General features: G+C 72.3%; 53 protein-coding genes (2 of these 53 running past the window's edge). 24 read left to right on the top strand and 29 right to left on the bottom strand.

Going from position 1 to position 55,795, the window contains the following annotated elements; all coding sequences use genetic code 11:
- The 3 genes from IPQ09_09605 to IPQ09_09595 all read left to right on the top strand — a co-directional run.
- A protein-coding gene (locus IPQ09_09605; GenBank protein ID MBL0194456.1) for a prolyl oligopeptidase family serine peptidase crosses the window boundary here: on the top strand, nucleotides 1-754 show its 3' portion. Its footprint begins 713 nt before the window's first position; only the last 754 of its 1,467 coding nucleotides appear in the window; its start codon lies beyond the left edge, outside the window; it ends in the stop codon at nucleotides 752-754.
- 74 nt (nucleotides 755-828) lie between these two features.
- On the top strand, nucleotides 829-2,298 hold the full coding sequence (locus tag IPQ09_09600) for a hypothetical protein (GenBank protein ID MBL0194455.1): 1,470 nt from the start codon (nucleotides 829-831) through the stop codon (nucleotides 2,296-2,298).
- Between the two features lie 122 nt (nucleotides 2,299-2,420).
- A complete protein-coding gene (locus IPQ09_09595) occupies nucleotides 2,421-3,158 on the top strand; it encodes an extensin family protein (GenBank protein MBL0194454.1) in 738 nt (245 codons plus the stop codon).
- Between the two features lie 92 nt (nucleotides 3,159-3,250).
- Here the strand turns inward: IPQ09_09595 and IPQ09_09590 are convergent, their stop codons facing one another.
- Nucleotides 3,251-5,194 carry a hypothetical protein gene (locus tag IPQ09_09590; protein ID MBL0194453.1) on the bottom strand — a complete coding sequence of 648 codons (1,944 nt, stop codon included), beginning with the start codon at nucleotides 5,192-5,194 and terminating at the stop codon, nucleotides 3,251-3,253.
- A gap of 229 nt (nucleotides 5,195-5,423) precedes the next feature.
- Between IPQ09_09590 and IPQ09_09585 the strand changes: the two genes are divergently transcribed.
- The 5 genes from IPQ09_09585 to IPQ09_09565 all read left to right on the top strand — a co-directional run bounded on the left by IPQ09_09585 (nucleotide 5,424) and on the right by IPQ09_09565 (nucleotide 11,558).
- On the top strand, nucleotides 5,424-6,173 hold the full coding sequence (locus IPQ09_09585) for a succinate dehydrogenase (protein ID MBL0194452.1): 750 nt from the start codon (nucleotides 5,424-5,426) through the stop codon (nucleotides 6,171-6,173).
- Nucleotides 6,174-6,292: 119 nt separating this feature from the next.
- Entirely contained in the window at nucleotides 6,293-8,335 is a 2,043-nt protein-coding gene (gene sdhA / locus IPQ09_09580; GenBank protein MBL0194451.1) for a succinate dehydrogenase flavoprotein subunit, read from the top strand.
- A 16-nt stretch (nucleotides 8,336-8,351) separates the two neighbouring features.
- Entirely contained in the window at nucleotides 8,352-9,128 is a 777-nt protein-coding gene (gene sdhB / locus IPQ09_09575) for a succinate dehydrogenase iron-sulfur subunit (protein ID MBL0194450.1), read from the top strand.
- A gap of 87 nt (nucleotides 9,129-9,215) precedes the next feature.
- Nucleotides 9,216-10,958, top strand: a complete 1,743-nt coding sequence (locus tag IPQ09_09570) for a hypothetical protein (protein ID MBL0194449.1) — start codon at nucleotides 9,216-9,218, stop codon at nucleotides 10,956-10,958.
- Nucleotides 10,959-11,141: 183 nt separating this feature from the next.
- Entirely contained in the window at nucleotides 11,142-11,558 is a 417-nt protein-coding gene (locus IPQ09_09565) for a hypothetical protein (protein ID MBL0194448.1), read from the top strand.
- 144 nt (nucleotides 11,559-11,702) lie between these two features.
- Here the strand turns inward: IPQ09_09565 and IPQ09_09560 are convergent, their stop codons facing one another.
- The 4 genes from IPQ09_09560 to IPQ09_09545 all read right to left on the bottom strand — a co-directional run bounded on the left by IPQ09_09560 (nucleotide 11,703) and on the right by IPQ09_09545 (nucleotide 14,161).
- Nucleotides 11,703-11,975, bottom strand: coding sequence for a hypothetical protein (locus IPQ09_09560; protein MBL0194447.1), 273 nt, complete (start codon nucleotides 11,973-11,975; stop codon nucleotides 11,703-11,705).
- Complete coding sequence (locus IPQ09_09555; protein MBL0194446.1) at nucleotides 11,972-12,400, bottom strand: hypothetical protein; 429 nt, start codon at nucleotides 12,398-12,400, stop codon at nucleotides 11,972-11,974. Before IPQ09_09555 ends, IPQ09_09560 begins: the two co-directional genes overlap by 4 nt.
- 132 nt (nucleotides 12,401-12,532) lie before the next feature.
- Nucleotides 12,533-13,144 carry a TlpA family protein disulfide reductase gene (locus tag IPQ09_09550; GenBank protein MBL0194445.1) on the bottom strand — a complete coding sequence of 204 codons (612 nt, stop codon included), beginning with the start codon at nucleotides 13,142-13,144 and terminating at the stop codon, nucleotides 12,533-12,535.
- Nucleotides 13,145-13,213: 69 nt separating this feature from the next.
- A complete protein-coding gene (locus IPQ09_09545; GenBank protein MBL0194444.1) occupies nucleotides 13,214-14,161 on the bottom strand; it encodes a hypothetical protein in 948 nt (315 codons plus the stop codon).
- A 111-nt stretch (nucleotides 14,162-14,272) separates the two neighbouring features.
- Between IPQ09_09545 and IPQ09_09540 the strand changes: the two genes are divergently transcribed.
- Nucleotides 14,273-15,250, top strand: coding sequence for a hypothetical protein (locus tag IPQ09_09540; GenBank protein MBL0194443.1), 978 nt, complete (start codon nucleotides 14,273-14,275; stop codon nucleotides 15,248-15,250).
- A gap of 37 nt (nucleotides 15,251-15,287) precedes the next feature.
- On the opposite strand, the gene IPQ09_09535 is transcribed toward IPQ09_09540, so the two are convergent.
- The gene (locus IPQ09_09535; protein ID MBL0194442.1) at nucleotides 15,288-16,469 is read right to left on the bottom strand and encodes a kynureninase; all 1,182 of its coding nucleotides are present in this window, start codon (nucleotides 16,467-16,469) and stop codon (nucleotides 15,288-15,290) included.
- Between the two features lie 88 nt (nucleotides 16,470-16,557).
- Here IPQ09_09535 and msrA point away from each other — a divergent pair, with 88 nt between their 5' ends.
- Nucleotides 16,558-17,253 (top strand): peptide-methionine (S)-S-oxide reductase MsrA, encoded by a 696-nt coding sequence (gene msrA / locus IPQ09_09530; GenBank protein MBL0194441.1) that lies wholly within the window; start codon nucleotides 16,558-16,560, stop codon nucleotides 17,251-17,253.
- Between the two features lie 37 nt (nucleotides 17,254-17,290).
- Here the strand turns inward: msrA and IPQ09_09525 are convergent, their stop codons facing one another.
- Complete coding sequence (locus IPQ09_09525) at nucleotides 17,291-18,790, bottom strand: serine/threonine protein kinase (GenBank protein MBL0194440.1); 1,500 nt, start codon at nucleotides 18,788-18,790, stop codon at nucleotides 17,291-17,293.
- Between the two features lie 103 nt (nucleotides 18,791-18,893).
- Nucleotides 18,894-19,106, bottom strand: a complete 213-nt coding sequence (locus IPQ09_09520) for a hypothetical protein (GenBank protein MBL0194439.1) — start codon at nucleotides 19,104-19,106, stop codon at nucleotides 18,894-18,896.
- Between the two features lie 156 nt (nucleotides 19,107-19,262).
- Between IPQ09_09520 and IPQ09_09515 the strand changes: the two genes are divergently transcribed.
- On the top strand, nucleotides 19,263-20,327 hold the full coding sequence (locus IPQ09_09515) for a PHB depolymerase family esterase (protein MBL0194438.1): 1,065 nt from the start codon (nucleotides 19,263-19,265) through the stop codon (nucleotides 20,325-20,327).
- Between the two features lie 118 nt (nucleotides 20,328-20,445).
- On the opposite strand, the gene IPQ09_09510 is transcribed toward IPQ09_09515, so the two are convergent.
- Together IPQ09_09510 and IPQ09_09505 are read right to left on the bottom strand one after the other, a co-directional pair.
- Nucleotides 20,446-21,774, bottom strand: a complete 1,329-nt coding sequence (locus IPQ09_09510; GenBank protein ID MBL0194437.1) for a beta-lactamase family protein — start codon at nucleotides 21,772-21,774, stop codon at nucleotides 20,446-20,448.
- Nucleotides 21,771-23,756, bottom strand: a complete 1,986-nt coding sequence (locus tag IPQ09_09505) for a GAF domain-containing protein (GenBank protein MBL0194436.1) — start codon at nucleotides 23,754-23,756, stop codon at nucleotides 21,771-21,773. Before IPQ09_09505 ends, IPQ09_09510 begins: the two co-directional genes overlap by 4 nt.
- 79 nt (nucleotides 23,757-23,835) lie before the next feature.
- Between IPQ09_09505 and pdxH the strand changes: the two genes are divergently transcribed.
- Nucleotides 23,836-24,546 carry a pyridoxamine 5'-phosphate oxidase gene (pdxH, locus tag IPQ09_09500; GenBank protein ID MBL0194435.1) on the top strand — a complete coding sequence of 237 codons (711 nt, stop codon included), beginning with the start codon at nucleotides 23,836-23,838 and terminating at the stop codon, nucleotides 24,544-24,546.
- 71 nt (nucleotides 24,547-24,617) lie between these two features.
- Entirely contained in the window at nucleotides 24,618-26,027 is a 1,410-nt protein-coding gene (locus tag IPQ09_09495) for a M20/M25/M40 family metallo-hydrolase (GenBank protein MBL0194434.1), read from the top strand.
- 55 nt (nucleotides 26,028-26,082) lie between these two features.
- Here IPQ09_09495 and IPQ09_09490 read toward each other — a convergent pair whose 3' ends face one another.
- Nucleotides 26,083-27,027 (bottom strand): hypothetical protein, encoded by a 945-nt coding sequence (locus IPQ09_09490; protein MBL0194433.1) that lies wholly within the window; start codon nucleotides 27,025-27,027, stop codon nucleotides 26,083-26,085.
- A 129-nt stretch (nucleotides 27,028-27,156) separates the two neighbouring features.
- Here IPQ09_09490 and IPQ09_09485 point away from each other — a divergent pair, with 129 nt between their 5' ends.
- Nucleotides 27,157-30,015: a response regulator gene (locus IPQ09_09485; protein ID MBL0194432.1), complete on the top strand. Its 2,859-nt coding sequence runs from the start codon at nucleotides 27,157-27,159 to the stop codon at nucleotides 30,013-30,015.
- A 21-nt stretch (nucleotides 30,016-30,036) separates the two neighbouring features.
- Here the strand turns inward: IPQ09_09485 and IPQ09_09480 are convergent, their stop codons facing one another.
- Complete coding sequence (locus IPQ09_09480) at nucleotides 30,037-31,404, bottom strand: amidohydrolase family protein (GenBank protein ID MBL0194431.1); 1,368 nt, start codon at nucleotides 31,402-31,404, stop codon at nucleotides 30,037-30,039.
- A 239-nt stretch (nucleotides 31,405-31,643) separates the two neighbouring features.
- On the opposite strand from IPQ09_09480, the gene IPQ09_09475 reads away from it, so the two are divergent.
- Together IPQ09_09475 and IPQ09_09470 are read left to right on the top strand one after the other, a co-directional pair.
- A complete protein-coding gene (locus IPQ09_09475) occupies nucleotides 31,644-32,096 on the top strand; it encodes a hypothetical protein (protein ID MBL0194430.1) in 453 nt (150 codons plus the stop codon).
- 149 nt (nucleotides 32,097-32,245) lie between these two features.
- Nucleotides 32,246-33,019 carry a hypothetical protein gene (locus tag IPQ09_09470; protein MBL0194429.1) on the top strand — a complete coding sequence of 258 codons (774 nt, stop codon included), beginning with the start codon at nucleotides 32,246-32,248 and terminating at the stop codon, nucleotides 33,017-33,019.
- Nucleotides 33,020-33,031: 12 nt separating this feature from the next.
- Here the strand turns inward: IPQ09_09470 and IPQ09_09465 are convergent, their stop codons facing one another.
- Entirely contained in the window at nucleotides 33,032-34,072 is a 1,041-nt protein-coding gene (locus IPQ09_09465) for a serine/threonine protein kinase (protein MBL0194428.1), read from the bottom strand.
- 56 nt (nucleotides 34,073-34,128) lie between these two features.
- Nucleotides 34,129-35,700, bottom strand: coding sequence for a serine/threonine protein kinase (locus tag IPQ09_09460; GenBank protein MBL0194427.1), 1,572 nt, complete (start codon nucleotides 35,698-35,700; stop codon nucleotides 34,129-34,131).
- 264 nt (nucleotides 35,701-35,964) lie between these two features.
- Here IPQ09_09460 and IPQ09_09455 point away from each other — a divergent pair, with 264 nt between their 5' ends.
- The 3 genes from IPQ09_09455 to IPQ09_09445 all read left to right on the top strand — a co-directional run bounded on the left by IPQ09_09455 (nucleotide 35,965) and on the right by IPQ09_09445 (nucleotide 38,873).
- Nucleotides 35,965-36,825: a hypothetical protein gene (locus tag IPQ09_09455; protein MBL0194426.1), complete on the top strand. Its 861-nt coding sequence runs from the start codon at nucleotides 35,965-35,967 to the stop codon at nucleotides 36,823-36,825.
- Nucleotides 36,826-36,905: 80 nt separating this feature from the next.
- Nucleotides 36,906-37,922 carry a hypothetical protein gene (locus IPQ09_09450; protein ID MBL0194425.1) on the top strand — a complete coding sequence of 339 codons (1,017 nt, stop codon included), beginning with the start codon at nucleotides 36,906-36,908 and terminating at the stop codon, nucleotides 37,920-37,922.
- Between the two features lie 18 nt (nucleotides 37,923-37,940).
- The gene (locus IPQ09_09445) at nucleotides 37,941-38,873 is read left to right on the top strand and encodes a DUF1565 domain-containing protein (protein MBL0194424.1); all 933 of its coding nucleotides are present in this window, start codon (nucleotides 37,941-37,943) and stop codon (nucleotides 38,871-38,873) included.
- Nucleotides 38,874-40,417: 1,544 nt separating this feature from the next.
- Here the strand turns inward: IPQ09_09445 and IPQ09_09440 are convergent.
- The 3 genes from IPQ09_09440 to IPQ09_09430 all read right to left on the bottom strand — a co-directional run bounded on the left by IPQ09_09440 (nucleotide 40,418) and on the right by IPQ09_09430 (nucleotide 41,905).
- Nucleotides 40,418-40,582, bottom strand: coding sequence for a hypothetical protein (locus IPQ09_09440; GenBank protein ID MBL0194423.1), 165 nt, complete (start codon nucleotides 40,580-40,582; stop codon nucleotides 40,418-40,420).
- Between the two features lie 446 nt (nucleotides 40,583-41,028).
- The gene (locus IPQ09_09435) at nucleotides 41,029-41,250 is read right to left on the bottom strand and encodes a hypothetical protein (protein ID MBL0194422.1); all 222 of its coding nucleotides are present in this window, start codon (nucleotides 41,248-41,250) and stop codon (nucleotides 41,029-41,031) included.
- 490 nt (nucleotides 41,251-41,740) lie between these two features.
- Entirely contained in the window at nucleotides 41,741-41,905 is a 165-nt protein-coding gene (locus IPQ09_09430; protein ID MBL0194421.1) for a hypothetical protein, read from the bottom strand.
- Nucleotides 41,906-42,199: 294 nt separating this feature from the next.
- On the opposite strand from IPQ09_09430, the gene IPQ09_09425 reads away from it, so the two are divergent.
- Nucleotides 42,200-43,213 (top strand): hypothetical protein, encoded by a 1,014-nt coding sequence (locus IPQ09_09425; protein ID MBL0194420.1) that lies wholly within the window; start codon nucleotides 42,200-42,202, stop codon nucleotides 43,211-43,213.
- Nucleotides 43,214-43,226: 13 nt separating this feature from the next.
- Here the strand turns inward: IPQ09_09425 and IPQ09_09420 are convergent, their stop codons facing one another.
- From IPQ09_09420 to IPQ09_09400, 5 genes are all read right to left on the bottom strand, one after another.
- Nucleotides 43,227-44,003, bottom strand: a complete 777-nt coding sequence (locus tag IPQ09_09420) for a hypothetical protein (GenBank protein MBL0194419.1) — start codon at nucleotides 44,001-44,003, stop codon at nucleotides 43,227-43,229.
- 70 nt (nucleotides 44,004-44,073) lie between these two features.
- Nucleotides 44,074-44,442 carry a Rieske (2Fe-2S) protein gene (locus IPQ09_09415; GenBank protein MBL0194418.1) on the bottom strand — a complete coding sequence of 123 codons (369 nt, stop codon included), beginning with the start codon at nucleotides 44,440-44,442 and terminating at the stop codon, nucleotides 44,074-44,076.
- On the bottom strand, nucleotides 44,432-45,082 hold the full coding sequence (locus IPQ09_09410) for an LON peptidase substrate-binding domain-containing protein (GenBank protein MBL0194417.1): 651 nt from the start codon (nucleotides 45,080-45,082) through the stop codon (nucleotides 44,432-44,434). Before IPQ09_09410 ends, IPQ09_09415 begins: the two co-directional genes overlap by 11 nt.
- 85 nt (nucleotides 45,083-45,167) lie before the next feature.
- Complete coding sequence (locus IPQ09_09405) at nucleotides 45,168-45,842, bottom strand: hypothetical protein (protein MBL0194416.1); 675 nt, start codon at nucleotides 45,840-45,842, stop codon at nucleotides 45,168-45,170.
- A gap of 85 nt (nucleotides 45,843-45,927) precedes the next feature.
- Nucleotides 45,928-46,923, bottom strand: coding sequence for a hypothetical protein (locus tag IPQ09_09400; GenBank protein ID MBL0194415.1), 996 nt, complete (start codon nucleotides 46,921-46,923; stop codon nucleotides 45,928-45,930).
- 343 nt (nucleotides 46,924-47,266) lie between these two features.
- Here IPQ09_09400 and IPQ09_09395 point away from each other — a divergent pair, with 343 nt between their 5' ends.
- Together IPQ09_09395 and IPQ09_09390 are read left to right on the top strand one after the other, a co-directional pair.
- Entirely contained in the window at nucleotides 47,267-47,422 is a 156-nt protein-coding gene (locus tag IPQ09_09395) for a hypothetical protein (protein MBL0194414.1), read from the top strand.
- Between the two features lie 82 nt (nucleotides 47,423-47,504).
- Nucleotides 47,505-48,200 (top strand): glycerophosphodiester phosphodiesterase, encoded by a 696-nt coding sequence (locus tag IPQ09_09390; protein ID MBL0194413.1) that lies wholly within the window; start codon nucleotides 47,505-47,507, stop codon nucleotides 48,198-48,200.
- Between the two features lie 62 nt (nucleotides 48,201-48,262).
- Here the strand turns inward: IPQ09_09390 and IPQ09_09385 are convergent, their stop codons facing one another.
- The 6 genes from IPQ09_09385 to IPQ09_09360 all read right to left on the bottom strand — a co-directional run bounded on the left by IPQ09_09385 (nucleotide 48,263) and on the right by IPQ09_09360 (nucleotide 52,740).
- On the bottom strand, nucleotides 48,263-48,961 hold the full coding sequence (locus tag IPQ09_09385; GenBank protein ID MBL0194412.1) for an SDR family NAD(P)-dependent oxidoreductase: 699 nt from the start codon (nucleotides 48,959-48,961) through the stop codon (nucleotides 48,263-48,265).
- Entirely contained in the window at nucleotides 48,958-49,539 is a 582-nt protein-coding gene (locus tag IPQ09_09380) for a GTP cyclohydrolase I (GenBank protein MBL0194411.1), read from the bottom strand. The genes IPQ09_09385 and IPQ09_09380 overlap by 4 nt, the downstream gene beginning before the upstream one ends.
- 62 nt (nucleotides 49,540-49,601) lie before the next feature.
- Nucleotides 49,602-50,771, bottom strand: a complete 1,170-nt coding sequence (locus IPQ09_09375) for an FtsX-like permease family protein (GenBank protein MBL0194410.1) — start codon at nucleotides 50,769-50,771, stop codon at nucleotides 49,602-49,604.
- A gap of 108 nt (nucleotides 50,772-50,879) precedes the next feature.
- Nucleotides 50,880-51,305: a hypothetical protein gene (locus IPQ09_09370; protein ID MBL0194409.1), complete on the bottom strand. Its 426-nt coding sequence runs from the start codon at nucleotides 51,303-51,305 to the stop codon at nucleotides 50,880-50,882.
- A gap of 5 nt (nucleotides 51,306-51,310) precedes the next feature.
- Entirely contained in the window at nucleotides 51,311-52,012 is a 702-nt protein-coding gene (locus IPQ09_09365; protein MBL0194408.1) for an ABC transporter permease, read from the bottom strand.
- A 167-nt stretch (nucleotides 52,013-52,179) separates the two neighbouring features.
- Nucleotides 52,180-52,740, bottom strand: coding sequence for a hypothetical protein (locus tag IPQ09_09360; protein MBL0194407.1), 561 nt, complete (start codon nucleotides 52,738-52,740; stop codon nucleotides 52,180-52,182).
- 77 nt (nucleotides 52,741-52,817) lie between these two features.
- Here IPQ09_09360 and IPQ09_09355 point away from each other — a divergent pair, with 77 nt between their 5' ends.
- Entirely contained in the window at nucleotides 52,818-54,338 is a 1,521-nt protein-coding gene (locus IPQ09_09355) for a cysteine--tRNA ligase (protein MBL0194406.1), read from the top strand.
- A gap of 86 nt (nucleotides 54,339-54,424) precedes the next feature.
- On the opposite strand, the gene IPQ09_09350 is transcribed toward IPQ09_09355, so the two are convergent.
- Nucleotides 54,425-54,943 (bottom strand): zf-TFIIB domain-containing protein, encoded by a 519-nt coding sequence (locus IPQ09_09350; protein MBL0194405.1) that lies wholly within the window; start codon nucleotides 54,941-54,943, stop codon nucleotides 54,425-54,427.
- A 76-nt stretch (nucleotides 54,944-55,019) separates the two neighbouring features.
- Between IPQ09_09350 and IPQ09_09345 the strand changes: the two genes are divergently transcribed.
- Nucleotides 55,020-55,795, top strand: the beginning of a protein-coding gene (locus IPQ09_09345; protein ID MBL0194404.1) for a right-handed parallel beta-helix repeat-containing protein. Its footprint extends 1,315 nt past the window's final position; 776 of the gene's 2,091 nt are visible here — the first part of the coding sequence; its start codon is at nucleotides 55,020-55,022; the stop codon falls past the right edge of the window.

Genomic DNA, 55,795 nt, shown 5'->3' with positions numbered 1-55,795 from the left:
GGTGCTGCTCCACCCCTCGGGGCTCGGCAACTCTCTCTACGTCGCGGAGGCCGAGGCCGAGGTGATGCGCGCGCTCGAGGCCCTCGGTCACGCGCTGCCGGTCGATCCGCGGCGCGTGTCGATCTGGGGCGCGTCGATGGGCGGCGCCGGGGCGACCACCATCGGCCTCCACCGCCCCGACAGGTTCGCCAGCGTCACGAGCTTCTTCGGCGACGCGCGCTACGATCTGTCCACGTACGTGCGCTCGATCCTCCACGACGAGGCCGGCGCGCACGCGGTGAACGCGCTCGACGTGATCGACAACGCGCGGCACGTGCCGATCTGGCTCGTGCACGGGGAGGCCGATCGGGTCTCGCCCATCCGCCAGAGCGAGCTGCTCGACCAAGCGCTCCGCGCGCGCGGGTTCGCCGTACGGTTCGATCGGGCTCCCGGGGTGGGCCACGAAGGGCGCCTCGTCGAGCGCTTCGCGGCGGAGGTGGTGCGCCGCGCGGCCGTCGCCGTGGCGCCCGAGCACCCCGCCCGCGTCACCTTTCGCAGCGTGCGCGCGGAGGACACCTCGACCTACGGCGTGCGCCTCGAGCGTGCCGGCGCGAGTGACGCGTTCGTCGACCTCGAGGGCAAAGACGGGCGCGTGGTCGTCCACGCGGCCTCGGGGGTGAGGGCCGTGGTGCTGAAGCCGGGCGCGCTCGGCGTCGCGTCCGGGGCGCCCGTCGAGAAGAGCGGCCCAGACACGGTGCCGGTCCGATGGGAGTGAAGGAAGAGCCGCCGGCGGCGCGCCCGCCCGGACCGCGCGCGCACCCACGCCGCCCGCCCGGGCCGAGGGCCGGCGTGCTCGGCCGCCTGCGCACCTTCGTCCTCGTCGTCACTCCGCTCCTCGCGGTGGTGGTGCTCGCGCTCGGCCTCCGCGTCGGCGCGAAGGGCGCCGTGCGCGCCGCCACAGTGTGGGGCGCCCCGCCGGGCAAGACCGCCGCCGGCACCACGCTGGCGTGGCAGATCGTCACGTTCGTCGACGATCGAGGCGTGCGCGAGGCCGTCACGGCGCGGGACCTCACACTCACTGCGACCACACGCAGCGGAAAAGTCGCTACATTTCGAGGGGATACGAACGACGACGGCGTCGCAGAGGCCGGCCTCGCGCTCGACGTGGCCCCCGGCGACGAGCTCCACGTGGTGGTGACCGCGCCGGGCGAGCGCCTCCCCCTCGCCGAGGGCGACGTGCGCGTGCCCTCGACCGGCGCGCCACCGTTCGGGCCGGGCCCCGCCTCGCGCGAGCGCGTCGCCCCCTCGCGGCCTACGAAGCGGACCGGGGGCCTCACGGTCGATCTCTTCGTGACCGACGAGCGGCTGGTGGTCGGGCAGCCCGTCCCCGTGGTGGCCAAGATCACCGACGACCGCGGGAGGCCGGTCGACGGCGCCGAGGTGAACGTGACGCCCGAGCCGGGCCTGGACGCCAAGCCGTTCTCGCGCACCTGCCGCGAGGGGTACGCCTTCGGCGAGCTCATCGCGCTCTTCCACACCGTGGGGCTCCAGGTCTCCGCCAAGGCGATGGACGGTCGAGAGGGCACGCTCTTCGCGGCTCTGCCGGTGGCGCACGGCGCGAACCTCGTCGAGGCGCCGCGCGACGTCGGCGTGACGCCGTTCCCCGTGACGGTGCGCGCGCCCGCCACGCGCGACGTGGCCTACGTGGAGATCGACAGCGCCGAGGGCCGGGTCTTCGGCACCACGCTCGTTCTCCGGCCCGATCGCTTCGGCCCGAGCGCCACGTTCCAGGCGCCTGCGCTTCCGCCGGGTCGCTACTGGCTCGTGACCTCCGGGGATCCGCGCGGCGCCGAGCGCATCGAGGACTCGACGGTAGCCCGGGCCTTCCGCGTGCGCGCCCTGTCCCCCGGCGAGCCTCCGGGGTCGGAGCGCGCGGCCAAGCTCACGTGCGAGGAGCGGGCCGATCTGTCGATGCACCCGGGCAGCGGGTTCGTGCGCACCGAGCTGCTCGATGGGCTCCCGTCGCGCCGTCGGGACGACACCTTCCGCGAGCGCGTGGGCGTGGGCATGGGCCTCGCGGGGCTGCTGGCGGCCGCGGTCATCGAGGTGATGCTCGCCCTCGCCGCCGTGCGCGAGGCGCGCGACGCGATCGAGATCGCGGTGCGCGAGGCGGACGGCGAGGCCGACGGGCAAGCCGGCGAGGGCGCTGGCACCCCGATCGTGGCCAAGCGGGGCAGCGCCGGCAGCGTGGTGGTGGGCCTCGCGGTCGTCGTGCTCGGGTTCGCGCTCCTCGCCGTGCTCCTCGTGTGGAAGGCGTGACGTGGGCTCGACAGAAGATGGCGCAATCAGCCGAGAATGCTTGACTATTTGGTATGTGCCGCGCGCTCGTCGGCCACCGAGAAAGGTGGTCACAGGTCGCGCCGCTCGCGCGAGGAATCCTCATGACCCTCCTGAACCAGTCGGTCGCGTCGGTCGCGTCGGTCGCGTCGGTCGCACGCATCGCTCCGGTCGCCGCGTCGGTCGTCCTCGGCTTCGCGCTTCACACATCGCCTGCGCGCGCCGACGACACCTACGCGCTCGACGAGGTCTCGCGGGAGATCCCCGCGCGGGGGCCGGTGCGCTGCCCCGCCATGCCGCTCACCGACTACTCGGGCAGCGCGCTGCGCTTCCACGCGCCGGCCCGCGTGCACCCGGCGTTCGTCGCGAAGCTCCGCGGGCTCGAGGACGCCGCGCGCGCCGTGGCGATCGAGGTGTACGGGCGCCCGCCGATCCGCATGCACCACCTGGGGACCTTCAACTGCCGGCGCATCCCGGCGTATCCCCACCTGGTGAGCGAGCATGGCCTCGGCAACGCCATCGACGTCGACGCCTTCAGCTTCGGCGCGCTGCCCCCTGGGGCGGCGCTGCCGGCCGGCGCGCCGCGCGCGCTCCGAGGCGCCTTCGACGTGAGCGTGGCCGCCCATTTCGGGGCGGTCGGGGCGGCCCGTGGGCGTGAGTCTCCCGTGCGCGCGCTGCACCGCCGCTTCTTGCACCGCCTCGCGCTCCGGCTCGCGCGGGACACGTCGCTGTTTCGCGTGGTGCTCGGCCCGGGTTACCCGGGCCACGCGGACCACTTTCACCTCGACATGGCGTCGTACCGGCTGGTGGTGGTCGACGCTTCGGCGGAGGCCGCGCGCTGACGCAGTCACGGCTTGGGCCCCAGGATCGCGCCTCGTCTACGTCAGCTCGTCTACGTCAGCTCGTCTACGTCAGCTCGTCTACGTCAGCTCGTCTACTTCAGCTCCACGACCCGCAGTGAGCGCGAGAGCACGCGCTGGCCCGCGAAGCCGCTGGCCTCGGTGGTCCACAAAGGCGCCTGCGCTCGGCCGAGCGCGGCGGCGACGATCGCGTGGCGCTGGGCGACCGCCTTGGGGTCTGCCGTGGTGTTCGAGGGCAGCACGCTCACGGCCTGGCGCGCGAGGATCCCCGCGTCGCGCCCGAGCGCGGCCCACCACCCAGGCACCTGACCGAATTCGTTGTAATATGCAGCGACCTCCGGATCACCAAGGGCGGCGACGCGGTCCCGCTCGAGCGGCAGGATGCCCGCGCTGACGGCGAACACCCGCGGCGCGGGGGCAGGGGAGGGCTCTGCGGGCGGCTCGGTGTCGAGCACCACGCCGACGAGCGGTCTTGGACCGGCGGCGGCGCCACGCGTCGCGAGCTTGATTTCGGCCAGCGTGTCGGTCAGGCACTCCCTCGCGCCCGCGACCACGAAGGTGCGGACGCGCTCCTTCGCCCAGGCCTCGAAGGGGAATCGCGGCATGCCCGGGCGCGGCGCCTCGGCGTCGCAGTCGACCGTCTCACGTGCCCTGCCGAGTCCGCCGAGCGCCAGGGCCGCCTCGAGCGCGTCGCGGCCCTTCCCCCGCGAGGTGGTGAGCAGCTGCACCCGCCGATCGCCGAGCGGGGCCAGCGCGCGCGCGAGCATGGCGGCCTGCGTCGCCCGCGCTTCGCCGATCACGTAGCCCGCCTGGGTGGGGACTGGCTGGCGCGCGGGGGGATGCAGGAGAACGACCGGGAGGCCGTGGTCCTCGCCCCACTTGAGCGCGTGGTCGGCCGAGCGCCCATCGAGGCCGGCGAGCACCACCCCGGCGCCCTCGCCGAAGAGCTCCTCCATCGCCAGGTCGGAGGCCAACCCCTTGCCCTCGCTCGCGTCGGTCCGCACCACGAGGCGGAGCGGGTCGGTGCGCGCCGCCGGCGCCTTCGGGAGCTCGAGGGCCCAAGAGACCCCGCGGAGCACGGCGGCGGCGGCCTCTCGGCGCTCCGCGTCGCCCGTGGAGAGCAAGAGGCCGACGGTGCGGCCCTGCACCTCGCGGAGGCCTCGTCGGCTCGCGGCGAGCTCGAGGATCGTGGGGCCCGAGTCGCCGAGCGCGTCGGATCCCCCGGGCGTCACGTCGAGGAGCCATCGCGCGAGCGTCGCGTCCTCGTTCTGGACGACGATCGCGGCGACCCTCATCGCGACCAGGCGCTGGATCTCCGCGCTGTAGCCGGTCTGCTGGGCCGTGCGCATGGCGCGGTAGGTGGCCTGGAGCACGCCGGCCGGCATGCCCTCGAGGCCGGCTGCGATCTTCGCGCGGCTCGCGACGCGCTTGTCCTCGGACACCCCGCGCAGCCAGGCGTCCATGTAGCCGATCGCCTCGTAGTCCTCGCCAGCGCCGAGCGCCGCGAGGCAGAGCTCTTCGAGGAAGATGCCGCGGAGGGTCTCGTCGACGGCCTTGCCGGCGAGCGGCTGGAGCAGCGCGAGCGCCTGCGGGTGGGCGCCGCGGTGCCGCAGCGACTTGGCCCGCGCCACGGCGAACATGTCGCGCTCCGGGCCGGCGCGCAGGGCCCTGGGGTTCGACTCGAGGAGCGCGAGCAGCGCGTCGGCCTTGTAATATTCGCCCGCCTGCATGAGCAGGAACGCGAGGTAGAGCTGCGCCGTGGTCGCCGTCCCGTCCCCCGGGAAGCGCTTGAGGTGCCGCTCGAGCGCCTCGCGCTGACGGTCGGCGCCTACGTCGCGCCGCTCCCACGCGTCGCGCAGCTCCTCGAAGGCGAGCGTCGCCTCCATCGTGCTGGCCGTCGCGTACACCGGCCGTGCGTCGCGCGCGCCTCTGCCGCACGCCGCACACGCCGCACACGCGGCGAGCGCGCCGACCACGGCGACCGCACGGGCGGCGCGTCGCGACGTCGAGGAGCCCATCGCCGGGGAGCTTAGCAGCCCGTGAACGAACGGACCGGCCGGGCTGCCGGGGCGCGCTCGCCCCGCGCGCCGCGCGGAGCACGGGGGGCGGGCGTCTTCGCCGCGGGCGGGCGAGCCGCAGCGTCGGCACAATTGTATTGTGATAATCAGTGGATACGTGAGCTCAGGGGGCCCCTCGGCGCCCTCCACGCTCCTTGACGTCGGCGCCCCCTTCTTCTAGATGCGAACCGTGTCTACAGGTTCAGCGACGGCCGCGCCGGGCGGCGAGCACGCCGCGAGCGGCTCGCTCGGGGGCCGGCGGCGTGCCTTCCTGCTCAGGCGGCTCCACTCGCTCTCCGGCGTGGCGCCCCTCGGGCTGTTCCTCGCGGTCCACCTGTGGACGAACGCGTCGCTCCTCGGGGGCCGCGCGCCCTTCGACCACGCTGTGGGCGAGATCCAGCGCACGCCCATGCTGCCCGCCGTCGAGGTGCTCGGCGTGCTGCTCCCGCTCGCATTTCACGCGATTTTCGGCGTCTACTTGGCCACGCGGGGCCGCGCCAACGTGGCCGCCTATCCCTACGCGCGGGCGTGGGCCTACGTCTTCCAGCGGCTCACGGGCGTCGTCACCTTCGCCTTCGTCCTCGCCCACCTGTGGGAGCTTCGCGTCCAGAAGTGGCTCTTCGGCATGTCGGAGCTCGCGTTCTACGACACGCTCGTCGCCCACCTGTCCGCCGTGACGGCCGGCCTGCCCGTCATCGCCATCGGCTACCTCCTCGGCATCGCGGCCAGCGTGTTTCACCTCGCCAACGGGCTCGTCACCTTCGCCCTCACCTGGGGCCTCGTGACCTCGCGCGCCGCGCAGCGCCGCCTCTCGCGCGTCGCGGCGGTGCTTGGGGCCTTGCTCTTTCTGGTTGGCGCCTCCACGGTCCTCTCGGTGGCCACGGGCGCGCGCCTCCCCGCGTCGCTCACGTCTGCCCCCGCGGGGAGCGCTTGCCCATGAACGCTGCCCGCGCGCCGTCTCGTCCGTCTCGTCCGTGTGTCGCTCGTTCGTCTCGTCCGTCTCGTCCGTCTCGTCTCGCCGTCCGCCCCCGCAACGTCAGCTAGGAGTCGCAAGTCGCCATGGCAGCCAAGGCCACCACCACCTCAGAATCCGGCAAAGTCCGCCGCGTCATCGTCGTCGGCGGCGGGCTCGCCGGCCTCACCACGGTCATCAAGCTCTGCGAGGCGGGGGTCCCGGTCGACCTGTTCTCACTCGTGCCGGTCAAGCGATCGCACTCGGTGTGCGCGCAGGGCGGCATCAACGCGAGCGTGAACACGAAGGGCGAGGGCGACTCGCCCCAGGTGCACCTCGAAGAGACCGTCTACGGCGGTGACTTCCTGGCCAACCAGCCCCCCGTGAAGGGCATGGCCGACGCGGCGCCGGGCATCGTCTACATGCTCGACCGCATGGGCGTGCCGTTCAACCGCACGCCCGAGGGGCTCCTCGACTTCCGGCGCTTCGGCGGCACGCTCTTCCACCGCACGGCGTTCGCGGGCGCGACCACCGGTCAGCAGCTGCTCTACGCGCTCGACGAGCAGGTGCGGCGCTACGAGACCGTCGACGTGGAGGACGACAAGGGCATCGTCATCCGCGGCGAGAAGATGGTCCGCAAGTTCGAGTTCTGGGACTTCCTGTCGCTCGTGCTGGACGACGAGGGGCGCGCGCGCGGGATCGTGGCGCAGGACCTGAAGTCGATGCAGATCGAGTCGTTCCCGGGCGACGCGGTGTGCCTCGCCACCGGCGGCCCCGGCATCGTCTTCGGCCGGAGCACGAACAGCGTCATCAACACGGGCACCGCCGCCGGCGCGGTGTACCGGCAGGGCGCGGTCTACGGCAACGGCGAGTGCATCCAGGTGCACCCCACCGCCATCCCGGGCGCCGACAAGCTGCGCCTCATCTCCGAGAGCGCGCGCGGCGAGGGCGGGCGCGTGTGGGTGCCCAAGGACCCGAAGGAGAAGCGCCGCGGCAAGGACGTGCCCGAGCGCGACCGCGACTACTTCCTCGAGCACAAGTACCCCGGCTACGGCAACCTCGTGCCGCGCGACATCGCGAGCCGCGAGCTGTTCCTCAAATGTTTCCACGACGGCCGGGGCGTCTTCAACCAGAAGAGCGGCAAGAACGAGAACGAGGTCTACCTCGATCTGACCCACATCCCCGAGGCCACGCTGCGTCGTAAACTCGCGGGAATTCTCGAAATTTACGAGAAGTTCGTCGGCGAGGACCCGTACCACAACCCGATGCGAGTGTTCCCCGCGGTGCACTACTCGATGGGCGGACTCTGGGTCGACTTCGAGCGCTCCGCGGACGGAGGCCTCGTCAAGGGCTCCCCCCGCAACCAGGCGACCAACATCGAGGGCCTCTACGCGGCCGGCGAGTGCGACTACCAGTACCATGGCGCAAACCGCCTCGGCGCCAACTCGCTCCTGTCGTGCATCTACGCCGGCCTCGTCACCGGCCCGGCGATGGCCACCTACCGCGCGAACCTGCAGAAGAGCTCGTGGGACCTCTCCTCTTCGGTGTTCGAGCAGGCCGAGAAGCGCGAACAGAAGAGCTACGAGGCCATCCTCAAGATGGACGGCAAGGAGAACGCGTACGTGCTCCACAAGGAGCTCGGCGACACCATGCTCCGCGACGTCACGATCGAGCGGCACAACGACGTGCTCGACAAGGTGCTGGAGAAGGTGAGCGAGCTCGAGGAGCGCTACCTCAACATCGGCGTGACCGACACGAGCCCGCGCGCCAACCAGGGCACGCAGTTCGTGCGGCACCTGAAGAACATGCTCATCATCGCGCGCGTCATCGCGACCGGCGCGAAGAACCGCGACGAGTCGCGCGGCGCGCACTTCAAGCCCGCCTTCAAGACCCGCGACGACGAGAACTGGCTCCGCACGACGATGGCCCTCTACAAGGAGGGCGACGGCGGAAAGAGCGAGGTCAACTTCGTGCGGTCGGTCGACTACAACCTGCTCGGCAAGAGCGTTCACGTCACCGACGCGGTCGACATCTCGCTCGTCACGCCCCGCGCGCGCAAGTACGAGACCGCGGGCGCCGCGAGCGCCACCGCGACCGGCGCGAAGGCCGAGCCCAAGGACGCCGCAAAGGACGCAGGCGCGAGCGCCTGAGGAGAACGACACCACCATGGCAACCAACAAGTCCGCGAAGACCCAGCGCGTGCGCGTCCACCGCCAAGACGGGCCGCACTCCCCCGAGACCAAGCGCGTCGAGGAGTTCGACGTCGAGTGGCACCCGCAGATGAACGTCATCAGCGTCCTGATGGAGATCCAGCGGAACCCGGTCACCGTCCAGGGAAAGACCGTGGCGCCCGTCGTGTGGGAGTCCGTGTGCCTCGAGGAGGTCTGCGGCGCTTGCACGATGCTCGTGAACGGCAAGGTGCGGCAGTCCTGCACCGCGCTCATCGATCAGCTCTCCCCGAACGGCGAGCCGATCGAGCTCGCGCCGATGACCAAGTTCCCGCTCGTGCGGGACCTCGTCGTCGACCGCAGCCGAATGTTCAACGATCTCAAGAAGGTGAAGGCCTGGATCAACCTGGACGGCTCGCACGAGCTCGGCCCGGCGCCGCGGCAGTCGCCCGAGAACCAGGAGGAGGCCTACCCCCTCTCGCGCTGCATGACCTGCGGCTGCTGCATGGAGGCGTGCCCGCAGGTGAACGAAGGGTCGAGCTTCATCGGCCCCTCCGCCATCAGCCAGGTGCGCCTCTTCAACCTGCACCCGAGCGGCAAGATGCACGCGGCCGAGCGCCTCGAGACCCTGATGGGCGAGGGCGGCGTGGCCGACTGCGGCAAGGCGCAGAACTGCGTCGAGGTCTGCCCGAAGGAGATCCCCCTGGTGGACAGCATCGCGCAGGTGTCCCGACAGGCCACCAAGCAGCTGCTGTTCGGCTGGCTCCTCAAGTAGGCTCTCGTCCCCGCGTGCCCGCGGGGCGGCGCGCCCACGACGACCAGTGAGGTTGCGTCGCGGCCACGCGCACGAGAACATCGAACGATGCGCGCCTTCTTCTCGCTCGGTGCCCTCGCCGCTCTCTTGCTCGCAGGGTGTGGCGGCGGCGTGTCGAGCGTGCGTTTCACGGACTTCGAGGCGGGCAAGTCGGTCGCGGGGATGCCCATCGCAGGGACCGACCTCGCGACCCTCAAGCAACAGGCCGCCGCGTTGCCCGCTGAGGTGTTCGTCGATCGAGTCGGAGAGCGCATCACCGGAGGCCCCGAGGTCTATCACGTGACGATCCTCCGGACGGACGCGCCGCTGTACGACGACGGGCGAAGGCGGGACGTCCCGGTGACGCTCGAGTGGGTCTTCGAGGGAAGCCGCCTCGTCGCCGTCGGGTGGAGAGGCGCGACCGAAGACATCAACGGAACCCGCGACAAAACCGCCCGAGCCTCCTACAAAGTCTTCGACCAGGCGGCGCACGCGCGTGTGATGGCTCGCGAGGCCGTACGCGACCGAGAAGTCGCCGCGCGTCAGAGCGCCGCGGCCAAGATCGCGAGCGACAAGGAGGCCGCCCTCGGAGACGCCCAGCTCGCCGAGCTGGACCGCACGAAGGTGAGCCCGCTGACGCTGCTCAACAAGCCCGGGTTCTCGCGGTTCCTCGCGCGCACGGCGAAGTTGGAGGCCGAAGCCCCGTTCACCGCGGCCGGCATCTACTACCACCTCAAATTCAGCATCTCCGTCGACGACGTCAACGACGCGCTGACGAGACACACGCGGGACGGCCTCCTGCGAGCGCTCCTGCCGGCGTGTGGACGCGCGATGCCGCTCGTCGATTGGGGGAGACAAGTCCCTGAGACGGCCTATTGGTTTCGAGGCGGCCTCAGCGCGAACGCCCCGCCCGGCTACCGATACTGCATGTCGGACGGCAGGCTGTACCAGCCAGACGCGCTCAAGCAACACGCGGTCGCGGCGGGCAGGACCCTCTATGCGGTGACGGTCGGCCCGCGCAGCATCTCCGACGTGAAGCGCGCGGGGAACACCCGCTCGACGAGCACCGTCTCGAAGAACTTCACGGTTCAAGAAGCGAACCCGGCGCGCGAGGCGGCGCTCGCCCCGCTCCGCGAGCTGGATCGAAGGCTCGGAGAGCTGCGGAGCGAGCTCGCCGCGGTCGAGAAGGACATCGAGACGGCGAAGGCGAACCGAGGCTGCGACAAGTTCGAGGGCGTCGACCCCGGCAAGACCGGCGCGAACAGCCGGGTCGGTGGGCCGGTCTACTCGAAGGTCCAGTGTGGCTCGGCCGTGCTCCAACAGGGGCAGGCCGAGCGCCGCGCCGCGGAGCTACGACCGCTGGTCGCAGCGCAAGAGAAGCGGATCGCCGACGAAATCCAGAAGCTCCCGCCCGCTCAACGCCCCGTGATGAAGACGTCGACCACGACCAAGACCGACCACTTCACCATCTGGACGGCGAAGGTCCGGCAGCGCATCACCCTCGCGACCTCCCCGCCCATCGTGCTCGACGAGCCGCTCTCGGTCAGGGTCGAGATCGAGAGCAACAAGGGCGAGGCCGAGGCGACGAGGCTCTTGTTGGGCGAGTTCGATAGGGAAGCTGCGTATTTCCTCGAGCGTCCGTTCGCAGCCACGATGGAAGAAGGCCTCAAGAAGGGCACGCTCCGCGCGCCGCCGATCAATCCGCGCCTCACCGGCGAGGCCGCCCAGACGGAGCGGCGCTGGGCGGAGTACTTCTTTGCGAACGGCAGCGCCGAAGGCTTGTGGCCGCCGCCGACGCCGTGGAACTGGTGAGGCGTCCGTCGCCACGCAACCACTCGGGGCTCCCCAGTAGAACTGCATGCAAGTTGCATGAACATGCAAGCGAGCCGCAGGCGAGCGGCGTGCCTAGGCCACGCGACCGAAGGGAGCACGGCAGGAACATGGTGCGACAACGGGTCGCATGGGTAGGCGCGCGTGACGTGGTTCCCTGGCGCCATGAAGTCGCCGTCGCTCGCCTCGTTCTCCCTGCGCTCCCTGCGCTCCCTGCGCTCCCTGCGCTCCCTGCGCTCCCTGCGCTCCCTGCTCTTCGCCTCCGCCCTCGCGACCATGGCCCTCGTCGTCGGGGCGGGGTGCTCGGACGATCACTCCCACGGGACGACCTCGTTCGCCACGTGCCTCGCCATCATCGACGCCTGCCACCCGGTCGATCCGGGCACCGGGCAGATCCACGAGTGCCACGAAGCGGCGGAGTCGGCGACGAGCGACGAGGCGTGCGTGGCGAAGAAGGACTCCTGCCTCGCGCTCTGCAAGGCCGCGCCGCCGGTGACCGCCGACGCGGGCTCGGGCGACGCCGCGACCGACGCGAAGCCCCAGGCGGACGCCGCCACCGACGCGGCGCACTCTCACGACTGACGCACGGCGGCCACGCCCGTTCATCGCAGCGGCGCCCTCTCTTTCGCCGCTCGCGCGCCTCAGCCACGCCGACAACACGCGCCGCGAAGGGGGGAGCGTGAGGGGGGAACGCCCTCACACCCACGCCGCACCGGCTGCCCCACCTCAGCCACGCTCCGCGAGCGCCGCCACCCCGGCGCCGGTGACGCGGTAGACGATCTCGGAGTCGCCCGCCTCGCGCTCGTCTTCCTCGCCGTCGGGCGCCTCGCCGTATTCGCCGATCGCCTCGACCAGCCCGAGCGCGCAGAGGCGGTCCATGGTGTCGTACTCGTCGCGGGAGAGCTCGCGCGAGTCGAGCCCGCCGTGGTCCTCGTCGGACAGGCGCACCTCGCGTAGCAGCGCGATCTCGGCCGCGCCGAGCGCGTCGCTCGCGGTCACGGGCTCCTTGGGAAGACGTCGAACGCGTACGAGTACTCGCCGTGGTCGTCCTGCGTCACGAAGCGCACGCGCACCCGATCGGCGAGCAGCTCGCCCGCGATGTCGCGGGGGCGCTGCACCCAGCTCGTCACGACCGAGTGGATGAAGCCGCGCACGTCGTCGTCCCAGCGCGTGTGGAGCTGCTGGAGGGTGAGCCGCCGGGTGCCGCCCTCGATGAGCTCCTTCAATTCTCCGAGATCGACCGCGGAAGCCCGGAAGCCCACGCCGGTGTCGACCGCGGTCGGCAGCCTGCCGGCGAGCCCCTCGTCGAGCTTCAGCGCGTGCGCCTGGCGCGGGTCGAGGCCGCGTCCCGGCGGCGGCGCCTTGACCGACGGAAAGGGGGGGAAGGGCCTCGGAGTTGGGCCGTGGGTCTCGTCATCCGACACGCCCGCATGATTGCGCACGCTTCGTGGCCAAGGAAGGGAAACCCGCCGGGGCGCCCCGGGCGGCCGCGCGCCCCGGCGCGTTCGGCGCCGCCGCGGACCCGAGGCCGAGCCGAGGCCGGTCAGCAGCCGACGCTACAGGGCTTCCTTCACGAGGCGATCGAGGTCCTCGTCGCTCGTGACGCCGGTGCGGATCGCGACCACCTTGCCCTCGCGCGAGATGAGCACCAGCGTGGGGATGTTCGTGACGTTGAACGCGGCCGACCCCGAGTTGTCGAAGTCGTGCAGGATGGGGAAGCTCAGCCCTTTGCGCTGAACCCAGGGCGCCACCGAGTCGAGGTCGTTCTTCGCGTTCACGTTCACGCCGAGGACCACGAGGCCGCGCTCCTTGTGGCGACGGTAGATGCGATCGACGACGGGCGCCTCGGCCTGGCAGGGGCCGCACCACGTGGCCCAATAGTCGAGCAGCACCGGCCGCCCCTTGAGCGACGCGAGCGCGATCTGCTCGGTCTTCGGGCCGAGCGCGTCCCCGTTGGAGAGGACCGGCAGGGTGAAGTCGGGCGCCACTTTCCCGATGCGCTCGGCGTGCGCCGTGCGGAACATCTTGGGGAGCCCGAAGAAGCCGAAGAGGAGCGCGAGCACGACCACGGCGAGGCTCACGACGTAGAACGCGCCATCCGACGGGTCGGCCTTCTTCGCGGGGGTCTCATCGGGCTTTGGCGCGGGGGTCTCGGCCTTCGCGGTCATGGGGACTCTCTACCACGGCGCGCGAAAACCGCCGCACGGTCGGCGCCCGCGGGCGGCGCGAGCGAGCTGCTACAGGCCCCAGTAGAGCATCTCGTGGACGACCGGCTGGGTGCCGACGGCGAGGTGCACCTCCAGCTTGTCGCCGCGGGGGCGCACCACCGGCTCGGGGAACGAGTCGGCGGGATAGTAAAGTGCCTTGTCGAAGCCGGACGCCGTCAGGAAGAAGAGGTGAAACCCGGCGCGCGCGAGGCCCGAGATGAGCAGCACTCGGTTGTCGCCGAGCGCCCGCACGTCGAGCCACTTGAAGCCGAGCTCGTCGAAGCGCTCCGGGGAGGGGAACACCACGCCGAGATCACGGACCTCGGGCACGTGCGCCTTCAGGTACTTGTGCAGCACGTCGTACCGCACCTTGGTGATGCGCGGCAGCGACCGCTCGCCCTCGAACAATCGCGGCCAGGTCTCGGGGCGCGCGCACGGGAGCTCGACCTGCGCTCGGTACCGGTCCGAGAGGTTCGCCTCGCCCGCCAGCGCCGCGTCGGAGAGCGCCTTGAGCCACCAGTGGAACACGGGCAGATCGCCCGTGCCCGCGCGCGAGGTGAGCGACACCAGGCTCTCCCAGAGCGGGTTGCGGACCGCCCAGCGGCCGCCGTGGTTCTTGACGATGCACGCCGCCACGTACGCGGCGCCATGCACCACCACGTTGAAGAGCGTGTTGTCGGCCGCCCCCGCGGCGCCGCCGTCGCTCGCCCAGGCCTCGCGGCGCTCTCTCGTGAGCGACGCGCTCAGCCGGTGCACGCTGGCGTCGGAGAAGTCGAGGACGGCGCCCTCTACCAGCCGCGGAAAGAGGGCCGCGAAGCGCAGCGCCGTGTCTTCGAGCTGGTCGACGAGCGCGGGGTTCTTGCCCGGGTTCGCGTCGGTCGCCCGGGCGAGCCCGAGGTCGGCGCGGGCCGACTCGGGGTAGAGCGGCAGGAAGTGGGAGAGGAAGAGCGACTCGGCGGTCGTGGGGGTGGCGTCCACGGCGCGAACCTAGCAGCCCACGAGGCGGCGCCGCTCGGCGAAGCGACACGCCGCGGGCTCGCGGGAAACGATTGCAGAACGGGCGCGCTTGGGGTCTTTGTTTTTCAGCCCATGTTGACCGCCGACGTTCGCTTCGAAGGGTGGACCCACGAGTCGTGGTCTCGGTTCCTCGCGCTGTGGAAGCCGCGGGCGCGCACCGAGGATCGCGAGGCCGAGCGGGCGCGCGGCGGGCTCTTCGTGCTCCACGAGGGCGGCGTCATCCGGAAGCTGGTCCACACGAAGCGCGGCCGGCTCACGCCGGGCGGTCCCTGGCCGACCCCGCTCCCGGAGCTCGCCGCGCGCCACGGCGCGAGCTTCGCGATCGCCGCCGAGCGCTACGCCCTCGAGGAGATCATGGAGCGCTTCGGCGCGCGGCTCCGGCGCAGCGACGACCTCACGGCGCAGGCGCTCACGCTCGTGGGGATCGTGCAGCAGATGACCGCCGAGGGACTGCTCGAGCGCTGGCCGCGTCGCCTGCACGGCGTGCCGCCGCCCACGCAGACCGTGGTGCGTCGCGCCCTCGACTCGGTGTGCCCGTCGGGCAAGTCGGTGATGCTCGGCCTCTTCGACCAGGGCGAGCTCTACACGATGGCCGTGCTCCGTCGGCAGGGCAGCGGCTTCGATGTCCTCGCCGGGCCCGCGGAGGTGCTCCCTCGCACGGGGCACCTCTCGGGTGACTGGCGCCGAGACGACATGTATCTCGCACGTACCGTCGAGGAGCTCTACGGCCCGCTCGCGCTGGGCGTCTTCGCCGAGGTCGACACCTTCCAGCGCCTCCAGCGCGAGGCCCGACCCGGCGAGTGGGGCCGCGCGGTGGCCATCCGCGAGGTGTCCGTGTCCCCGGTGCCGCCCGCCATCGCGCTCGCCCTCGGCATCGACGGGGCGAGGTTCGCGGCCGAGCGCATCGGGAGGCTCCCCGCCGTGCGCAGGCTCGAGCCGGTGCTCTCGCTGCTCCGCGACACGGTGGGCGCGGCGGCGGGCGACACCGACCTCGCGGGCGTGCTCGGGTTCGATCCGCTCGCGGCGCTGCGGGCGCTCCTCGCGCGCTGAGCACGCGAGGGCGCCTACGCTCGAAACGACGGCTCGCTCACGACCGCGCAGCCAGCGCGTGGCGTACGAACGCCTCCACCCCGAGGTCGAGCTCGTCGTCCGTGACGTACGGCGCGGGCCCGAGGCGCGCCAACGGGCCGCGGGCGTCGACCCACACGCCCTCGTCGCGGAGGCCCTTCACCACCGCCGATGCCGCGTCCGGGCTCGCGAGGCGCGCGGCCACGAACCCGCCGCGAGCGAGCGCGTCGGTGGGGGAGACGAGCGCGAGCCCCGCGCCCGCAAGGCCCTCAAAAATACGTGTTGTTTGGCGCATGTAGCTCTCCTCGAGGCGCCCAGGTGTGAGGCCCTGCGTGGAGAAGAACGCCGCGACGGCGCGCGCGCGGAAGTGGCTCGTGGGGTCGTAGGTCGAGCCCGCGAAGCGGTCGGCGAGGGTCGGCCCGTACCCCACCGGGCCCTGGCCTCGGGGCGCCCCGAGGCCGGCGAAGTCGGAGAACCAGCCCGTCACCACCGGGCGCAGCGCGCACGACGCGGGCACGGTCATGAAGCACACGCCCTCGCCCCACTGCGCGTACTTGTAGCCGCCGCCGAGGACGAACACGTCGCCGCCCGCGTAGTCCGAGGCCGAGAGCGGCCTCACCATGAAGTGGTGGTACGCGTCCAAGACGACCTCGGCCCCGCGAGCCCGCGCGGCGACGGCGGCGTCGGCGAGGTGCGGGACCACCGCGCCGCTCTCGAAGAGGACGGTCGAAGCGAACAGCGCGGCCGTGTCGTCGCGGACGGCCGCCGCCAAGCGCTCCGCGAGCGTCGCGACGGGCTCGGTCGGGACGAGCTCGACCTCGACGCCCTCCTCGGCGAGGCGGGTCAGCTGGCGGTACAGGGTGTGAAACTCGCCGGCGGTCGCCACGACGTGGCGTCTCCTGCCGAGCGGCAGAGCGGACAGCAGCCGCACCACCAGATCGTGCGTGCTCGCGCCCAGCGCCACCGAGCCGGGGCGCACGCCGAGGTGGGACGCGACGCTCGCCCGGACGGCCCCCGCGGCCTCGAACGCGCTCGCCCATTTGTCGTCGACGTGCGCCGCCGCGGCCTCGAACGCCTCGAGGTGGCCCGCGCGTGCCGCGTCCGGCCAGGCCTGGTGGGAGTGCCCGGTGAGGAGCACGCGGCCAGGTCGGAGAAAAGCGCCGTAGTGCGGCCGGAGCGCGCGCGGATCGACAGGTTCCATCTCGCGCTGACTCTACACGGCCCTCGGTGTCGTGGCCTCGCGGCGTCGCGCCGCGATACCGCGCCACGCGCCACGCGTAGGGGTGAGCATGCGCGCGATCATCCCTGGAATCCTCACCTCCGCGTTCACCTCTGCCGTCGCCGTCGCCGCGCTGGCGACCCTGGCGGGATGCCGCGGCGGCGCGACCACGGCACCCGCCGACGCGACCCTCGCGCTAGGCGTGGCGGCGAAGACTGTGCCCAAGATCGGCGCCGATCCGGGGCACGCGGGGCGCGGCACGCCGCTCTCTCCCGCGCCTGGCCACGAGCTCGCCGCCTTCGCCGAGGGCTGCTTCTGGGGCTCGGAGAACACTTTCCGCCGTGTCCCGGGCGTGGTCGCGACCGCGGTCGGCTACGCGGGCGGCCACACCGAGGCCCCTACCTACGAGACGGTGTGCGCGCACGGCACCGGCCACGCCGAGGTCGTCCTCGTGGAGTTCGACCCCGGCCAGGTCACCTACCTCAAGCTGCTCGAGACCTTCTGGAGCTCGCACGACCCCACGACGAAGAACCGCCAGGGGCCCGACGTGGGCGACCAATACAGGAGTGCAATCTACACGTTTTCGGCGGCGCAGGACGCGGCCGCGCGGGCGTCGATGGCGGCCGAGCAGACCCGCCGCCCCCGCCCCATCACCACCGAGCTCGCGCCGCTCAAGGTCTTCTGGAAGGCGGAGGACTACCACCAGCAGTACGACGAGAAGACCGGCCGAGAGTCGTGCCCCCTGCCGGGCGCGCGGGGCAGCTGATCCGCAGGATCGGGCGGCGAGCCCGAGTCCGCGCGCGCTACGGCGGATCGATCCTGCCGAGGGTGAGCCCCGCGTAGGCCGCGCACACGATGAGCACGAGCACCCCGAGGGCGAGGAGCGCCGAGCGCGCGCCGCTGCTCAGGCCACGCTTGGCAGCGCGCGCGGGCTGCGGTCGCGGTGGGGTCGGAGCGGGGGTGTCCACGACCGGCGCGAACGGCGCGGGCGCGACGGGCGCGACGGGCGCGACGGGCGCGGCCCCAAGAGTCGCTTGCGCCCCGGGCGGCGGCTCTTGCCCGCGCTCCGGCGCGCAGGGATTCGCGCGCCCGGCCTGAAGCTGAGGGAGCCTGGACGTCGACGGCTCGGCCCCGAAGAGCGGCTGCGAGCGGCGCAGCATGACGGCCTTGATCTGCGGATCGCTGGCGAGCGCCTGCTCGACGGCGCCCGGCAGCGCGTCCGCGTCGAGGCCGGTCAGATCGGAGCTCGCGCTCTCGACCGTGATGCGCCCGAGCGAGCGCGCCGCGCTCGGCACCTTCAGGTGGGCGATCGACTGCGCCTCGATCGCCGCGACGACCTCGGCCCGGTACCGCAGGCGGTCTCCGCCGACCTCCTCGACCCACGCGCCCACGTCGCGCGCCGGCGCCGGCGGCAGCGCGCCCTCCAGCAACACCGCGAGCTCGCGCGCGGTCGTCCACCGATCGCGCACGTCGCGCGAGAGCGCCTTCATGAGTATCATGTCGATATCGCTAGGGATTCCGTCTGCGTAGGTGCTGGGTACCTCCACCGGATCGGCCATCACCTTCACGATGAGGGCGGAGAGGTTGTCGGCCTTGAAGAGGCGTCGACCCGTGAGCGTCTCCCACAGCACCACGGCGGCGGCGTACAGGTCGGTCCGCCGATCGACCCCCTCGTGCGCGAGCTGCTCGGGCGCCATGTAGCCGACCTTGCCCTTGATCTGGTCGGGCGCCTCGTCCACGAGGTGGGTCGCCGTGGCGACGCCGAAGTCGAGCACGCGCGCGAGGCCATCGACGCCGACCATCACGTTCTGCGGCGAGACGTCGCGGTGCACGAGGCCGAGCGGCTCGCCGGTCTCGCTCTTCGCCTCGTGGGCCGCGTGCAGCCCCTCGAGCAGGCCACACGCGACGCTCACCGCGACGCGCGGTGGCACCGGGACGCCGCGCTCGCGCGACTTGCGCACCAGCCGCGACAGCGAGTCACCCGCCACGTACTCCATGACGTGGAAGAGCTGGCCGGGCGAGCCCTCCGCGCCGGCGGGCAGCGACACGACGTCGTGGGTCGCGACGACGTTCGGGTGCCGAACGCGCGACGCGAGCCGGCCCTCGGCGAGGAACATGCGGACGAAGGTGGGGTCGACCGCGAGCTCGGGCAGGAGGCACTTGATGGCGACCACGCGCGGCACGCTCTGCGCGCCGAGCACTCGCCCGAAATGGACGCGCGCCATCCCCCCGGCCGCGATCTCGCCGTAGAGCGCGTAGCGATCGAGGGTGCGTCGGTAGGCGGTGTCGGGGAGGTCTTCCACGCACCGGTGGAAATAGCAGAGTTGCGCGTCGCCGTGCCGCGCGCGTCGGCGGGGAGCAAATCAGCGGCGGGGCGTGAATCTAGAACGCGTAGCCGAGCCAGGCCTACACCACGGGTGTGAACACGTACGAGCGGTACGTGTCGTCGAGGTAGGTCTCGCCTGCCTTCGCGAAGGCCGCCGTGAGGCGCGGCGCGCGCGCGCGCGAACTCGGGAGCGATGTTCGTCGACGAGCCCAGCGTGAACCGCCGCCCACCGCGGCGCGCAGGAAGAGGTGCCTCACGAGCGTCCACTCCCAGCCGAGCTCGACGTCCAGCATGTGGAGCGACGACGAGATGGAGTACCTGCATCCCCCGGGCGGGCGCCATGTTGCGACGCAGCATCCAGATCCATCGGCTTCCAACGCCTCTCACACACGGCTTCGGCGTGGCGTGTTGCGTTGCAGCACGGTGCAAACGGTGGCAGGGTGCCGGCCATGAAGCGCGCTGCCGCCCTCGTCGCCCTCGCCGTGACCACCTCGCTCGGGCCGCTCGCGTGCAGCTCCTCGACCACCTCGGGGGACGCGGGGCCCGTGGCGCCCGCCCCGCCGGTCGACGGGGGACCCGTGACGCCCGTCGACGCGGCCGTGCCCGAGCCGCCGGCTGACGGCGGGCCCCTGCCGGGCTTCTCGCTGCGCGCGTACGCGTCGCCACCGGAGAACCCTGGCGGGCTCGTCGCCTTCGCCGAGGCGCCCGCGGGCAACCCGGCCCGCGCCCTGGTCGTGGTGCTGCACGGGTGCACGCAGCGCGCGTCCGACGCGGCGAGCAGCGGCTGGTCGGACGCGGCGCGCGCGTACGGGTTCGCGGCGCTCTACCCCGAGCAGACGGCGCCGAACGATCCGACGACCTGCTTCCGGTGGTTCGCGCCCGAGCACGCGTCGCGGGGCAGGGGCGAGGCCGCCTCGATCGCGGCGCTAGCTCTCGACGCCAAGGCGCGCCTCGGGGCGGACCACGTGTACGTCGCCGGCCTGTCCGCGGGTGGCGCGATGGCCGCCGCGCTCCTCGCGGGGTACCCGGAGCTGTTCGAGGCGGCGAGCCTCCAGGCGGCGATCCCGTTCGGCTGCGCGAAGACCGCGTTCGAGGGCGCGGGGTGCGCCAGCGCTCCAAAGAGTCTCTCCCCGGCCCAATGGGGCGATCTCGTGCGCGCGGCGGCGGCCCCGAGCGCGCGGGTCCGCGTGCAGCTCTGGCACGGCGATCAGGACCCGATCGTGAAGCCCGCCAACGCCGACGCGCTGGTCAGCCAGTGGACCCACGTCGCGGGGATCGACGCCGTGGCCGACGAGGAGACCACCCTCGGCGCTGTGACCCGACGCGCCTACAAGGACTCCGCCGGCACGGTGCGGGTCGAGCTCGGCCTCGTGCGAGGCATGGGCCACGGCGCGCCCATGGCCACGCGCGGGGCCGACGCGCCCTGCGGCGCCCCCGGCACCTACGCGCTCGACGTGGGCGTCTGCGCGGCCGCGAGCGCGGCGCGCTTCTTTGGCCTGTCGCGGCTCCCCTGAGGTCGCGGTGACATGTGTACTATGCACGTGTATGGACCACGCTCGGGCGTCGCGCCGGCGCTCTTTGGCCGGCCGTGGTCGCGCTCGCCGTAGGCCGGCCCGCCGAGCATCTCGTCGGTCAAGACGAAGGCCGTAGGGCCCACGGTGGCCGGCGACCAAGGGAATCGCCTGCACGACCCGGAGGAGGGCGAGCTATCCGAGCCGGGCGCCCTCGGCGAAGAGCCGCGCCTCGATCGCCTGGTAGGCCGAGAGCTCCTCGGGGCGGGTGGCCGAGAGCCGCAGGTGCACGTCGCCGTTCGCGAGGGTGATGACGCCGAGACCGTCGGGGCGGATGTGCATGCGCGTGGACGCGCCGTAGTAGCTGCCCCCGTGGCCGTAACACCGCTCCCCGGCCACCACGCGGTGCTCCCACAAGAGGCCTTGCCCGTCGATGTCGTTGCCCTTCTCCGCGGCCGGAACCTGCGCGCGGGTCATCTCGCGGACGGTCTCGGCGGAGAGGACGCGCGCGCCGTCGAGCTCGCCGCCGCGCGCCACCGCGAGCAGCAGCTTCGCGAGCTCCTTCGCCGGTGTCCGCAGGGCTGTGGCGGGCAGGTAGGGCACGCTCGTCTGCGGCTCGGCGACCTGGCCTTTGCCCGTCACGTAGGTGTAGGGTACAGCTATCTTCGCCGCGTCGAGATCGCGCAGCAGAAAACCCAGTGTTCACGAGCCCGAGCTTCGCGAACACCTCGTCGCGCATGTACGCCGCGAAGGGCTTCCCGCTGACGCGCTCGATCACGAGCCCCACGAGGGCGGCCCCGAAGTTCGAGTAGAGAAACCGCTGCCCCGGCGCCACCTCGGGCGAGTAGCTCTCGCCCGCGACGTACGTCGCGCCTCCCGGCACGAGGTACGGCTCGAGCAGCTCCTGGAGCGACGTCGTCGGATCGCCCGGCTTCGCGAGCGAGAGCAGGCGAACGCCGGTCTCGTGGACACCCGACGTGTGGGTCATGAGGTGGCGGGTCGTGATCTTCTGTTCGGGGAAGCGCGGGTTGCGCACCTTGAAGGGCAGGTACGTGTTCACGTCCTCGTCGAGCGCGAGCTTGCCGGCCTCCACGAGGCGCATGGCCCCGATGCCCGTGGTGGTCTTGGAGAGCGACGCGAGGAAGAACGCCGTGTCGTCCGCCGGCGCGCGGCGGGCCTCGAGATCGGCGGCGCCGTAGTGGCGCAGGAGCGCGAGCTTGCCGCCCTTCACGATGGCGGCCGAGAGGCCCGGCAGCTTGGCGAGCGCGAGCTGCTCCGTCACGAAGACGTCGAGCGGGAGCTCGCCCGCGTCGCCCGCGTCCCCTGCGTCGCTGGGCGTCGTGGAGGTGCACCCGCTGGCCCCGCTCGCCCCCAACGCCGCGCACCCCGCGAGGAACCCTCGGCGTGTGAGGTGGGTGGCCGCGCGCCTCCCGGCTCCGAGCAGGCTCACGGCCGTGTCGCCTCCCAGCAGCGCGCCTCTTTGAAGATGCGCACGAGGTCGCCGTCGACGTGGCCGTCCTTCACCGAGTACTCGAGGATGTCGATCGCGCGCTCGAGCGGAACGGCCTTCTTGTAGGGGCGATCGCTCGCCGTCAGGGCGTCGAAGATGTCGGTGACGCTCATCATCTTCGACTGCACGGGGATCTCCTCCGAGCGCAGGCGGTTCGGGTACCCCGTGCCGTTCACGCGCTCGTGGTGCGCCCCCGCGATGTGCGGCACGCGCCGCAGCGCCTTGCCCCACGGGATGCGCGAGAGGAAGCGGAACGTGTGGGTCACGTGCTGGGTGATCTCGTCGTACTCGACCGGGGTGAGCGAGCCCTTCTTCACCGACAGGGCCGTGACCTCGTCGGGCTCGAGCAAGAGGCGGGTCTCACCCCGGAGGTCGAGGTACCACTCTTTCGCGAGCGCCTCGATCTTCGCGAAGTCGCCCGCCGCGAGCACGGTGGGCTCGTTCGCGGCGAGGATGGTCTGCATCGACTCGTCGAGCGCGCGGATCCGCCGGGTGAGCTCGTCGTCGAGCGCCCGCAGCTCCGACAGCGGGGCCTGGCGCTCCACCGCCTGCAGCTTGCGCGAGAGGATGTCGGTCTCGATGGAGCGCGCCACGAAATCGAAGCGCGCGCGGATGAGCTCGAGTCGCTCGTCGAAGAGCTTCTTCGCCTTCACGAGCACGCTCTCGCGTACCCCTATCTTTCCGAAATCATGAAGTAAACTGGCGTACTCGAGCTCGCGGAGGTCTTCCCGGCCGAAGGTCGCCGCGGCGTAGGGGCCGCTCGCCGTGCGGTCGACCGCCTTGGCGAGCGCCACGGTGAGGTTCGCGACGCGACGCGAGTGACCGCTGGTGGTCGGATCGCGCGACTCGATGGCCTCGACGCTCGCGCCCACGAACCCCTCGAACAGCGCCTGGATCTCCTGGTAGAGCGTGGCCGTCTCGAGCGAGATGCCCGCCTGCGCGGCCACGAGCCCGAGCAGCTCGGCGCTGCGCTCGTCGAAGGGCACCACCTGGAGCGCCACGGCGTCGTCGCCCACGACCTTCGCCCGGGGATCGCGCTTCTTGTTGATGAGCTGGATGACCCCCAGCACCTCGCCGCGCTGCGAGATGAGCGGCACGGTCATCATGCTCTTCGTGCGGTACCCGATCTTCTCGTCGAAGCGGCGGTCGAAGGCGAACGTGGACGACGGGGGCAGCGCGTACACGTCCTCGATCATGATCGCGCGCTTCTCGACGGCCGCGGCGCCCGCGATGGAGCGGTTCGAGAGGGGCATCGTGAACTCGCGCGAGTCGAACGAGATGCTGTCGTTCTGAGAGAGCTTGAAGCGGAGGGTCTCCCCCTCGTTCTCCACGACGTAGATGCTGCCCGCGTCGGCGCCGGTGACGAAGCGGCTCTTCTGCAGGATGAGACCGAGCAGCTTGTCGACGTCGCGCTCGGTGGTCATGGCCCGCGCGATGTCGACGAGCTCGTCGGTCTCGAAGCGAAAGCGCGACAGAGAGGCGGCGCGGCTCTCGGCGTGGCCCTTCGCCTCGAGCAGTTCGAACGCGCGGTCAGTCGCGATCTCCAGCTCCTCGCGGCAGGCGTCTTCGGGGAGCACCGTGGAGATGCCGAGGCCGCTCGCCCGCGTGTAGTCGCGCAAGCGGGGCCGCCCGACGAGCACGAGGAGCGCGGTGCCCTCGGCGCACCGCTGCGCGAACGGCGCGACGAGCGAGCGCGCGTCGTCCCACACGCGGGCGGGCACGTACACGACCATCGCCCCGTCGCGGAGCAGCGACACGAGCAGCGGGTGCGGGCGCCCGGCCTTCGCGCCGTGGGGCAGCTCGAGCAGCCGCTCGGCGAGGCGGTTCATCTCGTCGTAGAGGCGCGGCGGGTCGATGGGCGCGAGGCTCGCGCCGCCCGCTTGCGGCTCGCTGCGTGGGGGGGTGTCCGCCGAGTGGGTCATGGTGCGCTCCCGCAAGGGCCCCAGCGGACCCCTCGGAATGCATCCTACCCGAAGCTCCGCCGCTGGTAACCTCGCGCGGATGCCGCCCTCGTCGCGCCCCTCGCCCTCGCCCTCGCCCTCGCCCTCGACGCCCTCGTCGACGCGCGTGGATCCCGTCGCCCTCGCGGCGCTGCGGGAAGAGTACGGCGATCACGGCATCGACCCCGCGACCCTGCCGGAGTGCCCGCTCGTCGCGTTCGACGTGTGGCTCGGCGAGGCCCTCGCGGCGGGCCTCCCCGAGCCCAACGCGATGACCCTCGCCACCCTGGGAGAGGCCGGCCCCGAGGCCCGGATCGTGCTGCTAAAAGCACGAGATGAAAGGGGATTTGTCTTCTATACCAGCTACGAGAGCGGCAAGGCGCGTGAGCTCGCGCGCGACCCGGCGTGCGCCCTCGTGTTCGACTGGCTCGGGGCGATGCGCCAGGTCCGCGTGAGGGGGCGCGCCGAGCGCGTGTCGCGGGAGGAGTCGGGGGAGTACTTCCGCACGCGCCCGCGCCAGAGCCAGCTCGGCGCCTGGGCGTCACGGCAGAGCGCCGTGCTGGCGTCGCGCGACGAGCTCGAGGCCAAGATGGCCGAGGTGACGGCGCGCTTCGAGGGCGGACCGGTGCCGCTCCCCGACGGCTGGGGCGGCTTCCGCGTCGTGCCCACGCAGGTCGAGCTGTGGCAGGGCCGCGCGAGCCGCCTCCACGACCGCGTGCGCTACACCCGCGGCCCCGACGGCGCGTGGACCCGCGTGCGCCTCTCCCCCTGAGCGGTTCGTCGCCAGACCTGAGACGCGATCGAGCGAGGCCCGGCGTCGCTCGATGTGCTACGCGGCGAACCATGAGCACGACCCCCGCCCACGAATCCCCCGCGGTCCGCGTCGCCGCGCGCGCCGAGCAGGCCGTCGAGGGCTCGCTCTCTCGGCTCGACCGCTATCTGTCGTTCGCGCCCATCTCGAGCGATCCGTCGCGTGCCCCGCACGTGCTCGAGCTGGCGCGTGTGCTCGTGGCCGACCTCGGCGCCCTCGGCATGAGCCGCGCGAGGGTGCTCGAGCTCCCCGACGCGCTCCCCTGCGTCGCCGCGGAGTGGATGGGCGCCGGACCCAGCAAGCCGACGATCCTCGTGTACGGGCACTTCGACGTGCAGCCTGTCGCGGGCGAGGCGTGGGACACGCCCCCTCACACCCTCGTGCGCAAGGGCGATCGCCTCTACGGGCGTGGCTCGGCCGACGACATGGGCGGCTGGCTAAGCCACCTGCTCGCGATGGAGGCGTGGCTCGGCGAGACCGGCGCGCTCCCCTGCAACGTCAAGCTCCTCATCGAGGGCGAGGAGGAGATCGGGAGCCCGAACCTCGCGCGCTTCATGGACGCCTACCCCGACGCCTTCGGGGCCGACGCGATGGTCCTCACCGACTGCGAGAACCCCAGCCTCGACCTCCCGGGGATCACCGTGAGCCTCCGGGGTCTGCTGGAGGTCGAGGTGGAGCTCGCCAGCGCAAAGAGCGACGTGCACTCGGGGCTCTGGGGCAACATCGTGCCCGACCCCGCGGTGACGCTCGTCGCGCTGCTCGCTCGCCTGGTCGACGAGGACGGCCGCCTGCGCTTCGGTCGGAAGGACATCGAGCCCGGCTGGCTCGCCAGCTCGTGGGACGTGCCGCTCACGCCGGAGGTCATCCGGGTCGGCGCGCGCCTCCGCGAGGGCGTCGAGCCGCTCCCGGCGAAGGGCCTCAGCCCCGCGGCGTGGGCGTGGCGCCAGCCCGCGGTGACCGTGCTCTCGACCACGTTCCCCGCGCCGGGCACCGAGAAGAACGCCATCCGCGCCCGCGCGTCGGCCAAGCTCAGCTTGCGCGTCGCGCCTGGCCAGACCGGCGACGAGCTCCTCGCGCTCGTGTCGGCGGAGCTCGGGCGCGACGTGCCGGGTGGCCTCGCCGTGGAGGTCCGCCGTCTGCCCGCGGCGTCGGCCTCGTGGGACTACGTCGCCGAGGGGCGCGCGTTCGACGCGGCCGATCGCGCGTACACGAAGGCGTGGGGGCGCGCCCCGCTCCGCATCGGCATCGGCGGCTCGATCCCGTTCGTCGCGCTCTTCGGCGAGCGCTTCTCCACCCTCCCGCTCATCCTGAACGGGGTCATCGACCCCGAGACCGGCGCGCACGGGCCGAACGAGTCGATGCACCTCGGCGTGTACCGCAAGACCGTGGCCGCGAACGTGTACCTCTACGAAGAGCTCGCCGCCCTCGGCAGACCGCTCTGACGCCCGGCGCTGCCTCGCCTTCGCGCGCGCGGCCGGAGTGACGTGGTCGCGGTCATCAGCCGACGAGGCGGGAGGCGTCGTCGGCGCCCACGCCGAGCCCCGCCAGCGCCTCACCGAGGCGCGCCTTGGGCACGGAGACGAGGGTCGGCATCCCGCCGGAAAGACCTAGTAGTTTCAGGAAGTTAACCCCGCTGTCGAACGGCGCGGCGAGCGTGAGGTTGTCGCGGTCGACGAGCAACGCGACGCTCGCGCGCTCCTGGCCGAGCAGCAAGAGCTGAGTGCGGTCGTAGCGTTCGCCGCGCGCGGTCGCGCCGGTCGCGTCGAGGTAGGCGAGCGTGGTGACGCGGGGGAAGGGGCACTTGCGCAGCTCGACGCGCGCGTAGCCCTCCGCGATTCGGCGCGTGGCCCGCTCGATGACGACGAGCTCCGCGCCCGCGCGGTCGATGGGCTCCCAGAGCGCGGCGTCGGCGAGGCGCGAGACCAACAGGCGCACGACGGCGCCGAACAGCGCCGGATCGCGCCCACGCGCGCGGAGGGCCCGGTCGACTCGCGCGGCGATGGGGCTCGGCGCGCCGATGCGCGTGTCGATGGCCCGCGCGTCGTCGTCGCAGCCGGGGTACGGCTCCTCGCCGCCGAGCATCCACTTCGCCGCGCTCGCGAGCCCGTCGAAGTCGGTGTGGCACACGATCGTGTCGACCGGGCCGAGCCGGCGCACCCGCTCGGGGCTCAGCATCTCGGGGCAGGCGCCGTGCTGCGCTTTGGTCGCGAGCACGAAGCGCGGATCCGCGGCGTAGCGCCCGTGCAGGACGTGGTCGTGGTGATCGATCCAGGCCGCGAGGCGGGTGCCCAGGCCCTCGATCAGCGGGAGGGTGATCTTGTCGAAGCCGCCGCCCGAGGCCTCCGACGCGAAGGCCACGTCGAGCACGGCGACGCGGCCCTCGAGGTCCTTCGCCCGCGGGAGCTTTCGAGGGGTCGCGAAGGCGAGCGTCTCACGGGCCACGGCGCACCATCGCAGAAAACCCGCGAGGCTGCGCGGAAGTCGTCGCCCTCGCGGAATGTCGTGGCCGCCCTGGTCTCGAGAAGACCGGGTTTGACACTGCTTCTGGGGCCCTCGTATCGTTGAGACGCCATGCCCCTCAACGTCCTAGTGTTCGAGGGCGACCCCGCCTTCGCGGCGGCGCTTCGCGCTGGTTTGGAAGCGAAAGGCTGCGCGGTTCAGATCGTCGAGGACGGCAACGCGGGGCTCATGCTCGCGTCGCAGCTCAAGCCCGACCTCATCCTCCTGGCGATCGAGCTGCCCCGCATGAACGGGTTCTCGGTCTGCAACAAGCTGAAGAAGGACATGGTCTTTCGGGAGGTGCCCCTGGTCATCCTCTCGAGCGAGTCGAGCGAGGAGACCTTCGAGCAGCACCGCAAGCTCCGCACGCGGGCGGAGGAGTACGTCCACAAGCCTATCGCCGTCGACTCCCTCATCCGACGCATCGAGACCTTCGTCGACTTCGGCGACTCGCGCGACGACTCGTACGACGTGTCGATCGACGTCCAGGACGACGATCTCAGCAGTGAGGGGGAGATCACGGTCGCCGCCCGCCCGCTCCTGAGGCACGGCTCGGGGGAGATCACCCTGGCCGTGCCCCCGCCCGCCTACGACGCGATCGACAAGACCGTCGAGATCCCCGGCCACCGCGAGAACCCCCTCTCCGCCCGCCCCGTGACGACGCCAGGCATGCCGGTCCCCTACGGCGCGTCGCCGCCGAGCAGCGTCGTGGTCCCGAGCGGCAGCGACAATCCAGACACCGTCGCCGTGCCGGACCCCGGCCGGGGCGAGGCGCGCGAGCGCATCGCGCAGACCGGCCGCCCACCCGCCCCGCCCCCCGCGTTCGACGAGCTCGACCGCCCCGCCGTCCCGACGCGCACCGCCGCGCCACCTCCCGCGCCCTCGGCCTCGCTCGTCGAGACCGCGCCACCTCCTGGAGCGCCCAGCCCCGTCGCCGCCTCGCAGCCGCCGCCCGTGTACCCGACGCTGGTGATGGCCGCGGTCGATCCCCGGGCCGCCGAGGTCGCTGCCCTCCAGCGAGAAGTCGAAGAGCTCCGCCGTCGCATCAACGCCGCGCCGCAGCGAGCCGTCGCACCCGCGACGAGCCGCGAGTTCCTCGATCTGCGCGAGGCACTGAACCGAAAAGACAAGGAGATACTATCACTTAGAGAGCATCTCTCCGCGAAAGATCACGAGATCACCGAGTCCCGGGATCGCTCCCTCGCCGTGGAGCGCGCGAGCGCGGATCTCGAAGACAGGGTGATCGCGAAAGAGCGCGAGCTCTCGGACGCCCGGGAGAGCGCGCAGACCGCGCAGTGGGAGCTCGACGAGGCGAAGCGCCTCGCGGACGCCGCGCGTAGCTCGCTCGCCACCGCGGAGGCGACCATCGCCGAGCGCGACGCCGCCGTCGGCTCGCTGCGCGCCCACCTGCTGGAGCAGACGGCGACGCTCGCGGACCGGGAGGCGGTGCTCAACGAGCTTCGTGCCTCCCACGCGTCGGTCGAGGCGAGCCTCAGGGAACGCGACGCCAGGATGGCGGAGGGCGACACCCGGCGGACTTCCCTCGAGGCCTTGCTGGCCGAGCGGGACGGCACGATCGCCGAGCGGGACGCGACGATCGCCGAGCGAAGCCGGGCCCTGGTCGATCGCGAAGAGGCCATCCAGACCCTCAACACGATGCTGGTCGACCGCGAGCTGCGCCTCGCCGAACGCACGAACGACACCGTGGTGCGCGACACATGGATCGCGGAGCGCGACGCGCGCATCGACGCCGCCACCGCGGCCGCTCTCCAGGCGCAGGCTGCGCACGAGACCGCGCTCGCCCAAGCCGAGGGCCGCCGCGTGGCGGAGCTCGAGGCCGCGCGCCGGGAAGCCGCCGCCGACGTCGCGAGGACGATCGTCGAGAAGGAAGCCGAGCGCGACGCCGCGCTGACCGAGCAGGCCGCCTCCCTCGAGGCGATGTTCGAGGACGTACTCGGGCGGTCGCTCGCCGAGCGCCAGGCCGCGGGCGCCGAGGCGTTGGCCCGCGCCGAGGCCGGCCACGCCGAGGCGTTGGCCCGCGCCGAAGCCGCCCACGCCGAGGCCTTGGCCGTCGCGGAGGCCGCCCGCGCGGAGGCTTTGGCCCGCGCCGAAGCCGCCCACGGCGAGGCCGTGGCCGTCGCGGAGGCCGCCCACGCCGAGGACGTCGCGCGCCTCACGGCAACCGCCCGCGACCTCGCGACCGCGCGGGACGACACGGCGAGCGCGCTCGCGCGGGAGCAGGCCGCGCTTCAGGACACGCGCGCCGAGCTCACCGAGCAGCTCGAGGGGCTCGCGGCCTCGCTCGGGAGCACCCGCGAGCAGCTCCGCGCTGAGCAGACCTCGCTCGCGACCACCCGCGAGGAGCTGCGCGCCGAGCAGACCTCGCTCGCGACCACCCGCGAAGATCTCCGTGTTGAGCAGACCGGGCACGCGGCCACCCGCGAGGAGCTCCAGGCCGCGCAGACGGCGCGCGCGGCCGGCGTCGAGGCGCTCGGCGAGGCCCACGCGCGGCACGACGCGCTCGCGTCGCTCAACGCCGACCTCACCTCTCGCGTGGCCTTCCTCGAGGGGGTGCTCGGCGAGACGCGGGCCAGCCTCGACGCCGAGACGCGGCGCGCGGCCACGCTCGAGCAGTCCGTCGCCGAACGCGCGCGCGAGCGCGACGGGGTGTTCGCCGAGCTCGAGGTCGCGCGCCGGCACGGCCTCGCGCTCGACGGGCTCTACACGGCCCTGCAGGCGTCGCACGAGTCGACCCTGGCGCGCCTCGCGGCCGTCGAGCTCGATCTCTCCAAGGAGCGCGAGCGTGCGCGCGCGGCGGCCAGCAAGTGGGACGCGGACCGCGCGTCGCTCGACCGCGCGAAAGACGCGCTCGCCGTGGTCCTCGCGCAGATCGAGGCCACCGAGGCCCAGGCCTCGCACGACGGCGAGTAGCCCGAGCCGGAACGCGCGTCGCTACAGGCCTGCTCTGGCGCGGACCGCGTCGCCCTGGACGCGAGCGACGCGGGTCACGCGCTCACGGTCGTACACTCGCGACTCGCCCAGCTTGACGAGCAGGCGACCGTCGACGAGCACATGCACGATGTCGCTCGAGCGGCACGCGTACACGAGGCGAGAGAACACGTCGCCGCCCGGCTCCACGTGGGGCCCGTCGACGCGCACCACCTGGAGATCGGCGCGCTTACCGGGCTCCAGCGAGCCCACCTGATCCGCGATGCCGAGGGCCTCCGCGCCGAGCACGGTCGCGAGGCGCAGCGCGTGCCGCGCCGGGAGGCTGGTCGTGCCCGAGCGTGTCTTGGCCAGCAGGGCGGCGTGGCGGAGCTCGGTGAAGGCGTCGAGGTTGTTCGTGCAGGGAGCGCCGTCGGCGGCGAGCCCGACCTTCACTCCCGACGCGAGCAGATCGGCCACCCGCGCGATGCCGGAGCCGAGCTTCAGGTTCGAGCTGGGGCAGTGGATGAAGCGCGTGCCCAGCTTGGCGGCGCGGCGCTCCTGCGCCTTCGTGAGCTGGACGCCGTGGGCGAGGAGCGTGTTCTCGCCGCAAAACCCATAAGATTCAAGCACATCCACGTCGTCCTGTCCCAGCAGCTCGCGCACGGCGCGGCGCTCCCCTGGGTGCTCCGCCGCGTGGCTGTGGAGCTTCGCGCCGTTCTCGCGCGCGCGCTCCACCACCCCCCGGAAGAGGCCCTCGGTGCACGAGAGAATGAAGCGCGGGGCGTAGGCGTAACGGAGCCGCCCTTCCGCCGCGCCGTCCCAGCGGGCGAAGAGCGCGTCGCTCTCGTCGAGGCTCCGGCGGGTCGTCTCGCGGAGGCCCTTCGGCACGCCCGCGCCGGAGTCCATCATGGCCTTGCCCGAGAACACGCGGAGGCCGCTCCGCGCGCACGCGTCGAACACGGCGTCGTGGCCGCTCACAGTGCCCATGTCGAGGAGGGTCGTCGTCCCACCGAGGACGAGCTCGAGCAGGCCGAGCTCGGCGCTGGCGGCCAGTGAGCGCTCGTCGTGCGCGGCCTCGAGCGGCCACACGCGCTCGCGAAGCCAATCGAGGAGCGGCAGGTCGTCCGCCATGCCGCGGAAGAGCGTCTGACAGAGGTGGATGTGCGGCTGCACGAAGCCCGGGAGCACGGCGCAGCCCGAGGCGTCGAGCACCCGAACGAGGCCCGGGCGCGAGCGCTTCGACAGGGCGTCGGGGCCTATCGCGGTGATGCGCCCGTCCTCGATCAGGACGTCGCCGTCGACGACGCGATCGTCCGGATCGCAGGTGACGACCCGGCCGCCAGTGACAAGCACCGACTCCCGCGCGGGGAGCGTCGTGGAGGAGCGGCTCATGCCACCCCCGTGAGGTCGGGTTCGCGCATCGCGCGCTGAGTCTAGAGCACGGGTCCAGTCGCGGGTCCGACGATTTCGCGCGGCCCGGGTTGGCGCGCCAGTGGCGCGGGCAGAGCCAGCGCGCGAGGCGATCCGAAACCTCTGAAACCCCCTGGGATTCGGCGTTCTCCGTGCCCCCGTAGAGCGCGACGAGCGCCTTCGCGTGGGCGCGCGCGGCGACTCGCGGTACCGTGTCTTCCATGGGAGCGAGGCAGGGTGGCGTCGTGGTGCGGCACCGCGGAGACCACGGGGACGTGCGCGCCTTCGTTGGCGTCGCGTCCATCGAGGCGCTCGCGCCCATGCCCAAGACGACGCCGGTCGTCGGTGGGACACTCCCCCTCGTAGGCGTCGCGGCGGTCTCCGGCGCGCTCGTCCCGGTGTTGGATTTGGGCTGCGGGGCGCGCCACAGGTCGACCCGCCCACCCGTGGTGGACCGCGCCGCCACCGCCGCCTCGCGCCCGCTCCTGATTTGCCTGCACGAGGGTGAGCGGCTCGGCCTCTCGGGCGTGGAGGTCGTCGCGGTAGGCCACTTCGACGAAGCTGCCGGCGGCGGCGCGGTGATCTTCGAGGGTGAGGCCGTCGAGCAGCTCGACCTCGGCGCGCTCGTCGCCCACCTCCGCGCCAAGCCGTGGGCGGGTCGCGTCCGGGGTTGAAGGCCGGCGTATGCGCGGGGCCAACGTGGGCGCCGGGTCCTACGGGTTGAGATTGGTCAGAATCTTCTGACCCCAGCCACGTCAAGCTAGAGTCCACTCTGCCCGAGCGTCGCCCCGTGCGCGCTCCCCCCGTGGTTCAAGTTTGGAGAATGAACATCATGAAATCGCTGTATTTTTCGCTTGCCTCGCTCGCCCTCGGGGCCTCGTGCTGGCTCGCTTGTAGCTCCGACACCACGACCGCGGCCGACGCGGGGCCGCCGGGCACGCCCGGCACCGTCAACCCTCAGGCCGCAAAGTCGAGCTCCACCACCCTCGTCGGTGGCGTGTCCAAGGCGGTCGACGGCAACGACGGCAACGCCTCGCTCGCGCTGCTCATCCAGGGCGCCCAACAGAGCCAGAGCGTCGTGACACCCTCGGCCGGTGGCGGGGCCGCGAAGCCCTCCAACGTGGCGCTGCGCGACTTCGTCGGCCAGGTGTCTCAGGCGATCACCAGCTGCGAGGGCGCGTGCACGGGCACCACCTGCGACTTCAAGGGGTGCGGCACCGAGACCCCGCAGAGCAGCGTCACGATCTCCGGCGTGCTCTCGTGGACCGGCGGGAACCTCAAGTGCGTAGGCCTCACCTACGACATCTCCGCGGCGACCACGGGCGGCAGCAAGACCAAGATCACCCTCGACTGCGACGTGCAGGCGTCGGCCTCGTCGCTGAAGGGCTTCGTCAAGTCGACCGGCAGCACCTCGCTCAACCTCGGCGACTCCGGCGCGCCCGCGGGCGTGGGCACGGTCGCGTGGACCTCCGACACGACCTTCAACGACGTCAAGTACACCGCGGGCAAGCCCACCAGCGGCAGCGTGAAGGTCGCGGCGACGACGAGCGTGGCCGGCCAGACCTACACGGGCAGCGCCGAGATCACCTTCCCGTAGCGGCCCTCTCGCTCAGCGCAGCGTCCAGTGGAGCGCGGCGAGCAGCGCCGCGCCGGCCACGACCCCGGCCGCGATCGATGGGAGCAGCGCGAAGAAGCGGCCTCCCTGGGGCTCTTCGAGGGTCGTGCGGGCGTAGGCGGCGCCGTCGGACCGCGCCCCCGCCGCCTCGCGCTCGACCTCGAGCCCTGGGCGCGTGAAGGCGGGGACCTTCGTGGCGATCGGGCCGTCGCCCGTCGCGATCGCCGCGTCGAGCAGATCGCGGAAGTGCCTCGCGCTCGCGGGGCGCGCCGCCGGGTCCTTCGCGAGGGCCCGCGCGACCAGCGCCGCCACCGCCTCGGGGATCTCGGGCACGAAGCTCCGCAGCGGCGGGAACGCGCCGCGGCCCTTCGCCGCGCCGGTCTCGGCGAGGGTCTTGCCGGGAAAGGGGAGGCGCCCGCTCAACATTTCGTAGAGCACCGACGCCACCGCGTAGAGGTCGGCCTTCGCCGTGACCCGCTGGCCGAAGAGCTGCTCGGGCGCGGCGTAGTCGATCGTCCCGACGAACTCGCCGGCCTTCTCGCCAGCGTCGGCGACGATGCCGAAGTCGATGAGCTTGAGCGCCGCGGCGCCGTGCTTCGGTTGGTGAAGGAAGATGTTCTCCGGCTTCACGTCGCGGTGCACGACGGGCGTGTCGTGGGTGTGCGCTGCGTGGAGCGCCTCCAGGAGCTGCCGCGTGATCTCGTAGGCCTCCGCGGGACGTACGCGGCTCCGGCTCAGCAGCAGATCGCGCACGGTGCGCCCCATCAGGCGCTCCATCACGAAGAAGGGCACGCCGAACGCGTCCTCGTCGAAGTCGTACACACGCACGATGTTGGGGTGGTCGAGCTGGGCGAGGATGCTCGTCTCGGCGAGGAACATCGCCTTGGCGCGGCTGCTCCGCGCGAGATCGAGGCTCATGCGCTTGAGCACGCCGGCGATCTCCGGCGGCTTCAGGACCTCGTACACCACGCCCATGCCGCCCTCTCCCAGCTTCGAGAGGAGCAAATACTTCGTGCCAGGGAGGACCTGCCCCACCCCGGGAGAGTGCGCTTCGGGCGGCAAACAAGCGGTCGGCGGCATCGCGCCGCTGCTCATGGCGAATCTGCCAGCATGCGCGCCGCGATCAGGGAGCCGGCGCCAAGCACGACGAGCACGCACGCGAGCGCGATCGTGCGCCGCTGGGCCGCGCTCTGGAGGCGCTCGGCGTCATGGGCCTCTCGCGCCGCGTCCACCGCGCTCGCCACCTGTTCGGGCTCGGGCGCCGAGGTGGCGCCCGGAGACGAGCCCGCGGAGGACGGGGCGCGCTCTGCACCGGGGGCGAGCAGCGCGGTGCCCGTGGGGCCGGTCGGGACGTCGGGGTTCCCCATGCGGGCCGTGCCGTTCATGCGGGCGGTGCCGCCCGGGCCTGCGTTGCCAGGGCCTTCGGGCGCGCGCCCGGGGAGCGCGGTGCGCGTGGTGGCCGCGCGTAACCTCGCTTTTTCTTTCGCGATATTCATCGCGTGCGCCATCACGTCGAAGGTGTCGCCGCCGTCGTTCGCCGCCGTCTGGTAGACCACGTCGTCGCTGAACGCCGCCGATCCGCCGGTGTGCGTCTGTCCGCGGAGGGTCGGGTTGAGCGCCCGCCGCGCGGCCTCCAGGACCTCCGGTGGCGGTCCGCCGGGCACAGTGTGCTGGTCGAGCTCGCCCACGGTGATGGGCGCCTCGTAGAGCGGCGGGATCGCGAGCAGCTCTTCTTGGGTCATCGCGGCGACGTCGCTGAGCGGCGCCGAGCGCGCCGTGGCCTCCGGGCACTCGAGGAGGCGGTTCGCCAAGAGGTCGGCCGCGGGCCGCTTCGAAGGATCGAGCGACAGCGTGTCGGTCAGCACGAGCGACAGCGCGTCGCTCACGCGCGGGCCCACGTCCGAGACGAGCGGCGCCGGCACCGTGACGCGGTGGAGCGGGTTCGGGAAGTCCTCGTACGCCCGCTTCCGCGTGAGCATCTCGAAGGCCACGAGCCCCAGCGCGAACACGTCCATCTTCGCGTCGACGGGCTCTCCCAGGATCTGCTCGGGCGCCGAGTAGAGCGGCGTGCCGCAGTAGCCCTCCGGCGTGGGATCGCTCGCGAGCTTCATCACGCCAAAATCGAGCAAGATCGCCCGAAGTTCGCCGCGATCTTTGAAAATGAGGATGTTGTCGGGCTTCACGTCGCGGTGCACGACGCCCCTCGCGTGGACCGCCTCGAGGCCGGCGGCGAGCTGGACGACGATCGGGATCACCACGCTCGGCGCGAGCGGCGCCTTCTTCGCGATGAAGCTCGCGAGGCTCACGCCCTCGACCTTCTCCATCATGTAGAACGGCGTGCCCTCGTCGAGGCGCCCGGCCTGGAGCACCCGCACCACGTTCGGGTGCTGCAGCTTCGCGAGCACCTTCGCCTCGCGCACGAAGCGGTCGACCAACCCGGCGTGGGCGCGCGCGATCTCGGGGAGCAGCAGCTTGACGACTCGGGTGACGCCGAGGTTCTGGTCCTCGACCTCGTAGACCTCGCCCATCGCGCCTATCCCCAGGCAGCGAAGCACACGGAAGGCCTGCGGCCCCGCGCGAAGCACGTCGCCGCGCCCATAGGTCGCTCCGGCCCTGCCAGAGCTCGAGTCGGTGGAGGAGGCGAGGCCGGTGGTCGAGAGCATGGGGCGGGCGCGGCGAGGCGGGCGGCGGGCGGCGGTGGGCGTGCGCGAAGGGGGAAGGAGCGGGAGCCGCGGAGACGTAGCGCACCGCTATCCCCTAACGCTGGAGGCTATCGGCCCCGCGCGACCGCCGCAACGGGCCGCTTCGGCCCCGCGAGTCGGTCGAGGGTGTCGTGGGCCCGATACGTCGTGGGTTCGACTTCTCCGGGGCGAGGCGTCTACACTTCGCCGCGGGGGGCGATCCGCCCGTCCACCATGAACCCGCCCATGAAGACCAAGCCCTTTCCCGGCGAAGAGAACCTGCCGAGCGAGCTGCTCGACACGGCGCCCGGGCGCCCCGCGCTGCTGCAGGGCGGGCATCCCTCGGAGGCGCCGGTGCCGGACGGCTACTTCGACGAGCTGCTCGACGCCGCGCGAGGCACGCCCGCGATCCCCGAGCGCCCCGACTCGGCCGGCGCGAAGAACGCGCGCTTCTCGGGCGGCGCGGGCGTGCCTCAGCGTGTGCGCGACAAGACCCAGCCGACCGGAGAAGTGCTGGTCGAGCCCCTGCCGATCGCGGAGGCCCGCGCGCACGCGCTGGCCACCGCCAACCCCTCGCGCGAGGTCGACCTCGAGGCCTTCGTCCGCGACGCCGACGTCAGGCGGGCGGCCACGGTCCCCTCGCTCCGCGTCCGCGAAGCAGAAGAGGCCGCGGAGGGCGCGGCCCGCCGTCGCCGTCGCCTCGTCGGGGCCGTCTCCGGGGCGCTCATGGTGACCTTCGGGGCGAGCGTGGTGTACTATTTTGTTAATAGAAACATGGGTGTGAGCCCGTTGATCGCGGCCGCGCCGAGCGCCTCGAGCGTCCCGTCCGCGGCCCCTCCGCCCGCTCCGCCCGCGCCGTCCGTCGCCGCGTCGCCGAGCGGGCTCGCCTCGGCCGTCGTCACGCCGCCGGGGCCCTCGGCAGGAGCACCCACGGTCGCCGCCGTACCTCCGCGCGCGGTCGCGCCGAGCGCGGCGACGGTCGCGCCTGCGCACGTCACGGCGGCTGCCACCGCCCCGGGTCCCACCGAGCCTGGGCCGCGCCCGTCGGCCACCGCCTCCGGATCGGTCGAGCCGGTGCCCACCTCGTCGAAGATGAGGCCATTTTGAGGAGAACGACGCGAACGCCGCCGGCGCGCCGAGCCCCCTGTGACGATGAGACCGTCTCGATGAAGCAAGTGGAGAGATCCGTGAAGAGCTCGTGCACCACCAAGGCCGCCGCCCTCGCCCTCGTGGCGTTCTACCTGGCGCTCGCGCCCCACGCGCTGGCGGGCCCCAAGGACGAGGACCTGAAGAGCCGCCGCGCGCAAGCCGCCAAGCTGCACGAGGAGGGCGCGCAGCTGTTCACGAAGGGCGACTACGAGGGCGCTCGCGCCAAGTTTCGCGAGGCCTACGCGCGCGGACAGAACCCGAATTCGCTCTTGAACCAGGCCGAGGCCACGATCCGCACGTACCACTACCTCGAGGCCGCCGCGCTCCTGAAGAGCTACCTCGCGCTGCCCGAGAACGACAAGGTGACGGCCTCGGATCGCCGAGACGCGCAGGCGCTGCTCGACCAGGCGAGCACCAAGCTCTGCGCGCTCGACCTCCGCGCGCTGAGCTGCAAGGTGGACGGCACACCCGGCCAGGGGCTCGTGCTCGTCGAGGTCGGGGAGCACCTCGTCCGCATGCAGGGGCCGAAGGGCGAGAAGCTCAAGCCGGTGAAGTGCGCGGCGAACGAGACCGTCGTCGTGACGTACGAGGACCCGCCGGCGGATGGACCTCCCCTTCCCGCGGTGCCGAGCCCCGGGCCTGTCACGCCGCCGCCCGCTGAGGCGGGCGAGAAGGGCAGCTGGCTCTTGCCCGGCGTCCTCGCCGGGGTGGGGCTCGTGGGGCTCGGCGTGGGCGCGACGTTCCACTTCGTGGGCGTGGGCTCGCGCGACGACGCGACGGGGCTCCAGCGATCTGGCGTGTGCGCAGACCGCGCGAGCGCGGGTTGCGTGGCGCTCTCGGACAAGCTCGACGCCGCCTCGACCCAGCGGACCGTGAGCGCGGTCGGGCTCATCGGGGGCTCGGCGGCGCTCGGGGCCGCTGTCGTGAGCGTGCTCATCATGCGCCCGTGGGAGACCCGTCCGAGGACGCCGACGCACGGCTTCCTCCGCGGCCCCACGCTCGCCCCCACGTTCGCTCCCGGCTACTCGGGCGCTTCGATCTCCGGTTCGTTCTGAGCGCCCAGGAGCCTCGACATGAAGAAGATCATTGCACTTGGGCTCGCGACGACCACCGCGCTCGTGTTCGCGGGGTGTTTTTCGATTCCGTCGCTCTGCGACAACGGAACGTGCGACGCCGAGTCGGACGGAGGGGTGGGAGAGGGCGGGGTCGGGGAGGGGTCGGTGGACGGGGGAGTGGACGTGGTGGTTCCGCCCGGGTGCGAGACGCCGAACGAGCCAGTGAAGAACCCTGAGAAGTGCCTAGTGGACAGCTACGGAGTGTACGTGTCGCCGAGTGGGGACGACGGGAACCCCGGGACGAGGACGAAGCCCTACAAGACGGTGGGGAAGGGGCTCTCTGCGGGTCGCGGGCGGGTGGTGGTGTGCGAGGGGACGTACGCGGAGAGCGTGGAGGTGAAGAGCGACGTGGAGGTGTACTCGGGAGTGACGTGCGACTTCGGGAAGGCTGGAGGGCGAGCGAAGGTGGTGGGGACGAAGCCCGAGTACGCGGTGAAGGTGGGGAAGGTGACGGCGACGCTGGCGGAGCTGGACATCGAAGGAGCGGCGGGGACGGCGGGGTCGCGTACGAGCGTGGGAGTGTGGGCTGTGGAGGCGGTGAAGGTGAGCCTTCGGAAGGTGGGAGTGGAGGCGAAGGGTGGATTCGGTGGGGAGGCTGGAGCGGGCGGGACGACAGGGACGTACGCGACGGGGAACGGGAACGGGAACCCGGCGAGCGCGAGCGCGGGGGGAGCGGCGAAGCCGTGCACGTGCAGCTCGGGAGGCGGATCCGGAGGAGGGGGCGGCGGCGCCCCGTTGATCACGGCTGGGAGCGGAGCCGAGGCGCTCGGCGGAGTGGCGCCGACCGACGGAGCGGGTGGAGTCGCACTAGCGAGCTGCGTAGCTGCGGAGCCGAACGGCTCGGGGAACACCGGAGCAGACCGAGCCGAGGAGCGCCAGCTGCGAAGGTGACGACGCCGGGAGGGATATCCGGGAGCGGGAGGGGACGCCGTCGGAGGCGGCCGCGGGAGCGAGCGGACTGCCCGGTCAAGGGGGTGGCGGCGGTGGGTCACGCGGGGCGGACAGCTTTGGAGGCGGAGGCGGCTGCGGGGGATGCGGGGGTACGGGAGGGAAGGGGGGCAAGGGCGGAGGCGGGAGCATCGCGCTGCTGAGCGTGAGCTCGCACGTGACGATGACGAACGTGACGCTCACGGCCGCTGCCGGGGGGACCGGGGGGTACCGGGGGTACCGGGGGTACCGGGGGCGGGGGCGGACTTGGTGGGGTGGCCGGTGGCGGAACGCCGGGCTGCGGCGGGGGAGACGGCGGGAAGGGCGGAGCGGGCGGAGCGGGAGCGGGCGGAGCGGGCGGGATCTCGGTAGCTGTAGTCTACAAGGGAACGAAGCCGACGGGAGACGCGACGCTGAAGGCGGGAGCGGGGGGAGCGGGAGGCGTGGGAGGAGCGGCGGGAGTGAATGACGGCCCCGCGGGGCTGTCGCAGTCCGAGCTGGAGGTGGCGCCGTGAGGCCGGGGGTGGCGCTGTGCGCGTTCGTGCTGGCGGGCCTGGTTTCGGGGTCGGGGTGCACGACGAACAACTATTACGTGACGGAGGCTTCGGACGGAGGGGTGGGAGAGGGCGGGGTCGGGGAGGGGTCGGTGGACGGGGGAGTGGACGTGGTGGTTCCGCCCGGGTGCGAGACGCCGAACGAGCCAGTGAAGAACCCTGAGAAGTGCCTAGTGGACAGCTACGGAGTGTACGTGTCGCCGAGTGGGGACGACGGGAACCCCGGGACGAGGACGAAGCCCTACAAGACGGTGGGGAAGGGGCTCTCTGCGGGTCGCGGGCGGGTGGTGGTGTGCGAGGGACGTACGCGGAGAGCGTGGAGGTGAAGAGCGACGTGGAGGTGTACTCGGGGGTGACGAGCGACGTCGGGAAGGCTGGAGGGCGAGCGAAGGTGGTGGGGACGAAGCCAGAGTACGCGGTGAGAGTGGGGAAGGTGACGGCGACGCTGGCGGAGCTGGACATCGAAGGAGCGGCGGGGACGGCGGGGTCGCGTACGAGCGTGGGAGTGTGGGCTGTGGAGGCGGTGAAGGTGAGCCTACGGAAGGTGGGAGTGGAGGCGAAGGGTGGATTCGCTGGGGAGGCTGGAGCGGGCGGGACGACGGGGACGTACGCGACGGGGAACGGGAACGGGAACCCGGCGAGCGCGAGCGCGGGGGGAGCGGCGAAGCCGTGCACGTGCAGCTCGGGAGGCGTGACCGCTGGGGCCCGAGGCGGCGCTCCATTGGATACGGCTGGGAGCGGGCTCGAGGCGCTGGGCGGAGTGGCGCCGACCGACGGAGCGGGTGGAGTCGCACTAGCGAGCTGCGTAGCTGCGGAGCCGAACGGCTCGGGGAACACCGGAGCAGACCGAGCCGAGGGAGCGCCAGCTGCGAAGGTGACGACGCCGGGAGGGATATCCGGGAGCGGGGAGTGGACGCCGTCGGAGGCGCCCGCGGGAGCGAGCGGACTGCCCGGTCAAGGTGGCGGGGGCGGAGGCTCACGCGGAGCGGACAGCTTTGGAGGCGGAGGCGCCTGCGGGGGATGCGGGGGTACGGGAGGGAAGGGGGGCAAGAGCGGAGGCGGGAGCATCGCGCTGCTGAGCGTGAGCTCGAACGTGACGATGACGAACGTGACGCTCACGGCCGCTGCCGGGGGTACCGGGGGTACCGGGGGTACCGGGGGTACCGGGGGTACCGGGGGCGGGGGCGGACCCGGGGCGGCTGGAGGTGGCTCGCTCTCCGGCTGCGGCGGGGGAGACGGCGGGAAGGGCGGAGCGGGCGGAGCGGGAGCGGGCGGAGCGGGCGGGATCTCGGTAGCTGTAGTGTACAAGGGAACGAAGCCGACGGGAGACGGGACGCTGAAGGCAGGAGCCGGGGGAGCGGGAGGCGTAGGCGGAGCGGCGGGAGTGAATGACGGCCCCGCGGGGCTGTCGCAGTCCGAGCTGGAGGTGGCGCCGTGAGGCCGGGGGCGGGTGCGAGACGCCGAACGAGCCAGTGAAGAACCCTGAGGAAGTGCCTAGTGGACAGCTACGGAGTGTACGTGTCGCCGAGTGGGGACGACGGGAACGCGGGGACGAGGACGAAGCCCTACAAGACGGTGGGGAAGGGGCTCTCTGCGGGTCGCGGGCGGGTGGTGGTGTGCGAGGGGACGTACGCGGAGAGCGTGGAGGTGAAGAGCGACGTGGAGGTGTACTCGGGAGTGACGTGCGACTTCGGGAAGGCTGGAGGGCGAGCGAAGGTGGTGGGGACGAAGCCAGAGTACGCGGTGAAGATAGGGAAGGTGACGGCGACGCTGGCGGAGCTGGACATCGAAGGAGCGGCGGGGACGGCGGGGTCGCGTACGAGCGTGGGAGTGTGGGCTGTGGAGGCGGTGAAGGTGAGCCTACGGAAGGTGGGAGTGGAGGCGAAGGGTGGATTCGCTGGGGAGGCTGGAGCGGGCGGGACGACGGGGACGTACGCGACGGGGAACGGGAACGGAACCCGGCGAGCGCGAGCGCGGGGGAGCGGCGAAGCCGTGCACGTGCAGCTCGGGAGGCGGATCCGGAGGGGGGGCGGCGGCGCCCCATTGGATCACGGCTGGGAGCGGAGCCGAGGCGCTGGGCGGGGTCGCGCCGACCGACGGAGCGGGTGGAGTCGCCCTAGCGAGCTGCGTAGCTGCGGAGCCGAACGGCTCGGGGAACACCGGAGCAGAGCGAGCCGAGGGAGCGCCAGCTGCGAAGGTGACGACGCCGGGAGGGATATCCGGGAGCGGGGAGTGGACGCCGTCGGAGGCGCCCGCGGGAGCGAGCGGACTGCCCGGTCAAGGTGGCGGGGGCGGAGGCTCACGCGGAGCGGACAGCTTTGGAGGCGGAGGCGCCTGCGGGGGATGCGGGGGTACGGGAGGGAAGGGGGGCAAGAGCGGAGGCGGGAGCATCGCGCTGCTGAGCGTGAGCTCGAACGTGACGATGACGAACGTGACGCTCACGGCCGCTGCCGGGGGTACCGGGGGTACCGGGGGTACCGGGGGCGGGGGCGGACCTGGGGCGGCCGAGGTGGCTGCCCCGGGCTGCGGCGGGGGAGACGGCGGGAAGGGCGGAGCGGGCGGAGCGGGAGCTGGCGGAGCGGGCGGGATCTCGGTAGCTGTAGTCTACAAGGGAACGAAGCCCACGGGAGACGGGACGCTGAAGGCAGGAGCCGGGGGAGCGGGAGGCGTAGGCGGAGCGGCGGGAGTGAATGACGGCCCCGCGGGGCTGTCGCAGTCCGAGCTGGAGGTGGCGCCGTGAGCGAGCGTGAAGCGCAAGCGAGGACGCGAGCGCGCACGTGGCTTGTCCGGGCGGCGCTCGGGCTGACCGTGGGGCTCGTCACCTTGGCGGCGGGCGGCGCCGAGGCCCGCGCCGAGGATGCGTTCAGCGCAGAGGCCAAGCAGCGGTTCGACGAGGGCCACGCGCTCTGGGGGCGCGGCGAGCACGAGCAGGCGAGGCTCAAGTACGCGCAGGCGTGGGCGGTCCTGAAGGAGCCCGACGTGCTGTTCAACCTCGCGCGCGCCGAGCACCGCGTAGGCCACGTGCTCGGCGCGTACCACCACTTTCGCGAGCTCCTGAAGCTGCCGCAGACCGATCCCGCGCACACCACGCTCGCCAAGAAGCTCTTCGCGGACCTCGGCACGAAGGTGAGCCTCATCACTCTCGCGCCGGGCACGCCGCGCGGGACCCAGGTGCGCGTCGACGGCGTCGTCGCGGGCGAGGCCCCGCTCGCCGACCCCATCGCGGTGCTCGCCGGACCGCACGAGGTCGTCGTGACCTTCGGCCAGCGCCGGCGAAAGCGCCCCGTGGCGTGCCCCGCCGAGCGCACGGTGGTGGTCGCGCTCGAGGGCGACACGTCGCCGCCGCCGCCATCGCCGCCTCCCGCGGAGCGCGAAGCCGGGGCTTCGTGGACGGTGCCCGTGGTGCTCGGCGTGGTCGGCGTCGCCGGCCTCGGGGCGGGCGCGGTGATGGGCGCGATGTCGGCCAGCTCGGACGACGAGCTCCGGCTCCTCAGCGTCGGCGCGCCCTGCCCTCGGCCCGGGGCGCCCGGCTGCCAGCCCCTCGAGGACGCCGCGTCGAAGGCGTCGGGCCTCGGCACGGGGTCGATCGTTGGCTACGTTGGCGGCGGCGTGTTCTTGGGCGCCGCGGTGGTGTCGGCGCTCGTGCTGCGCCCGTGGGCTACGCCGAACCCGCGCGAGCGAGATCGCGTCAGCCTCGTGCCTGTCGTGGGCCCCGGCGGCGCGGGCGGCGCGCTGCTCGGTCGCTTCTAGCGGTCGCCCTCGGCTAGATCATTTCGGCGATCGCAAAGATAAGACCTATTGCGCCGCACACCAGCGAGACGCCCACGCAAATGAGGCCACCCACGAACCCCCAGAGCAGCCGCGACACGAGCTGCTCCTCGGTTTTGTTGGTGAGGATGAGCTCGTGCGCCTCGCCGTGACCGGCGCCCAATACGAGCTGGCTCGAGGGCGCCATGCGGTAGCCGTCGTTCACCGGCGGGCCGGCCTCGCGGCGTGAAGGTCCGAGCGCGTACAGAGGATCGTTCGGCGAGAGGACCTCTTCCGTGTAGCGCATCGACTTGTTGAAGCCGAGGAACGTCTGGGTGGAGTGGCCGCGCGAGGCGAGGAAGCCCTGAAGGTGCGGCGACGCGTCGTTGAACGTGCCGGAGCTCGCGACGTTCTGCGCGTCGAGGATGACCTCGGCCCCGTGGGGCACGATCTTCGCCATCTGACCCGAGCCGTCGTCCACGAAGAACTCGCGCTGGTCGGTCTCCTTGATGATGGTGGCCCAATAGCTGTTGCGGCCCGAGGAGCGGTGCTCGAGCACGGTGATGCGGCACCACACCGCGTGCCGACCGCTGAAGGGCGTCTGAAGTACGCCTTGCTCGCCCGGCACGATGCGACCCTTCACCTCGACGGGGCCGGCGCCCGGGGCCTGCGCGATCGGCGAGGTCGGCGTCTGCAGGATGCGCTGACGGCGCCGGAAGTTCTTGAGGTTGGCGGCCGTGATGATCACGCCCACGAGGAGCAGGATGCCGCCGAAGATGAAGAACGGTGCCATGGCGCCGAAGGTTAGCGCCTCAGCGCCCTCGCGCGCCAGGCGGCGGCGCGCCTCCGCGGGCGGTCCGCGGTCAAGGCGCGGCGCTCACCGTGAGGTCGAAGGTGTCCCAGACCGAGAGGGTGCCGTCGGGCTCTCTCCGCACCTCGAAGGTGCGCTGGTCGCCGCACAGCCCACGAGGGCTGCGCAGCTTCCCGTCGACGAGCTGGAAGACGTACCCGTGCACCGGACACACGACACACCGCCCGTCCTTCGTGCGGGGGCCCGGGCTCAAGCTGGCGCCGGCGTGGTTGCACGCGTCTTCGATCGCGCGCGGCACGCCCTCCACCATCGCGACGAGCACGTCGAAGGGCGGGTAGGGCATTCGCACGTGCGCCTGGCCTTCGAGGGCTTCGAGCGTGAGCGTCCCGACGAGCTTTGGCGCGCGGCCTTCAGTTGACATCGCGCCCCGCGCCGCTCTGCTGCCCGAGCGTGGCCGCTTGAACCATCAGCGCCTCCGTGACCTTCTGAGCGCGCACAGCCAAGCTCGGCTCCTCCAGGAGGGACTGGCGGAGCTCGGCGTCGACGACGAGCTGAAACGCGCAGAGCTCGACGAGGCGCGGCTCGGCTGGGTCGACGTGGAACGAGAACGATCGATCGTGGCCGCGCACGAGGCGCGCGAAGGTGGTCGCGGCGCTGAGGAGGGCCCTGCGGTCGGGCTCCGCGAGCTGGCCCGGCGCGTCGTGCAGCACGGTCGCGCGCGCGCGCCGGTAGGGTGGCTCGAACGCGAGCTCCTCGAGCTCGAGGCGCGCCAAGCCCTCGACGAGGATGTTCGCCCGCCCGTCCGCCAGCGCGTGGTGCTCGGTGATGATGCCGCCGCCAGCGAGTCTCGCGAGGCGCGGGAGGCCCTGCGCGTCGGTCCCGCGCAGCAGCTGCACGACGGCGAGCGCGCGGTGGGTGGCCATGCACCGCTCGAGCATCACGCGGTAGCGCGGCTCGAACACGTGCAGGGGCAGGCGCGCCCCCGGGAGCAACACGACCTCGGGGAGAGGGAAGAGCGGCAGGCAGGGGAGCGCGGCGATGAGGTCGGGCGGGGCGTCCAAAGGATCTCGACTTTACCGTTGCGCCACGAACGACGCGAGCGGTCGCGCCATCGTGGCGGTCGGCCAGGTCGAGCCCGCGCGCCGGTTAGTGCTTCTCTTTCAGTGAGTTGGAGTGCGCCGAGCGAATCGCCAGGTCCCACTCCTGCGCGCTGAGCAGGGGCGGCCCGTCGAGGCCGGCTTGCTTCTGGACGAAGGCGAGCTGGCCTGGGGTCATGTCCGAGACGAGCCCCTCGATGGAGGTGCCCGAGGGCGAGCGACAGATGATGCAGCTCGTGGTGACGAAGAGGTGGTCGCCCTCGACGCAGGCCGAGGTCACGTGGGGGGCGGCGACGTCCGGGCGGCCCAGGCTGACGGGCTGGCACGCGGGCTGCTCCGGCCCGCGGAACTGAAACTGGTGCGCGGTCACCGCCACGCGGCCGCTGGTCCCGCAGAACGCGCGCGTGCTCGCGCCGCATGGGCCGCCGAGCGCGGGCGCGTTGGTCTGGAGCTGGGTGAGAGGGAAGGGCGTCGGCTTCGCGGGCTCGGTCGCGGTGGGAGCGGGCGCCGGCGTGGCGACGGACGCGGTCGGGAAGAGGTCGGGGCGCGGACCGCTCGCCGACGGTCGCGGCAGCTCGACGGTGATGGGATCGGGGTGGGCGCAGGCGCCCATGGCCGGCGCTGCGGCGAGCGCGCCGAGCGCGGTGATCGCCCAGGCTCGCGCGGTCGAGCGCGCGCGCGAACGTGTGACGGAGATCCGGGCGACCACGGACGGGGAGCGCATGGCTCCACGCTACGCCCGCCCCGTCGGTGCGCAAGGCGCGCAAGGCGCGCAAGGTGCGCAAGGTGCGACCACCCCCCCGCCGTCTCTAGCGGAGCTCGCCGCGGGTGAGCTCGATCGCCCCGTCGACCGTCGCGCCCTCGTCGTCCTCGCCGTTGGGGTGCGCGACGCGCTCGTAGACGACCCGATAGCGGAGGTCCCCGCGTAGGTCGTGCAGCGGGACGACCGCCACGTACACGTCGCGCCCATCGGCGAAAGGCCGCGTGTCGGGCTCGGTCCCGTCGGCGGCCGACTCTCGGGTCCTCCTCGCGAGCCACGTGGTCCGCTTCGCCGAGTCCGACTCCACGACGAGGCGCAGTCTCCGGAAAATATCGCCGGTCGGGAGCGCGTGGCCGGCGCTTGCGCGGGTGAACGTGAAGACCGCCGCCGCGCCCTCACGACGCACCTCGATCCGCGCGGCCCGCCGCACGAGCTCGGCGCTGCGCGAGGCGAAAAACCGGTGATCCACGTGGCGTCCGCCGCCAGGCTCTGCGACCGAGGGCATGTGGCACCCGACGCACGGCGTGCCCTTGGCCGAGGCGATCGCGTGCTCGCTCATGGTCTTCTGCATGAGGCGCGATGGAGTCCCCGCGCCGTCGCTCGGGAAGGGGAACTCGTGGCAAGAAGCGCAGGCCGCGTCGGCGCGAGCGAGCGGCGTGCTCCCCGCGGGCGTGGGGGTCCGCCAGCGTCGTCCCCCCGGGTGGCAGGTGACGCACGCCACGCCGAGCTCCGACGCGGGCGGCAGCGGTCGCGACGCGTCGGCCTCGGGCGCGTGACACCGAGCGCAGAAAGCGAGCGGCTCGATGGTGTAGGCGAGCTGGAAGGTGCCGTGTCGGAACGCCTCGGCGTGGTTCGACGCGCGCCACTCCTGGCCGATGGCCTCGTGGCAGGTCGTGCAGCCCTCGTTCGCGAGGTGCGCCGCCTCGGGCCGCGGGCCGCCCGGCGCGTGCGGTGAGGACGGGAGCGACCGGCCACACGAGACGCCCAGCAGCGCCGCCACGAGGCCGGCGGTCAGCATGGCCGTGGCCGCGCGCGAGGTGCCCATCGGGAGAGCCTACCAGGCGCGGCGCGCCGTTGGAGCGTTCGGCGTTACGCCGGCTCGAAGAGCGTGAGCGCTGGTTCAGCGCTCGCGTCGAAGGTCACGCATACGCGACCAGGGCTCGTAGATCTCGATCACGTGGAGGGCGCGCGCGGACCGCTGGAGCCCGGCGTCACCCAGCTCGTCGAGCGCGTCGCGAAGCAAGGGAAGTGGCTGCGGGAGCGGCTCCTCGCGGGGGTCGTGGCGGCGTACGGGAGCGTGTCGGAGCGAGGGGCCGCGCTCGCGGGGCCGAGCCGCGGGAGCGGTCGCGTGGGCGCTCGCGCTCGAGGAGGTGTGGACGGCGTGTCGCATGCCGGCACCCAATCACCCGCGGCCCGCGCGGGGCAACTTCTCGGCGCGCTCACGCGCGCGCGGGCGCCTCGTCGTGCTCTACTCCGCGCATGGCAACACGAGCGGGACGCGGAGTGACTTCGTCGACCAAGCGCGCGCCGAGAGGCGCCCCTGAGAACGCCGAGGCTGAGCCCGACACCGCCGTCGGCCGCGTGCGGCGCTCTGGCAGGCCCGCGGTGGTCGGTCATCGGGGAGCGATGGGCACGAGCCCCGAGAACACGCTCGGCAGCTTCGCCCGGGCCGCCAAGCTCGGGGCCGACTGGATCGAGCTCGACGTGCAGCTCTCGCGCGACGGAGTGCCCGTCGTGATCCACGACGACACGCTCGCCCGCACCACGTCGGGTCGAGGGCCCGTGCGGTCGCGCACGCGCGCGCAGCTCGCGCAGCTCGACGCGGGGAGCTGGTTCGGCGATGCCTGGGCCGGCGAGCGAGTCCCCACGCTCGAGCAGGCGCTCGTGTGGGCCGACGGGGCGGGCGTGGGGGTCGAGATTGAGCTCAAGAACTGCCCCGTCGACACCCCGGGCATCGACGTCGCGGTCGTCGACTTGCTCACGAGCCTCGGCATGCTCGACCGCGCGATGGTGATCGGCTTCGACCACGCGCTGGTGAGGCAAATCAAGCTCCTATCTAGGCGTATTCTCACGGGAATTCTCTACGCGTGCCGTCCCGTCGACGAGCTGGAGATGGCGCGCCGCGCGAAGGCCGACGTGCTCCTCCCGCACTGGTCGTTCGTGACCGAGGCGAGCGTCGCAGCGGCGCACGGCGCCGGGCTCGCGGTCGCCCCTTGGACCACGTCCGATCGGGCGATCGTGCGCGGGCTGCTGGAGGCTGGGGTCGACGCCATCACCACCGACCACCCGGACGTGGTGCGCCGGCTCGTGAGAACCAGCTAGTCCAAGCCAGCGCCCACCCTCGTCGAAGACCTCTCGGACGCCGCGCGATGGTGAAGCGCAGCTCAGCCGAAGATCTCGATCGCGCTCCCGTTCATCGCGAGGGGCGCGTCGAGCGCGGCGTACACTACCGTGTTGGCCACGTCTTCCGGCTGCATCGCTGGCGCGAAGCCGCTGCCGTCGAGCATGGCCGTGTCGACCGAGCCAGGCAGGACCGACATCGCGGCGAGCGCGGAGCCGCGGAGCTCCTCGGCGAGCGCCTTCATGAAGCCAACGACGCCCCATTTCGCGGCGCAGTAGGCGGAGAGCTTGGGGGTTCCGAGCGTCGACGAGATGCTCGCGATGGCCACGAAGCGCCCCTCGCCGCGCTCGCGCATCGCAGGCAGCAGCGCGCGCGTGACGTGGAACGTCCCGTCCAGGTTGATGCCCAGCACCGAGCGCCACGCGTCGTCGGTGGTCGCCTCGACCGGTGCGCGCACCACGACGCCTGCGCTGTGCACCACCACGCGCGGGACGCCGAGCTCCGAGACCGCCCTGCGGCAGGCGTGGGCGACCCCGGCCGGGTCGGAGACGTCGCACCGCAGCGCGAGCGCTCGCCCTGCGGTCGCCCCGTCGAGCACCTCCCGCGCCGTCGCTTCCAGCGTGGCCTTGGTGCGCCCGAGCAGCGCCAGGTCGAGTCCTCGCGCGAAGAGGGCCTTCGCGACCGCGCGGCCGATGCCGCTCCCCGCGCCTGTCACGACCGCGACGCCGCGCGGCGCGCTCACAGGGCCCTCTGCCCGAGCCCGAGCACTTGGTGGGCCATGAGGCGCCCGCTCACGTCGCCCTCTGCGAACCCACGGAGGGCGAGGGTCTCGACGACGGCGCCGTGCGCGCGCTCGCCGCGGGCGACCATGCAGCCGTGGGTCAGCACCAGGCGGCACCCTACCCAGCGCGGCCGGAGCTCGGCGTCGAGCGCCTCGACCACGTCCTCGCCGAGCGCCTCCTGCAGCACGAGGCGCCGCGCGCACGCCTCGAGCACGGTCACGATCGTCCCGACGCCCACGAGCAGGCCGGCCGGCGCGAACGCCACCGTAGCGTGGCCGATCGCGGGCATCAGGTGGTGGGGGCAGGTGGTGGCGAGCCGCACGTCGCGCACGACGACGAGCTCCGCGGTCCCCTCGATCGCGCTCTCGCGGAGGAGCAGCTGCGGCGAAAGAGTGTATCCTGCACACAGTTCGTCGACGAACGCCTCGGCCACGCGTCGGCCCGTCTCGGCGAGCTCGGGATCGGCGTCGGGATCACGGCCTATGGCGCGGAGGAAACCTTCGATGTGGCTCGCGGCGGCGTCGCGGTCGACTTCCATGCTGGCATGCTCGCATGAGTCGACGTGAGCATCGAGGGTGACCGACGCGCCCGACGTCCGCGCTAACCTCGCATCGCGTCCATCGGATCGATCTGGGCGGCGCGCCACGCGGGAACGATCGAGAGCGCGGCGTACGGTCCGAGCACGGCGAGCGTGACCGCCAAGAGCTGCGCCGCGTCCACCTGCGGGGTGAGCGGCGCCTCCGGGTAAAGCACGCCGAAGCCCGCGAGGGCGGGACGCAAGAGCGGCGCGCCCGCCACGAACACCCACACGTACGCCAGCACGAGGCCCGCAGCGGTGGAGAAGGCGCCAACGAGGAGCGACTCGGAGAGCTTCGCCCAGAGCACCTCGCTCGTGCTCCAGCCCACGGCCTTCAGCACGGCGATCTCGCGCTGCTCGGCGTCGCCGAAGCCGCTCAGGCGGTCCCACGCGAGCACGAGGAGCACGAGCAGCACGGGCGCGGAGGCGGCGAGGACGATCCCGGAGCGACGTCCGAAGGCGAGCGTGTGCGCGCGCACGAGGAGCTTCTTGTCGATCACCCGGGCGTCCGGCATGCGCTCGAGCACGGTGCGCGCGACGATGGGGGACTCGTCGGGGTTCGCGAGGTCGAGCGCGAGGTCCGTGGCCTGGTCCTCGGCCATGCCGAGCACCGCGCGCGCGTCGTCGTTCGACATCATCACGACGTCGGTGGTGAACAGATCGATCCGCGAGTCGAACGTGCCCACGAGCTGGAGCGAGGGCGCGAGGGGGTTGGGCGACGGCAGGACCATTTGGTCGCCCACCTCGAGCCCGAGGAACTTGGCGATCCGCGCGCCCGCGACCATCTCGTGGGCGCCGGGCCGCAGGTCGCGCCCCGCGGCGAGCGCGCCCCCCACCGCCTCGAGGGAGGGGGCGTCCGGCGGCGCACCCATGACCACCACGTTCGACTGGAGGGCGGGCACGAACACGTAGCCCCATACCCGTGGCCTCACACGCCGCACGGAGTCGATGCGCGCGAGTTTGTGTGCAGACTGCATGGAGATGACCGCCGGCCGGCCGCCTACGAGGCGCGAGACCACCACGTCCGGCAGGGCGTCGCGGGCCGCGGTCGACTCTGCGCGCAGCGCGTCCGCGAGGAAGAGGACGGCGGCCACGAGGGCCACGGCGAACGTGAGCCCACCGCCGGTGGCCACGGCGCGAGCTCTGCGCCTCGCGACGGCGCGGAGCGCGAACGCGAGCAGGCCGAGGTTCACGGCGCCACCTCGCCCTCGGCTCGGGCTCGCCATCGACCTTCGTTCATGCCGCGGTCGCTTCGGTCGGGTGGCATAGACACGCCGCGTGCCGCTGGCTCGTTTGGGGGTTCATGGCCGCGCCTCGCGGCCTTTGGTCTTCGCGGGCGCCTCGCGGGTGTAGGCGCCCGCGAAGGTCTCGCGTGGCACCCCGACGAGGCCGCCCGCCGGATCGGGATCGGGCAGACCCGGGCCGTCCGCGAAGGCGGCTTGTGGCTCCTCGAGCGAGAGAAAGCGGAGGTGGCGCGAGCCTCCAGCGAAGGCGAGATCGGCGGACGGCAGGCGGCTCACTACGAGCCGCTTGGCGGGCGCGCGGGCGGCCTCGGCGCGTCGCGCGAGCGAGGCGTGCGTCCCGAGCGCCGCGATGGTGAGGGGCAGCGCGACCAGCATCCCGGCGGCGACGATGCCGCGGCCGGTCGAGAACCCCGCGCGCGCGCGGTGTGTGGCGTCGCCCGCACCCCCCGCCTCGGCCGCCTCGGCGCTGGCCAGATCAGCCATCGGCCTCAGCCACCGGCCATCGGCATGAAGAGCATGAAGAGCTTGGTCAGCAGGAAGTCCGCGATGAGGATGGAGATGCTCACTGCCACCACGGTGCGCGTGGTCGAGAGGCCCACGCCCTCGGTGCCGCCCGAGGTGCGCAGGCCGTAGTGGCACCCGACGATGCCGATGATGAACCCGAACACCGGCGTCTTCAGGAGACCGCTGAAGAAGTCACCCATCTTGATGACCTCGAGCGCCGAGAGCACGAAATTCTTGGGCGCGATCCCGAACTGGGCGGCGCAAATCACGATCGCGCCGACGGTGCCCAGGATCAGCGCGTACACGCTGAGCACCGGCATGATGAGGACGCTCGCCAAGACCCGCGGGAGCACGAGCTTCTTCGCCGGATCGGCGCCGAGCGCGCGGATCGCGTCCACCTGCTCGGTCACGTTCATCGCCCCGACCTCGGCCGTCATGCCGCTGCCGATGCGCCCCCCCACGATGACGGCGGTGAGGGTGGGCGCGAGCTCGCGGAGGAACGAGAGCACGATGACTCGCGGGATGTACTCGAGCCCACCGAAGCGCTTCAGACCGAACGCGAACTGGATCGTCATGACCATGCCGATGAAGATGCTCGTCACGCTGACGATGCCCATCGACTTCACGCCGAGCATTTCCATCTGGTGGAGCGTCGAGCGCGTCTCGAAGGGTCGCTTCCAGAGCATGCGGAAGGTGCGCGCCGAGAGCACGGTGACCTCGCCGAGGTGCTCGAGGAACTGAAGCGCCTCGAGCTTGCGATCGGGCTTCGGCGGCTCGGGCGGCGCGACGATCGAGGCTCGGCGAGAAGGCGGAGGCGCGTCCCCCCCGGGGGACGGCGTGGCGGCGAGGCCGCTCACAGGACCCCCGCGCCGGGCAGCGTGCGGAACCCGCGCACCCACCCCTCGAACGTGGGACGGCTCGCCTCGGCGCTCTCTTCGGGGGCCACCAGCACGAAGTCGTAGATGCAGCCATCCTTCTTCAGCACGAAGATGTCGAACGCGAACGGCACGCCATCGAGCTTCGCGCGGACCTTGGTCTGCAGGGCCTCGCGGCCGTCGAAGGGGGCCACGGTCTGCGACTCGAGCTGCCGCTCGGTCGTGCCGATGAGGAGGTGGTTCGTGAGCGCCGCGAGCGGCGTGTCGTCGTCGGCGCGCTTGCACTGCGCGTTCACGAGGACGCTCGCGCCCGCCGCGTCGTCGCGGAAGGCGAGGCTCGCCTGCGCCATCTCCAGGCGCCGCCAGCTGGCGGGCGGCTCGGGGACGCGGAACGCGATGTGCTCGCCCTGCCGGAAGACGCCGGCATCGAACGAGCGGCCCCCACCGCAACCGAGCGCGCCGCTCCCTAGGACTGCCGCCGAGATGGCTGCAATCTGCACGAAAACGCGGAGGCGGACGCTCGCGCTGGACGGAGACATGGCCGGGCGAAGGTTACCACGCCCCTGGAACACTCGGAGGCCGAACGCGGCCGAGCTTCGTGTAGAGTCGCGCGGCCATGTCGATACGCCTCTACAACTCGCTCTCTCAGAAGCTCGAGCCCTTCGAGCCCACGGTGCCTGGCGAGGCCCGTCTCTACGTCTGCGGCATCACCACGTACGATCTCGCCCACGCGGGGCACGCGCGCACGTACACCACCTTCGACGTGCTGGTGCGCCACCTCCGCGCGCGAGGGCTCCGGGTGACGCACGTGCGCAACGTGACCGACGTGGACGACAAGATCGTGCGACGCGCCGCCGAGAACGGCGAGGAGCCGCTCGCGCTCTCGCGGCGCATGAGCGACATGGCGGACGCCGATCTCGCGCGCCTCGGCTGCCAAGCGCCCGATCACTCGCCCCGGGTCTCCACCCACATCGACGAGATCGTGACCCTCATCGCGGCGCTGATCGAGCGGGGCCACGCCTACGCGGCCGACACCGCCAAGGGGCGCGACGTGTATTTCGCCGTGCGCTCGTTCCCGAGCTACGGGAAGCTCTCCCGCCGGAAGATCGACGAGCTGCTGTCTGGCGCGCGCGTGGAGGTCGGCGACATCAAGCGCGATCCGCTCGATTTCGCCCTCTGGAAGGGCTCGACCGACGAGGCCTTCGGCTTCGAGAGCCCCTGGGGGAAGGGCAGGCCCGGCTGGCACATCGAGTGCTCCGCGATGGCGGAGCGCTACCTCGGACCGCACTTCGACATCCACTGCGGCGGCATGGACCTCATGTTCCCGCACCACGAGAACGAGATCGCGCAGAGCGAGGCCGCCCACGGCCCGGAGCTGGCGAAGGTGTGGATGCACGGCGGGTTCTTGAACGTCGACAGCGAGAAAATGAGCAAGTCGCTCGGCAATTTCGTGACGATCCGCGACGTCTTCGAACGCAACGATCCCGAAGGCTTCCGGTACTTTCTGCTCGGCACGCACTACCGCGGCCCCCTCGCTTTCGACGTGGAGAAGCGCCCCGACGGGCGCGTGGTCTTCCCCGGCGTCGACGAGGCGGAGCGTCGGGTCGAGTACCTGTATTCTACACGAGAGGCGCTCCTCCGCGCCGCCGCGGGGCACGAGCCCAAGGTCGGCAACGTGCTGCAAGGTCAGGCGAAGGTCGTCGAGTCCGCCGCCGCGAACGTCCTCGGCGCGCTCGACAAGGACCTGAACGCCCCGGTCGCGCTCTCCGTGCTCGCGGAGCTCGCGAAGGCGGGCAACGAGATCGTCCAGCAGGTCGCGAAGCTGAAGAAGGACAAGCCCGCCCAAGACGAGGCGCGCAAGCTCGCCGCGGCGTGCGTGAACGCGCTCGACGGCTCGGTGGGCCCGCTCGGCCTCATGCGAGCGCCCGCCGAGGAGTTCTTCGAGCGCACGCGCGCGCAGCGGCTCCGCATTCGCGGGCTCGACGGCGCCCAGATCGAGGCGAAGGTGGCCGAGCGCCGTGAGGCGCGCGACCAGAAGGATTTCGCCCGCGCTGACGCGCTCCGCAAGGAGCTGATGGAGCTCGGCGTCGAGCTCCAGGACGGCGAGGCCGCCTCCACGTTCCGCGTGCTGCTCTGAGCCCGTGGCCGTGATTATCGCTCACGACCGCTGCCTCGACCGCAGCGCGGGGACGCCGCCCACTGCGCCGCCAGGCCGGCGTCGGCTCAGCGGAGGAGCCGGCGGACCGCCTCGACGGCCGACATGAGCGGGCCCCACCGCTCCCGGTCGGCGTGCTCTCGGAGGAAGACCGCGTCGAGGCCGCGGCCGCTCGAGAGCTCGCCGCGGCGGGAGCGCATGATCGCGATGAGCTCGGTGCGGTCGAACCACGTGCCGTGCGAGCAGGTGTCGATCGGGACGCCCTCCACGGTGCCCCGCGTCATTCGCTTGGCGCACTCGGGGCAGAGCAGAGGGCCCGTCTCGCGCACCGGCGCCGCGCGCGTCGCGCGCTCGACCTTCGAGGCGAGCTCCTCGTGTGCCCGTGAGCCGGTCGAGAGCGCCCGGCTCGCCTGATCCGAGCGCAGCCACACGCCGCCGCAGCGGCCACACGCGTCGAGCTCGAGGTCGTCTTTCTTCCCGCAGTAGAGCCCGAACTTGCACCGCGGACACGACCGCGGCGAATCCCATGTGTGCAGCTCCGCCGTCTTCTCCAGCCCGGGTGGCTGCGCGTCGCGATAGCTCGACATTGGCCCAGTCTACTAGCAGCGCCGAAACGGCGCGCGGCGCTCGACGAACCGGCGGATTTCGCCCAGAATCCAGAGAATGCGGAGATGGCTTTTTCTTGGCGGGCTTTCGCTGATCGTCACGGGTGGCTCGGCGACCTCCACGGGCTGCGGCGAGCTCGAGCTGCCCGGCACGCTGGCCGACGCGGGCGGCGCGAACGGGCGGTGCGGGGTCGGCGAAGACTGCGTGCTCCCGCCGCCGTGCAGCGGCCCGGAGCGCTTCCTGTACGTATCCGCCAAGGGCGACGACAAGAACGACGGCTGCTCCCCCGCGAAGCCCAAGGCGACCATCAAGGCGGCGGTGGGCGCCATCACCAAGGCGCGCGCGGGCTTCCAAACCGACGGCGGCGTGCTCCCGTGGGAAGTTCATGTGTGCGCGGGCACCTACAAGGAGTCGCAGCTCGTGGTGGAGTATCCGCTCTCCATCCGCGGAGGGTACGACTGCGCGGGATTCAAGCGCGACGACGGCTTCGGGTACGCGAAGGGCTTCAAGTCGACGAACGAGACCATCCTCCAGAACGGCGCCTACTCGCCGGAGTACAACTCGCCCCTCACGTTCGTCCTGCGCCGCCAAGACACCAAGATCACCCGGACCGACACCATCATCGACGGGCTCACGATCGACGCGGGAGAGGGCAACTCGGGCACCGTGGGGGTCACCATCACCGACGGTGCGTCGCCGACCCTGAGTGACAACAAGATCAAGGGCGGGAACGGCATCTGCTCGTCCACCTTCGGCAGCATGGGCGTTTGGGTCATCGACGGCTCGCCGCTCATCAAGAACAACGACATCTATGGTGGCGAGGGCAAGTGCTA

This window comes from Myxococcales bacterium, from assembly GCA_016720545.1.
Taxonomy (GTDB): Bacteria; Myxococcota_A; Polyangia; order Polyangiales; family Polyangiaceae; genus JAAFHV01.
Note: the sequence above shows the minus strand (reverse complement) of the source record. Positions and strands in the feature narration are given on the sequence as shown.

Coding starts and splice junctions, on each gene's coding strand:
- pdxH (MBL0194435.1), top strand. CDS start 23,836: ATGCCGCCCTCGTCGCGCCCCTCGCCCTCGCCCTCGCCCTCGCCCTCG.
- IPQ09_09445 (MBL0194424.1), top strand. CDS start 37,941: ATGAAGAAGATCATTGCACTTGGGCTCGCGACGACCACCGCGCTCGTG.
- IPQ09_09360 (MBL0194407.1), bottom strand. CDS start 52,740: ATGTCTCCGTCCAGCGCGAGCGTCCGCCTCCGCGTTTTCGTGCAGATT.
- IPQ09_09475 (MBL0194430.1), top strand. CDS start 31,644: ATGGGAGCGAGGCAGGGTGGCGTCGTGGTGCGGCACCGCGGAGACCAC.
- IPQ09_09505 (MBL0194436.1), bottom strand. CDS start 23,756: ATGACCCACTCGGCGGACACCCCCCCACGCAGCGAGCCGCAAGCGGGC.
- IPQ09_09415 (MBL0194418.1), bottom strand. CDS start 44,442: ATGTCAACTGAAGGCCGCGCGCCAAAGCTCGTCGGGACGCTCACGCTC.
- IPQ09_09420 (MBL0194419.1), bottom strand. CDS start 44,003: ATGGCACCGTTCTTCATCTTCGGCGGCATCCTGCTCCTCGTGGGCGTG.
- IPQ09_09565 (MBL0194448.1), top strand. CDS start 11,142: ATGAAGTCGCCGTCGCTCGCCTCGTTCTCCCTGCGCTCCCTGCGCTCC.
- IPQ09_09395 (MBL0194414.1), top strand. CDS start 47,267: ATGCCGGCACCCAATCACCCGCGGCCCGCGCGGGGCAACTTCTCGGCG.
- IPQ09_09435 (MBL0194422.1), bottom strand. CDS start 41,250: ATGTCCAGCTCCGCCAGCGTCGCCGTCACCTTCCCTATCTTCACCGCG.
- IPQ09_09350 (MBL0194405.1), bottom strand. CDS start 54,943: ATGTCGAGCTATCGCGACGCGCAGCCACCCGGGCTGGAGAAGACGGCG.
- IPQ09_09355 (MBL0194406.1), top strand. CDS start 52,818: ATGTCGATACGCCTCTACAACTCGCTCTCTCAGAAGCTCGAGCCCTTC.
- IPQ09_09405 (MBL0194416.1), bottom strand. CDS start 45,842: ATGCGCTCCCCGTCCGTGGTCGCCCGGATCTCCGTCACACGTTCGCGC.
- IPQ09_09495 (MBL0194434.1), top strand. CDS start 24,618: ATGAGCACGACCCCCGCCCACGAATCCCCCGCGGTCCGCGTCGCCGCG.
- IPQ09_09485 (MBL0194432.1), top strand. CDS start 27,157: ATGCCCCTCAACGTCCTAGTGTTCGAGGGCGACCCCGCCTTCGCGGCG.
- IPQ09_09365 (MBL0194408.1), bottom strand. CDS start 52,012: ATGCTCTGGAAGCGACCCTTCGAGACGCGCTCGACGCTCCACCAGATG.
- IPQ09_09390 (MBL0194413.1), top strand. CDS start 47,505: ATGGGCACGAGCCCCGAGAACACGCTCGGCAGCTTCGCCCGGGCCGCC.
- sdhA (MBL0194451.1), top strand. CDS start 6,293: ATGGCAGCCAAGGCCACCACCACCTCAGAATCCGGCAAAGTCCGCCGC.
- IPQ09_09380 (MBL0194411.1), bottom strand. CDS start 49,539: ATGGAAGTCGACCGCGACGCCGCCGCGAGCCACATCGAAGGTTTCCTC.
- IPQ09_09520 (MBL0194439.1), bottom strand. CDS start 19,106: ATGCTGGACGTCGAGCTCGGCTGGGAGTGGACGCTCGTGAGGCACCTC.
- IPQ09_09595 (MBL0194454.1), top strand. CDS start 2,421: ATGACCCTCCTGAACCAGTCGGTCGCGTCGGTCGCGTCGGTCGCGTCG.
- IPQ09_09460 (MBL0194427.1), bottom strand. CDS start 35,700: ATGCTCTCGACCACCGGCCTCGCCTCCTCCACCGACTCGAGCTCTGGC.
- msrA (MBL0194441.1), top strand. CDS start 16,558: ATGCGCGCGATCATCCCTGGAATCCTCACCTCCGCGTTCACCTCTGCC.
- IPQ09_09550 (MBL0194445.1), bottom strand. CDS start 13,144: ATGACCGCGAAGGCCGAGACCCCCGCGCCAAAGCCCGATGAGACCCCC.
- IPQ09_09455 (MBL0194426.1), top strand. CDS start 35,965: ATGAAGACCAAGCCCTTTCCCGGCGAAGAGAACCTGCCGAGCGAGCTG.
- IPQ09_09515 (MBL0194438.1), top strand. CDS start 19,263: ATGAAGCGCGCTGCCGCCCTCGTCGCCCTCGCCGTGACCACCTCGCTC.
- sdhB (MBL0194450.1), top strand. CDS start 8,352: ATGGCAACCAACAAGTCCGCGAAGACCCAGCGCGTGCGCGTCCACCGC.
- IPQ09_09470 (MBL0194429.1), top strand. CDS start 32,246: ATGAACATCATGAAATCGCTGTATTTTTCGCTTGCCTCGCTCGCCCTC.
- IPQ09_09480 (MBL0194431.1), bottom strand. CDS start 31,404: ATGAGCCGCTCCTCCACGACGCTCCCCGCGCGGGAGTCGGTGCTTGTC.
- IPQ09_09540 (MBL0194443.1), top strand. CDS start 14,273: ATGTTGACCGCCGACGTTCGCTTCGAAGGGTGGACCCACGAGTCGTGG.
- IPQ09_09535 (MBL0194442.1), bottom strand. CDS start 16,469: ATGGAACCTGTCGATCCGCGCGCGCTCCGGCCGCACTACGGCGCTTTT.
- IPQ09_09590 (MBL0194453.1), bottom strand. CDS start 5,194: ATGGGCTCCTCGACGTCGCGACGCGCCGCCCGTGCGGTCGCCGTGGTC.
- IPQ09_09370 (MBL0194409.1), bottom strand. CDS start 51,305: ATGGCTGATCTGGCCAGCGCCGAGGCGGCCGAGGCGGGGGGTGCGGGC.
- IPQ09_09570 (MBL0194449.1), top strand. CDS start 9,216: ATGCGCGCCTTCTTCTCGCTCGGTGCCCTCGCCGCTCTCTTGCTCGCA.
- IPQ09_09400 (MBL0194415.1), bottom strand. CDS start 46,923: ATGGGCACCTCGCGCGCGGCCACGGCCATGCTGACCGCCGGCCTCGTG.